Here is a 48,866-nt window from a genome sequence, read left to right on the forward strand (position 1 = left end):
TGCCGCGCCTCAGCAGCCTGAGGCGAGCGCAGTCCCAGCCGCGCCGCCGCGCGCCGGGTGGGTGAACAACCGTTACTGCACCTCCAACCCGTCCACCTTTTGCCACCCACGCGGCAACAACGATCCACGGCTCGCCCGCGCACCGACATACGTGTCCAGGTCCTTGAACGACAGGCTCATGGTACGTGCGCCGCTGCGCACCAGCAGCGTGTTGCCCGGTGCGACCGCCACCACTGCCACCACACGTTCGGTGCCGAGCTTGGCCTTGGGAATCTCGATGATCTTGTTGCCTTTGCCCTTGTCCAGCTCGGGCACGTCGGTGGCCGGCACCGCCAGCAGATTGCCGGCGCTGGTCACGGCGACGATGCGATCGGTTTGCGGGTTGCTCACCTGGGCCGGCGTCAGCACATGCGAGCCGGTGGTCAGGTTGAGCATCGCCTTGCCGGCCTTGTTGCGGCCGGTAAGGTTTTCGAAACGGGTAACGAAGCCGTAGCCATGCGAGGACGCCAGCACGAAGCGGGTGGCGTTGTCGGCACTGGCCATGACCTGGAACGCCGCGCCAGACGCCGGCGAGAACCGCCCGGTCAAGGGTTCGCCGTTGCCACGCGCCGAGGGCAGGGTGTGTACGGCAGTGGAATAGGCGCGGCCGTCCGAGTCCAGGAACGCCACCTGGTGCGTGCTGCGGCTGCGGACCGCCGTCAGCAGGCCGTCGCCATCGCGGTATGACATGCCGGCCGGATCGACCTCGTGCCCCTTGGCCGCGCGGACCCAGCCCTTTTGCGACAGCACCACGGTCATCGGTTCGCTGACCACCATCTCGGTTTCGTCGATGGCCTGCGCGGCGCCACGTTGCACCAGCGGCGAACGCCGCGCATCGCCGAACTTCTTGGCGTCGGCAGTCAGTTCGTCCTTGATCAGCTTCTTCAGCTTGGTCTTGCTCTCCAGGATCGCGATGATCTGCGCGCGCTCCTTGGCGAGCGCCTCCTGTTCGCCGCGGATCTTCATTTCTTCCAGGCGCGCCAGTTGGCGCAGCTTGGTTTCCAGAATGTATTCGGCCTGTTCTTCGCTCAGCGCGAAGCGCGAGATCAGCACCGGCTTGGGTTCGTCTTCGCTGCGGACGATGCGGATCACTTCGTCCAGGTTGAGGAAGGCGATCAACAAGCCTTCCAACAGGTGCAGGCGACGCTCGACCTTCTGCAGGCGATGGTTGAGGCGGCGGGTCACCGTATCGCTGCGGAAGCTCAGCCATTCGCTCAGCAGGTGTTTGAGATTCTTGACCTGTGGGCGGCCATCCAGGCCGATCACGTTGAGGTTGACGCGGTAGCTGCGTTCCAGATCGGTGGTGACGAACAGGTGGCCCATCAGCTGTTCGGCATCGACACGATTGGAGCGCGGCACCAGCACCACCCGCACCGGGCTGGTGTGGTCGGACTCGTCGCGGATGTCTTCCAGCCACGGCAACTTCTTGGCGCGCATCTGCTGGGCGATCTGCTCGATCACCTTGGACGGGGAGACCTGGTAGGGCAGCGCATCGATGACGATGTTGGCGTGCTCTTTCTTGTAGGTGGCGCGCGCACGCACGCTGCCGTGGCCGGTTTCGTAGATGTTCCGCAGGTCCGCAGCCGGAGTGATGATCTCGGCGGTGGTCGGGTAATCCGGGCCCAGCACGTGCTCGCACAGGTCGGCGACGCTGGCATCGGGATCATCGAGCAGCCGCAGCAATGCGCTGACGATCTCGTTGAGATTGTGCGGCGGCACGTCGGTGACCATGCCCACCGCAATGCCGGTGGTGCCGTTGAGCAGCAGGTGCGGCAGGCGCGCCGGCAACCAGGTGGGTTCTTCCAGGGTGCCGTCGAAGTTGGGCGCCCAATCGGTGGTGCCCTGGCCAAGCTCGCCCAGCAGCACTTCGGCGATCGGGGTCAGCTTGGACTCGGTATAGCGCATCGCGGCGAACGACTTGGGGTCGTCGGTGGAGCCGAAGTTGCCCTGGCCTTCGATCAGCGGGTAACGGTACGAGAACGGCTGCGCCATCAGCACCAGCGCCTCATAGCAGGCGCTGTCGCCATGCGGGTGGTACTTACCGATCACATCGCCCACGGTACGCGCGGATTTCTTCGGCTTGGCGGCGGCATTCAGGCCCAGCTCGCTCATTGCGTAGACGATGCGCCGCTGCACCGGCTTCAGGCCGTCGCCCAGGAACGGCAGGGCGCGGTCGAGCACCACGTACATCGAGTAGTCGAGATAGGCGCGTTCGGCGTACTCGCGCAGCGGTAGCTGTTCGAAGCCGTGGAAGGTGGGGCGGGTCAGATCGGTCATGTAAAGCCAGGTCCTGCGTGAAGAGGAACCCGCACCGGGGCGCGGGCTCGAAGAGCGCCGATTATCCGGATGCGGCGGGGGATGCCAAGCCGCGTGCATGGGAGCCGGCCAGATAACGGGTTGGCGGGGCGCCGAAATGGCGATGGAACACGCTGACGAAGGCGCTGGGGCTGCTGTAGCCAAGCTGGTCGGACACCTGCGCCACCGCGTGGCCCTGGCTCAGCCGCCGCAGGCCTTCGGTCAGCCGGGCCTGCTGCCGCCACTGCGCAAAACTCAGGCCGGTCTCGTCGCGGAAATGCCGGCTCAGGCTGCGCGGCGACAAGCCGCCCCAGTCGGCCCAGGCGTCGAGCGGGCGCGGGTCGGCCGGCGTGTCGAGCAACTGGCGGGCGATCCGCAGCAGCCGGCGGTCGGCGGGCATCGGCAGGTGCAGGTGGTCGATCTGCACCTGGCATAGCTCGTCCAGCAGCACCGCAGCCAGGCGTTGCCGGGTGGCATCCAGCGGCTGATCCAGCGGCCAGCTGGCGGCCCGCATGATGGCCTCGCGGGCCAGCCCGGTCAGCCGGATCACCCCGCCTTGCGCGGGCAGGGCAGCGCAGGCATCCGGCCGCACAACCACGCCCCAGCCGCGCATCGGTCCGGCCAGTTCCACGGTGTGCTGCTGCCCGGGCGGCATCCAGCCGGCGCAGCCCGGCGGCAGCGACAAGGCGCCTTGTTCGGTGTGCACGGTGAGCACGCCATGCTCCACATACATCAGCTGGCCGCGGACATGCGCGTGCCAGGCAGTTTCCGGCGCCCATACCTCGCGCAGCTCTGCCAGGAAAGCGATCAGCACCGGCCCATCGGCCTTTTCGAAGCTGGCGCGTACGCCTGGCGGCAAGGCGTCGATCTGGGTTGGCGGGTTTTCGATACTCATTGGCCGAATTGTATTACCGAGCCATCGCACGCGCCGCGTAAGGTGGCGATCCTTGCGGGCGGTTTAATCCCTGGTGGAATAATTGCGTTAACAAATATATTTTTCGGAACAAAATGTGCCGCATGAATGTTTCGTCTTCCGCCACCCCGTCGTTCGGTTTGTTGCTGCGCCAGGTGCGCGATGCGCTGATGCGCCAGCTCGATGCCGAGATGAAGGGCGAGCTGCCCGATTTCGGCTTCAGCCACTACGTCGGCCTGAAGATCTTGGCGGTGCGCTCGCCATGCACGGCTAACGAGCTGGCGCTGGCGCTGGACCAGACCCCGAGCGCGGTGACCCGCCTGCTCGACAAGCTCGAAGCGCTGGGCGCAGTGCGGCGCGAGCCGCATGCGCAAGACCGGCGCGCGCTGCAGATCGTCATGACCGAGCAGGGCGTGGCGCTATGGGAGCGGCTGCGCCTGCGCGGCGAACGCGCCATCGAGCACGGCCTGCGCGACCTGTCCGCGGCCGAGCGCGAACTTCTCACCTCACTTCTTATCCGTGTCCGCGACGCACTCAACTCATGAACGCTGCTAGTTCTCCGACCCCGACGCTGCGCCCGCGCTCGATGCGCCTGGCGCGGCCGTTCGTCATCACCGCCCTGGCACTGGCGTTGGCCGCCTGCGCCAGCAGCCGTGGCCTGAATCCGCAAGGCAACGTGCTGGATCCCGGCACGCTGCATGCAGAGCGCGCCCTGGCGCAGCAAACCACGCTGAGCCCGGCCGCGTGGCCGGCCAGCGATTGGTGGCGCGCGCTGGGCGATGCGCAGCTGGACGCGCTGATCGCCGAAGGCCTGCAGCACAGCCCCAGCCTCGCGGCAGCCGATGCGCGCCTGCGTCAGGCGCAGGCACGTATCGGCAGTGCGCAGGCCGAGCGCGGCCCCAGCCTCTCGGTGTCCGGTGGCTACACCGGCCTGCAGCTACCTGAATCCATGGTCGGCGAAGAGCTCGGCGGCAGCTATGGCGGCAGCGCGCAGGTCGTGCTGGATTTCCGCTACGGCATCGATCTGTGGGGCGGCAAGCGCAGCGCGTGGGAAGCGGCAGTCGACCAGGCGCATGCGGCCGAAGTGGATGCGCAGGCGGCACGATTGAACCTGTCGTCGGCGATTGCCGAAGGCTATGCGCAGCTTGCGTACGCGTGGAGCCTGCACGACCTGGCCAACGACGAATTGAGCCGTGCGCAGAAGACCCTGGAGCTGACCCGGCAACGCCGCAGCGCCGGCATCGACAGTGAGTTGCAGGTGCGTCAGGCACAAGCGCGCGTGCCGGCTGCGCAGCAGCAGTTGCAATCGGCGCAGCAGCAGATCGACGAAGCCCGCACCGCGCTGGCAGCCTTGGTCGGGCAGGGCCCGGATCGCGGTTTGGACATCGCCCGGCCTGTATTCGGTGCGGGCCTCGCCACGCAGTTGCCGAGCATGCTGCCGGCCGATCTGCTGGGCCGTCGCCCCGACGTGGTGGCGGCACGCTGGCGCGTGGAGGCGGCCGACAAGGACATCGCAGTCGCCAAGACCCGTTTCTATCCCAGCCTCAACCTCACCGCGCTGGGCGGTGTGATCAACCCGGATGTCGGCAAGTTGCTGGAAAGCGGCTCGGTGCTGGGTCTGGTTGCGCCGGCGTTGAGCCTGCCGATCTTCGACGGCGGCAAGCTGCGCGCCAATCTGGCCGGCAGCGATGCGCAATACGACCTGGCCGTGGCCGACTACAACCAGAAAGTGATCTCTGCGCTGCGCGAAGTGGCCGATCAGGTCACCGCCGTGCGCTCGCTGGAGCAACGCGCGCAGGCACAGAACGACGCCGTGCAGACCGCCACGGCCGCCTTCGATCTGGCGCAGCAGCGCTACCGCGCCGGCATCGGCAGCTATCTGGACGTGCTCAGCGTGCAGGAGCAGTTGCTCGTCGCACGCCAACGCTTGGCCGGGCTGCAGTCGCAACAACTTCTGGCCTCGGTGAGGTTGCAGCGTGCGCTGGGTGGCGGATTCACGCCGGAGCCCGCACGCGATACCGCACACACCGCGCCCACTTCCGCACAACCGAATTCCTGAGACATCGACGATGAGCCAGACGACTTCAACTTCTCCTCAACCCGCACCGGCCGCGCCCAGCAAGCGCCGTGCTGCGCTGCGCATCGTGGCCATTGTGGTGATCCTGGCGATCATCGGCCTGGTGGTGTGGTACTTCCTGGTCGGCCGTTGGCACGAAGACACCGACGATGCGTATGTGCAGGGCAACCAGGTGCAGATCACCCCGATGGTGGGCGGTACCGTGGTCAGCATCGGCGCCGAAGACGGCATGCGCGTGGAGCGCGGCCAGTTGCTGGTGCAGCTGGATCCGGCCGACACCGAGGTCGCGGTGCAGCAGGCCGAAGCCAACCTGGCCAAGACCGTGCGTCAGGTGCGCGGTCTGTATCGCACCGTGGAAGGTGCGCAAGCCGAATTGTCCGCACGCGAGGTCACGTTGCGCAGTGCGCGCTCGGACTTCGCGCGGCGTAAGGACCTGGCGGCCACCGGCGCAATCTCCAACGAAGAACTGGCGCACGCCCGCGACGAACTGGCCGCCGCCGAAGCGGCCGTGAGCGGCTCGCGCGAGAGCTTGGAGCGTAACCGTGCGTTGGTGGACGATAGCGCGGTGGCCAACCAGCCGGACGTGCAGACCGCCGCCGCACAGCTGCGCCAGGCGTATTTGAATCATGCGCGCACCGGCGTGGTGGCGCCGGTGTCCGGCTACGTCGCACGGCGCTCGGCGCAGGTTGGTCAGCGCGTGCAGCCGGGCAGCGTGTTGATGGCGGTGGTGCCGCTGGAGCAGGTGTGGGTGGAAGCCAATTTCAAGGAAACCCAGCTCAAGCACATGCGCCTGGGCCAGGAAGTGGAACTGCATTCTGATCTGTACGGCGGCGGCGTGAGCTACACCGGCCGTATCCAGAGCCTGGGCCTGGGCACCGGCAGCGCGTTCTCGCTGTTGCCGGCGCAAAACGCCAGCGGTAACTGGATCAAGATCGTGCAGCGCGTGCCGGTGCGCATTGCGGTGGATTCCGAGCAGCTTGCCAGCAATCCGCTGCGGATCGGTCTGTCGATGAAGGTGGAGGTAAACCTGCACGATCAGCAGGGCAGTGTGCTGCCGACCAAGGTCGCCAACGGCGCGGTGTTCGCCACCGACGTGTATGCGCAGCAGCTCAAGGCTGCCGACGCGGACATCCAACGCATCATCCAGGACAACCTGCCCTCGCAGGCTGCCAGCAAGGCGGGCTAAGCCACCATGTCTTCGCAAGCTCCCACCGCGCCCGGCGGCCCGGCGGCACCGGCGCCAGCCGCCGGTTTTCGCCCGGCCAGCGTGGCGTTGTGCACCGTGGGCCTGGCCATGGCCTCGTTCATGCAGGTGCTGGACACCACCATCGCCAACGTCTCGCTGCCGACCATCGCCGGCAACCTCGGCGCCAGTTCGCAGCAGGCCACCTGGGTGATCACCTCATTCGCCGTCAGCACGGCCATTGCGTTGCCGTTGACCGGTTGGTTGAGTCGCCGTTTTGGCGAAACCAAGTTGTTTGTGTGGTCCACGCTGGCGTTCACCATTGCCTCGCTGCTGTGCGGTCTGGCGCAGAGCATGGGGATGCTGGTGGTGGCGCGCGCGTTGCAGGGCTTTGTTGCCGGCCCGATGTATCCCATCACCCAGAGTCTGCTGGTGTCGATCTATCCGCGCGAAAAACGCGGGCAGGCGCTGGCGTTGCTGGCGATGATTACCGTGGTGGCCCCGATCGCCGGGCCGATTCTCGGTGGCTGGATCACCGACAACTACAGCTGGGAATGGATCTTCCTGATCAACGTGTCGCTGGGCATCATCGCCAGCAGTATCGTGGGTTCGCAGTTGCGGCATCGCCCCGAACAGCTCGAAAAGCCGCGCATGGATTACATCGGCCTGATCCTGCTGGTGGTTGGCGCGGGCGCTTTGCAGCTGGTGCTGGATCTGGGCAATGACGAAGACTGGTTCTCTTCGGACAAGATCGTGGTGTTGGCCTGCATTGCGGCAGTGGCGTTGGTGGTGTTCGTGATCTGGGAGTTGACCGACAAGGATCCCATCGTCGATCTCAAGCTGTTCCGGCATCGCAATTTCCGCGCCGGCACGCTGGCAATGGTGGTCGCATATGCCGCGTTCTTCAGCGTGAGCCTGCTGATCCCGCAATGGCTGCAGCGCGATATGGGGTACACCGCGATCTGGGCCGGCCTGGCCACCGCGCCGATCGGCATCCTGCCGGTGCTGATGACGCCATTCGTAGGCAAATACGCGCTGCGCTTCGACCTGCGCATGCTGGCCACCATCGCCTTTGTCTTCATGTCCTTCACCAGCTTCTTCCGCTCCAATTTCAACCTGCAGGTGGACTTCGGCCATGTGGCCACGATCCAGTTGGTGATGGGTGTGGGCGTGGCATTGTTCTTCATGCCGGTGTTGCAGATCCTGTTGTCGGATCTGGACGGTCGCGAGATTGCGGCCGGCTCCGGCCTGGCCACCTTCCTGCGCACGTTGGGCGGTAGCTTCGCCGCATCGTTGACCACGTATCTGTGGGCACGCCGTACCCAGGTACACCACGCGCACATCACCGAGCACATTTCGGTGTACACGCCCGGCATGCAGGAGCAGGTCACTGCGATGGGGCAGGGCGACCTGCAACGCGGCGCGGCATCGCTCAATAACATGATCAACCACCAGGCATCGCAGATGGGTTTCAACGACATCTTCTATCTGCTTGGATGGACTTTCCTGGCGATCATCTTCTTCCTGTGGCTGGCAAAACCGCCGTTCGGCGCCGGTGCCGGGAGTGCGGCGGCGGCCGGGGGGCATTGAGCGACGTTGCTGGTTGAACAACGAAAACCCCGCTGGAATGCGGGGTTTTCGTTGTGACGGATTTGACGAGCTTGGCCGATTGCCGCAGCGCCGAGCCGGTCGATGCGACGCATGGCCTGCCGCAGACGCTGGCAAATGTGGATGTCGCAACACGAATGCCCAAACGCAAAAAACCCCGCCGAAGCGAGGTTTTTTACGATCTACCGTGAGTCGTGGTGCCCAGGAGAGGACTCGAACCTCCACGAAGTTGCCCCCGCTAGCACCTGAAGCTAGTGCGTCTACCAATTCCGCCACCTGGGCGACTCAGGGGGCGAATTGTGCAAGCTGCGCGCGAGACTGTCAACGCACCCGGCACATTTTTTTCGTCGCCCCGTACGCGGCATGGCAACGAGCCAGTCCGATGGTGGCGCACGCATGCATCGGTGCCTGCACCACGTGCGCTCACGGCAACTGTGCCGCCTGCAGCGTGACCTGGGCAGTTTGCACCGGCTCGCTCGCCGAACGCGCCAGTTGCACGCGGTAAGTGCCCGCGGCGATCGTCCAGCGACGTGCCTCGGCGTCGAAATCGGCCAAGGTCTTGGGCTCTGCGACGACCTGCACGCTGCGTTTTTCGCCCGGCTTCAGCGTGAGCTTTTGCCAGCCGATCAGCCGCAGAGTGGTGGCGTGGCCGTCGGGCAGGGCGACGTAGAGCTGCGGCACGGCGGCGCCTTCGCGCGGGCCGGTATTCTCCACCTCGAAGCTGGCGGTGAGCTGGCTGCCGCGTGCATCCACCCGCAGCCCGCCCATACGGAACTGCGTGTACGACAAGCCATGGCCGAACGGGTAGCGTGGTGTCAGCTTGCGCGCGGCGAACCACTTGTAACCGACATTGGCGCCTTCGATGGCGTAGTCGATGCTGTCCTCGCCCGGTTTGGCCGGCTTGAAGCCCAGCCCCGGAATCGACGGGCGCGGCAGCTGCGACTCGTCCACCGGCCAGGTCACCGGCAGGTGGCCGGAAGGATTCACCGCGCCGGTCAGCAGGTTGGCGATCGCCTCGCCGCCGCCGATGCCCGGATACCACGCCTGCAACACCGCCGGCACGCGTTCGGCCCACGGCATGCGCACCGGTCCGTTGGTTTCCAGCACCACGGTGGTCTTCGGGTTGGCCTTGGCCACGGCCTCGATCAACGCGTCCTGGTTGTCGGGCAAGCGCATGTCCGGCAGATCCACCGATTCGGCGGCCCATTGGGTGGCGAACACGATCGCCACATCGGCCGCCTTGGCCGCGCGTGCGGCCGCGGTGCGGTCGGTGCCGTCCAGGTAATCGATCTGCACGTTCGGCAGTGCCGTACGCAGTGCCTGCAGCGGCGAGGACGGATGGATGATCACCGGGCCGGGCCAGGTGGTCGGCGTGATGCCCGGTACCGCGTTGCCGCCGTTGATGGTGTAGTCCACGCGCGAAGATCCGCCGCCGGACATCACGCCCTTGTCGGCGTAGCCGCCGATCACCGCGATGCGGCGCACGTCCTTGGACAGCGGCAACGCGGCCTGCTCGTTACGCAACAACACGCTGCCTTCTTCGGCCACGCGCTGCGCAGCCAGAAGACCGGCCTTGCCATCGATGGATTGACGCTGGGTAGGATGATCGAAGGCGCCGTGCGCGAACAGGCTGCGCAGCACGCGCCTGACCATGTCGTCGAAGCGCGTGCGCGGCACCACGCCGGCAGACACCGCCATGCGTAACGGCGCATCGAAATACACTGCCGCGTCGAACACTTCGCCGGCCGATTGTTGATCCAGCCCGGCCAACGCGGCCTTGGATCCGCTATGCACCCCGCCCCAATCGGACATCACGTAACCGGGGTATTTCCATTCCTGCTTGAGTACCTGGTTGAGCAGGTAATCGTGCTCGCAACCGTAGACACCGTTGATCTTGTTGTACGAACACATCACCGAGGCCGGGTCGCCGATCTTCAGCGCAATCTCGAAGGCCAGCAGGTCCGATTCGTGCATCGCCTGCTCGCCGATCTGCGCGCTATGAAAATTGCGCCGCGTTTCCATGTCGTTGAGTGCGAAGTGCTTCATCGTGGACAGCACATGTTCGCTTTGCACGCCGCGAATCGATTCGCCAACCATGGTGCCGGCCAGCAACGGATCTTCACCCGCGTATTCAAAATTGCGTCCATTACGCGGGTCGCGCTGCAGATTGACGCTGCCGGCGAGCAACACGTTGAAGCCCTGCTGCCAGGATTCGCGACCCATGGTCTTGCCGCCGGTATACGCCAGTTGCCGGTTCCAGCTCGATGCGGTCGACGGTCCCGATGGCATCGCGGTGGCGTAATCGCCCTTGCGGATGCCGCCGGGGTTGGTCACGCCCACGCCGGCATCGGCCAGTTGCTGGGCGGGAATGCCCAGACGCGGGATACCGGGAACGTAGCCGGCCGAACCGAGCGCGCCCTCGGGCTTGGGAATCTTGTCGGTGCCCAGGCCGAAATAGCTGCGCAGCATCTGGAATTTTTCATCCTCGCTCATCTGCGCCAGCAGGCGGTCGGCGCGCTGGTCCGGGGTCAATGCGGTGTCCATCCACGGCTGCGAAGATGGCGCGCCCTGCGCGACTGCCAGCGGCGCGGCGAGGGCGATGCCAAGGCCCATCACGACCGCCAGGACCAGGGGGCGCGGACGATCCTGACGGAGTGTAAACGGTTTCATATCGAGCTGTGGCACGGGATTTCCTTGTGGTGCTGGTTCAAGACATAAGAAGGGCGCCAAAGTGCCCAGATCGGGAAGGCGCGATCATTCCGCGCCGACGCGTGCAGAATCGGCGGACGGTTAGAAGTCGGTCTGCGCGGTGCGGAGGACCGGGTAGAGCTGGTAGCGCTCATCCCACGATGCGTGGCGCTTGGCAAAAAATTCCAGCCGCGCCTGCGGGTTGTTGGCAAAGTCCGGGTCGCTGGCGATGCGCTGTTCGAACTGCGTCTTCAATGCTGCATCTTTGGCAAGCATGTCGCGCGCCACCTCTTCGGCGACGTAGGCTTCCATGTATTCCTTGCGCTCGAACGCAGTATTGAAAAAGCCCCACTGCAGCAGCGAATCCGGTGCCTGCGGTTCCAGTATCGCCATCACCAGGCGTGCCTTGGGTTGGGCGATCGGCACGAACAACGAGCCGGCTGGAACGTTGCGGGTCTCATCGCGCCATTGTCCGTTGACTTCGACGGTCTGATGGCTTTCGTTGGAGCGTGCCGCGAACTTGACCGCGTCGGCGCGGAAGGTTTGCACCGGCCGCTCCGCCGCAGTGCCGATGGTCGTGAATTGAATGCCATGCAGGCGTAGTTTTCCGCCCACCAAGGCGGCTTGCGCAGCCGGGACCAGATAGCCGCCGCGTGGCGCATCCACCACCACATCGGGTTTGATCTGATCGCGCAGCGGCACCTTCCAGACTTGCGGCTTGCTCTCGTCGTAGCGCGTCATCAGCGCGCCGGAAATCGGCGATGGCGTGCGCGTATACGCGTAGCCACGAAACGCGACCGTGCGCGCCTCCGGGCCGGCCGCAAAACTCAACGGCTCGGACGTGCCAGCCAGGTGCGTGGCGCGTTGATCGGCAGCCAATGCATCGGCGCGCCACTGGCTGCCATGGCGTGCGGCCTGCTGCAGCACCGAGACGATCGCATTGCGGGTGATCCGCACACGCGTGGGGTAATCCTTCCACGAATGCGTTTCCACCAACATGCCGAAGCGGTTGCGTAGCAGGAAATAGCCGTGCGAAAAGCGCGGCGGCGACACATCATCGGCGAAGCCGGAACTGGGGTCGTCTTCGTGCACGAAGGACGGGTAGTAGGGCAGCGGCAGCGAGCCCTGTTTTTTCAGGTCGGCAAGCACTGCGTCGCGCCAGCGGGTGCCATCGCGCTGCAAGGTCGTATCGCCGGCATGCACCGGTTCCACCTGCACCGACACGTCGTGCTCGAACTTGGCGCCATCGGTGACGTGCAGGTCCACATACATCAACGGGTCCCACTGCTGCACCAGTTGCAGCATGGCCTGCATTTCCGGCGCGTCAGCCTTGACGTAATCGCGGTTGAGATTGAGGTTCTGCGCAGTGGTGCACCAGCCCATCTGTTCGGGGCCGCGTTGGTTGGGGCGGTTCCAGGCACCGAAGCGCTCATGTCCGTCGACGTTGAATACCGGTACGAACACCCACACCAGCTTGTCGAGCACGCCGTGGCCGGCCTTGCCGTCGAGCAACTCGCGCAGAGCAAGAAAGCCCGCGTCCTTGCCATCGATCTCGCCGGCGTGGATGCCGCCCTGGACCAAGACCACCGGCAACTTGCGTTGCGCGGCCGATTGCGGGTCGAGTGCGCCACTGGTGGAGGCGATCAGGGCCTTCATCGGCCTGCCCTCCGGCGTAGTGCCGAACTGGATGCAACGCACGGCCTGCGGGTAGCGCTGCGCAAACGCATCGCACAATGCAATGACTTCATCGTAGCGGCCGGTCTGGATAAAACCGCTGCGCTCTGCCTGAGTGGTCAGCGGCGCGGCAGCCAGCGCGGCGGGGGCGGAAGTCAGCAGCAACAGGCTCAGGGCCAGGCGAGTGAAGCGGGGCATCCAGCGGTCCAGTGTTCCAGGAAAACGTTTGCAATGTAGCCGAGCCAGCGTGCAAGGCCAATCTGCACTGCGTCATGATCCTGCTGTGATCGGTGCCATGTGCGTGGGTTTCACCTGGACGCGGGGCGGGTTTTCGTCGACCAGCTGAGCGACATACGGGGGTAGGCGCAAACAACGCGGAGGCTGGGCCACGCTTGAAGCAATGTGGTTTCCGGCCGGCCTGTACGACAGCGATCACGCCAAGTCGAGGTCCGCCAGCCGCATCCGCTCAGTGCCCGCGTCCGGCACTCCCGGGCGGGCGATGGCGGCCGGTGGGTGGGCGCCGGTACGATAGGGCCTGTTTTCAGCATGACCGGACTGCCTTTGACCACCTCCATCTCGCCAGGCGCATCTGCCGGCGCGCGGCTGCCGCTCCAGATTCCTTTCATCATCGGCAACGAGGCCTGCGAGCGTTTCAGCTTCTACGGCATGCGCAACATCCTGGTGCAGTTCCTGATCACCTCGCTGTTGCTGCAGGAAATCAGCGGGCCCGGGCGCGAGGCGGAGGCCAAGCACATCCTGCACAGTTTCATGATCGGGGTGTATTTCTTCCCGTTGCTGGGCGGTTGGCTGGCCGACCGCTTCTTCGGCAAGTACAACACCATCTTGTGGTTCAGCCTGGTGTATTGCGCCGGCCACGCCTGCCTTGCGCTGTTTGAAGGCAGCCGCGACGGGTTTTTTCTGGGTCTGGGCCTGATCGCGCTGGGCGCAGGCGGCATCAAGCCGCTGGTGGCGTCGTTCATGGGCGACCAGTTTGACCAGTCCAACAAGCACCTGGCCAAGGTGGTGTTCGACGCCTTCTACTGGATCATCAATTTCGGCTCGCTGTTCGCCTCGCTGCTGATTCCGCTGGCGCTGAAGAATCTGGGTCCGGCCTGGGCATTCGGTGTTCCCGGCATCCTGATGTTCGTGGCCACGCTGGTGTTCTGGCTCGGGCGCAAGCGCTATGTGCTGGTGCCGCTGCCGCCGAAGGACCCTCATGGGTTCGCTGCGGTGGTGCGCACCGCGTTACTGACGCACGCGCCGGGGCAGGGGCGCCCGGGCTTGATGCTGGCGGTCGTCTCGGTGCTGCTGGCGCTGGCTGGCTTCGCGCTGGTCGAGCCATTGGGCATCGTCGTGTGCCTGTGCATTGCGCTGGTGCTGTTGCTGGCCGGGATCGGCGGCGGGACCTGGTGGCAGCTGGAACGCGCGCGTGGCACCCATCCGGATGTTGCGGTGGAAGGTGTGCGCGCGCTGTTGCGGGTGTTGGTGGTCTTTGCGCTGGTGACGCCGTTCTTTTCGTTGTTCGACCAGAAGGCCTCGACCTGGGTATTGCAGGGGCGCGAGATGACCATGCCGGCCTGGTTCACCGCCTCGCAGATGCAGGCGCTCAATCCGCTGCTGGTGATGCTGCTGATCCCCTTCAACAACCTGGTGCTGTACCCGCTGTTACGCCGTGGCGGCTGGGAGCCCACCCCGTTGCGCCGCATGACCAGCGGCATCGCCTTCAGTGGCGTGGCCTGGATCGCGGTGGGCGCGATCCAGATGATCATGGATGGTGGCGAGCCGATGCACATCGCCTGGCAGATCCTGCCGTACGCACTGCTCACCTTCGGCGAGGTGCTGGTCTCGGCCACCGGCATCGAGTTCGCCTACAGCCAGGCGCCGCCGTCGATGAAGGGCGTGGTGATGAGTTTCTGGTATCTCACGACCACCGTCGGCAATCTATGGGTGCTGCTGTCGAACGTGGCGGTGCGCAATGCGACGGTAACCGCGCATATCGCCGATACTGGACTCAGCGAAGCGGCCTTCTTGATGTTCTTCTTCGCGGCCTTCGCGTTCCTGGCGGCACTTGCCTTCGGCTTGTACGCACGCCGGTATCGCATGGTCGACAATTACCGTACTGCCTGAGGTCTGCATGATTACCCTGATCCTGATCGCCATCACCGGCATCGTCTCGTGGATGGCGTTCAACAATCGCAAGTTGAGCGACCGGCTGATCCTGTGGCCGCCGGCGGTAGACAAGCACAGGCAATACGACCGCCTGGTGACCTATGGCTTCATCCATGCCGATCTGGGGCACCTGATCTTCAACATGATCACGCTGTTCTTCTTCGGACGGGTGATCGAGAACGTGATGGCCCAGCTCACCGGCAGCGTGCTGACCTATCCGTTGTTCTATCTGGCCGCACTGGTGGTCTCGATCCTGCCGAGCTACCTGAAGAACCAGAAGAATCCGAATTACCTCAGCCTGGGCGCGTCCGGTGCGGTGTCGGCGGTGCTGTTTGCCTTCATCCTGCTGCAACCGTGGACGATCATCCTGGTGCTGTTCATTCCGGCCCCGGCGATTGTCTACGCGGTGTTTTATGTGGGCTACAGCCTGTGGATGGACCGCCGCGGCGGCGATCGCATCAACCATAGCGCGCATCTGGCCGGCGCTGCGTTCGGCGTGATGTTCATGCTGATCATGGAGCCGCGCGTGTGGCAGGTGTTTCTGGAGCAGCTGTCCAATCCGCGCTTCGGGTGAGCGCGGCCGGCGGCGGTTAGGTCACCCAGGCTCAGCGCGCCGGACGCCGTCTCAGGTAGGGAGTGGACTTTCGTGCGCGGCCGGCACATGCCTTGTGCAAGCCGACAGCGTGGTTGCAGCTAGCGCAGTGGCACGCCCGGCGACTGCTGGCGTGTACGGACTGGACCGTTGCGGGAGCGGATCAAATCCAGGGCCTGATGAGGCGAAGCCAAGTCAGACCCGAGAGATGGCACGGTCTGGACAGACCTGCCAGATGAGAGCAACGACTGCACAGCGGATGAGACCGCTGCGCAGCGATGCGCCGGCTCAGGCCGCGTTGCGTTCCTGGTCGGCGCTGGATGCCACGCCGTAGGCCTGCTGCAGGCGTTCGTACACCGTATCGTTGAGCTGCGTGAAATCCGGATTGTGGGTGTCGCCCTTGAGGGCGAACTGGAACAAGCCCTCCAGCAACGAGCTGTCGCTGTCTGCGCTGTGTCCTGCCGAATCGTTGTTCATGCGGTGGCTCCCTCATAGGTAAGGCGAAGACGTCGCTGCTTCCGCACACCGGTTGCCGCGATTGCCTTCGGGTCAGCTATCGGCGCCCCCGGGGCGAACTTGAGGGGGCGTTGCGCAAGCTGCGCGGCCGATCACAACATCGATTCACTTTCACGCAGGCGCGGCATCGCGCTGGTCACACTGACGCCACTTCTTGCTGGCGCAGAACATGACGGAGGCGTCGACAGTGCACGTAGAACACGATCCGGCCCGGCAGCGTTTCAACATGGACACCGATGGACATCGTGCCGAGCTGGCCTATCTGCGCGACGGCGAGACCATGACCATCACCCACACGCAGGTGCCGGACGCCGTCAGCGGACGCGGAGTTGCCGCGGCATTGGTCGAGGACGCTTTGGCATTCGCACGGCAACATGGTTTGAAGGTGGTTCCGGCGTGTAGCTATGCCGATGCATATGTGCGGCGACATCCGCAGTATCAGGACCTGCTGGCCTGACCGGCATCGGGCCTTTTTCGTAACATGATTCATACAGGGGAGCGGGCGGTAATGGGGCGGTTGCTTGGAGTGAAGGCAGTGCAGGGCTTGCTGGTGCTGGCCGTGTTGGCAGGGTGTACGCAGCGCGCATCGACAACGGCAGAGCCGAACGCGCCTGCAGCCGATGCGGCGCCCGCGGCAGCGCCGCCTGCAGAGCCGACCGTGGTACAGAGCGGCCCGTTGGAAGATGTGATCGAACATGCACCGGCCTACATGGTGGGCATCAGCTACCCGCACGGGCTGGATGCGTATCCGGAACTCACTGCGCTCATTCGCGGCTATGCGCAGGACGCACGTGCCGAACTGATGCAGGCCGTGTCCGGGCTGGGCAACGACAAGCCGCCCGCGCCGTATGAGCTGTCGCTGGCATTCGAGACCGTGTTGCAGACCCCGGATCTGATCGTGATTTCAGCCGATGGCAGCAGATACACCGGCGGTGCGCATGGCGAGCCGCTGGTGGCGCGCTTCGTCTGGCTGGTCAAGGAGCACAAGCAATTGACCGCGCAGGCGCTGATTCCGGATCCGGCAGCCTGGGAAAAGATCGGGCGGGAGGTCGCGGCACAATTGCATGCAGCAGCGACCCAGCGTGTCCAGGCCGATCGCGTGCCGGTAGAAGAGCAGGCTGAGCAGGTGGCTTCTGCCGATCGCATGATTGCCGAAGGCACCGCCGCGCAGGTGGACAACTTTGCGCACTTCGTGCCGGTGTTGAATGCAAATGGGCAGATCATTGCCGTGCGCTTTGTGTTTCCGCCCTATCAGGTCGGCCCCTACTCGGATGGCACGCAGATGGCAGAGGTCGCCGCCTCCACATTATTGCCTTCGGTCGCACCGGAATATGTACATCTCTTCGCGCGCTGAGGTGTCGCATCGCGCATGTTGTGATTGAATGGCCCGGCCATTCAGCAACGTACTCGAACGGGTGATATGAGTAGTTTCGATCCAACCGCAAGTCGCGTGGACCACACCTGCGTGCGTTATCCGGCGTTCCCGCGGGAGCCGGCAATATTGGTGAGACTGATCAAGCATCTCTACAAGCGCCTGCATACGCTCGGGTGCGTGCGGCTCAAGCCTTATGGCATCAGTCCGCCGGAATACGAGATCTTGATGATGCTCTATGGCACACCGGAGCAGTCGATCACTCCGACCGAGGTGGCCGAAGCCGCCAGCGAAAAGCCGGCCAACATCACCCGGCTCACCGATCAGCTGTGCGAGAAAGGCCTGATCACGCGCACCAGCAGCCCCGAAGATCGGCGCAAGATCGTATTGACGCTGCAACCGGCAGGCTCGGCCTTGATCGAAAGCCTGTTGCCCGATGCCTGCACGCTGTTGCATGCAGAGACCGCCAGCATGAGCGAGGCCGAGCAGCTACGGTTGGAGAAGCTGCTGAAAAAGCTTCTGGATGGCGTGGACGCGGTCGAACTCTGAGCGGCGCGCATTGCGCGTGCGATAAGCGCTGCAAACGCAGCACGCAAAAAAAACCGCCCTGGTCGCTCAGGGCGGCGTTGTCATCTCATCGGTTCTCAAACAAGGACGTGTCGATACCATCGAGAGCATTTGATGTCTGGTCCGATGTCCAAGATCGGCATGCCCGCACGGGACATGCCGATCCTGCCGCCACACGCGCGGCCTGACGACCGCGCGTGATCGTGCAGCCGATTTACGGCCTGGACTGCGATGCTTCCGGGGTCGCACCATCGCCGCCTTGCGCGCTGAGACCGCGCTTTTCGAGCAGCGGCTCGATCTGCGGCGCATGCCCGGCAAAGTTCTGGAACAGCTCCATCGCATCCACGCTACCGCCGCGCGACAGCAGGGTTTTGCGGAAACGATCGCCATTGGCGCGGCTCAGGCCACCGTGCTGCTTGAACCACTGCTGGGTGTTGGCGTCCAGCACTTCCGACCAGATGTAGGCGTAGTAGCCTGCCGCGTAACCGCCCATGATGTGGCTGAAATACGGGGTCTTGTAGCGCGGCGGCACCGGTGCATAGGCAATGCCGTCCTGCTGCAGCGCCTTGGCTTCGAATGCCATCACGCCAGCGGCGTCCGGCACCTGGCTGGCGCTGACCTGGTGCCAGTTCTGATCCAGCATTGCCGCACCCAGGTACTCGGTGGTGGCAAAGCCCTGGTTGAACTTGGATGCGGCAATCACCTTGTCCAGCAATGCCTGCGGCATCGGCGTGCCGTTCTGATAATGCTTGGCGTAGTTCTTCAGGATGGATGGCTCGTCGGCCCACATCTCGTTGACCTGCGAGGGGAACTCGACGAAGTCGCGCGGCACGCTGGTACCGGAGAAATACGGGTATTTGACGTCGGAGAACATGCCGTGCAGCGCATGCCCGAACTCATGGAACATGGTGGTCACCTCATCCCAGGTCAGCAGCGTCGGCTGGCCGGCCGGCGGCTTGGGAATGTTGAGGTGGTTGGCCACCACCGGCTTGAAGCCGGTCAGGTCCGACTGCGACACATAGGAGTTCATCCATGCGCCACCGCGCTTGGATTCGCGCGCATACATGTCGGCGATGAAGATCGCCAACTGCTTGCCGTCCGCGTCGAACACGTCGTAGACGGTGATGTCGTCGCGGTAGGTCGGCAGGTCGGTGCGCTGCTTGAAGGTCAGGCCGTATTCCTGATTGGCCGCATAGAACACGCCGTTTTCCAGCACATTCTTCAACTCGAAGTACGGCTTGAGCTGGGATTCGTCGAAGTTGTACTTGGCCTGGCGCACCTTCTCGCTGTAGTAGGCCCAATCCCAGGCTTCCAGCTTGAATGTCGGCTTGCGCGCGGCCTTTTGTTCCTTGTCGATCATCGCCTGCAGATCGGCGGCTTCGCGCTTGGCATTGGCCACCGCGGCCGGTGCCAGTTTGCCCAGCATCGCGTTGACCGCTTCGGGGGTCTTGGCGGTCTGGTTTTCCAGCGAGTAGGCGGCATAGGTCGGGAAGCCCAGCAACTTGGCCTTGTCGGCACGCAGCTTCATGATGCGCGCCACCAGCGCGGTGTTGTCGTACTGGCCGCCGTGGCTGCCGCGCGACACCGAGGCATCGTAGATCTTCTTGCGCAGCTCGCGATTCTTCAGCTGGGTCAGCGGCGGTTGGCCGGTGGTATTGAGCAGCGCGATGACGTACTTGCCGTCGAGCTTGCGCGCCTTGGCGGCTTCGGCGGCAGCGGCGATCTGCTCCTGCGACAAACCATCCAGTTGCTTGACGTCATCCACGACCACGGCGGCAGCATTCACCTCGGCCAGCACGTTCTGGCTGAAGGTCGTGCCCAGGTTGGCCAGCTCGGCATTCATGGCCTTGAGCGTGGTCTTGTCGGCGTCGGAGAGCTTGGCGCCGTCGCGTACGAAGTCGCTGTAGTACTTCTCGACCAGGCGCACGCCCTGCGCATCCAGCCCCAGCTTGGCGCGTTGGTCGTACAAGGTCTGAATGCGTGCGAACAGCTTGCCGTTGAGCGAAATCGCATCGCGGTGGGCTGCGAACTTCGCAGAATAGTCAGCCTGCAACTTCTTGCGTGCGTCGTTGGTGTCTGCGCCGACCAGGTTGAAGAACACCGTGGTGGCGCGGTCGAGCGTGGCACCGCTCTTTTCCAGCGCGATGATGGTGTTGTCGAAACTGGGCTTGGCTTTCTGGCTGGCGATCTTTTCCACTTCCTTCAACTGCTCGGCCATGCCGGCATCGAAGGCAGGTGCGAAATCGCTGTCCTTAATTTTGTCGAACTGCGGGTAATGCAGCGGCAGCGTGCTGTCGGCGAAGAAGGGGTTGGCTTGGGGGGCGGCCTGCGTGGCAGCGGGGGCGGCGATGCTGTAGGACGGCATGGCAAGTCCCAGGGAAGCGGCCAGGGCAAAAGCGAGACGGGTGGTCAAGAGGGTTGCTCCAAAGTGCGAACCGCCGAGGCTAACCCAGCCAGTCGGGACAGGCGTGTGACAAAAGGCATGGCTGCCAAGCCAATGCGACGCCATCAGGCGGGCACAACCGTCGCTGGCGTTGCATGCGTACGAGTCGATGCAAGCGGAGCATGGACCGCCGCCGGACGTGTGCCCGTTGCACTCCGTGGCAGGCCGGAGCTGGCTGTCTCCGGGCGGCTTTGGAAGATCCCGGGCCGTCTGTCTGACGATCCCGGTCTGTCGCGCGCAAGGCGATCTGTCGCACGACTGCCCTTGGCAATCGTTCTTCCGCCGCGTGGCCGCCGTGCAGGCGGCTACGGTACGCTGCCCGTCTCGCACACTGCAGGGCAACCATGAGCGACATCTCCACCTTCGCATTCACCGACCTGGAAGGTCGCACCCAGTCGATGCGCGATTACGCCGGCAACGTCCTGCTGGTGGTCAATGTCGCCTCCAAGTGCGGATTTACGCCGCAATACGCGGGGCTGCAGGCCCTGTGGCAGCGTTATCGCGAACGTGGACTGGTGGTGATCGGTTTTCCATGCGATCAGTTCGGGCACCAGGAGCCGGGCGATGCGGCGCAGATCCGCCAGTTCTGCTCGCTCGACTATGCGGTGGATTTTCCGCTGGCAGCAAAAATCGAGGTCAACGGCAACGGCGCGCATCCGCTGTGGCAATGGCTCAAGCACGAACGACGCGGCGTGCTCGGGTCCGAGGCGATCAAGTGGAATTTCACCAAGTTCCTGATCGGCCGCGACGGCCGCGTACTGGAACGTTATGCGCCCACCACCAAGCCGGAGGCATTGGCTGCCGACATCGAGCGCGCGCTGGGCGCATGATCCGGCAGGGCGTGGTATTGAAACCGTAGGAGCGCACGTGGGCGCGACGAAGATTTCCCGGTAACGCCTCGTCGTGCCCGGGTGTGCTGCTACGACAGCGGGTTTTTCAGATGAAACGCCGCGCGCACGGGTCTTTCATGCGCGGCGCATCACTTTTCGACGAAGGCGCGCTCGAACACGTAATGCCCCGGCGTGCCGATGCGCGGGGAGGTCTGGAAACCGCGGCTATCCAGCAGGCTGCGCAGGTCGGCCAGCATCTGCGGGCTGCCACAGATCATGAAGCGATCGTTGGCCGGATCCAGTGTCGGCAACCCGAGCGTCTGCTGCATGCGCCCATCGGCCATCAGCTCGGTCAAACGGCCTTGGTTGGCGAAGGTTTCGCGGGTGACCGCCGGGTAGTACAGCAATTTTTCGCGCAGCAGGTCGCCGAGAAATTCGTGCTGCGGCAATTCGCGTTCGAAGTAATCGCGGTAGGCCAGATCCTGCACGAACCGCACGCCCTGGGTGAGGATCACCTTGTCGAAACGCTCGTAGGTTTCCGGGTCCTTGATGATCGACAGCCACGGCGCCAGACCGGTACCGGTGCCTAGCAGATACAGATTGCGCCCGGGGTGCAGATCGCTGATCAGCAGCGTGCCGGTAGGTTTCTTGCCAACCAGCACCTTGTCGCCGGGCTGGATGTGCTGCAGCCGCGAGGTCAGCGGGCCGTCCGGCACCTTGATGCTGAAGAACTCCAGATGTTCTTCCCAATTGGCGCTGGCGATCGAATACGCGCGCAGCAACGGACGCGTTTCGGTTTCCAGCCCGATCATCACGAACTGCCCGTTTTCGAAACGGAAGCCGGCATCGCGGGTCGTGGTGAAGCTGAAGTAGGCATCGGTCCAGTGACGGACCTCGAGCACCGTTTCGGCGCCAAAAGCGGAAGACATACCGGTAAGTGTCGTGGGAAGAGTACCCGGCAATTCTACCTCAAGCCGGCCAAATGAGATGAACTCTCATTTGGTGGGAATGGAGAATCGGGAATCGGGAATGGGGTGCAGTGCCGAACGATCTGTGCCTCTTCAGGATCCGCAGGCTCAGTACCTGTCAGCCGCAGGAGCGCCGCTTCTAACGATTCCCCATTCCCGATTCCCAAATCCCGACCTCACCGATACCCCGCCGCCTGCAATTCGAACAATTCCGCATACCGGCCGCCTTGGGCCATCAACTCGTCGTGGGTGCCGTTGGCCTCGATGCGGCCTGCGGCCAGCACCAGGATGCGGTCGGCCATGCGCACGCTGGAGAAACGGTGCGAAATCAGCACCGCGGTGCGGTTGTCCGACAGTTCCTTGAAGCGCTGGAACACCTCGAATTCGCTGCGCGCATCCAGCGCGGCGGTGGGTTCGTCCAGGATCATCAACTGCGCATCGCGCATGTAGGCGCGGGCGATGGCGATCTTCTGCCATTGCCCGCCGGACAGATCCACGCTGTTCTTGAAACGGCGCCCGATCAGCTGGTTGTAGCCGTCGGGCAGGCTGTCGATCAGCTCGCCGGCCATGGCGCGTTGCGCGGCGGCGCGGATGCGTGGGGTGTCGTCCATCGCGTCCACCTGGCCGACGCCGATGTTTTCGCCAACGCTCAGGTGATAGCGCACGAAGTCCTGGAAAATCACACCCAGGTTGGCGCGCAAGTCGTCCAAATCGTAGTGACGCAGATCCTGCCCATCGAGCAGGATGCGGCCTTCGTCGGGGTCGTAGAGCCGTGCCAGCAGCTTGACCAGGGTGGTCTTGCCGGCGCCGTTTTCGCCGACCAGCGCCAGCACTTCGCCGGCGCGCAATTCGAAATCCAGGTGCCGCACCGTCCACTGTTCGGCATCCGGATAGCGGAAGCCGACATCTTCGAAAACGAAGCCCTGGCGGATCGGGCGCGGCACCGGCAGCGCGTTCGGGCGCGAGCGGATTTCCGGCACGATGTTGAAGAACGAGTACAGATCGTCCAGATACAGCGCCTGGCCGGCGACCTGCGAAAAGCCGATCAGCAAGCCTTCCAGCAATTGCCGCAGGCGCAGGAAGCTGCCGGCCAGAAAGGTCAGGTCGCCGATGCTGAAATCGCCGCGCACCGTGCGCCAGGCGATGTAGCCGTAGGCCATGTAGTAGCCCAGGGTGCCGAGCGCGGCCAGCAGCGCTCCCCACATTGCGCGCTTGCGTGCCAGCGCACGGTTGGCCTGGAAGAACTTGTCGGCCAGCCGGCGGTAGCGCGCGATCAGGAAGCGGTGCAGGTTGAGGATCTTGACTTCCTTGGCCGTCTCCACGCTGGCGCCGACCTGGCGCAGGTAATCGAGCTGGCGCCGTTCCGGCGTCCACTGGAAGTTGAGCGAATAGCCCAGCGCATTGAAGTGCGCCTCGCCGATGAAGGCCGGGATCAATGCCACCGCCAGCAGCACGATCAACCACGGCGCATAGACCACCAGGCCCACCGCCAGGCTGACCACGGTGATGGCGTCCTGCACCTGGCCAAACAGCTGGCTCATCAGGTTCATGCGGTTCATGGTCTGGCGTCGCGCGCGATCCAGCTTGTCCTGCCGGTCCGGGTCTTCGAAATCCTCCAGATCCAGCTGCGCGGCATGTTCCATCAGACGCACGCTGGCGGCGTTGTTGAACAACTCCGACAGCAGCGCATCGGCGTAGCCGACCAGCCGGCCGAGCAGGTCCGAGCCGATCGCCAGCGCCAGTTCCAGCGCCAGCAGTTCCAGCAGCCGGTTCAGGCGGCCGCTGCCCAGGGCCTGCGCGAACGAGTCGAATGCCTGCGGCTGGCCGACCAGATGGATCGCCTCGTCGATGATCAATTTGCCGATGTACAGCGTCGCCACCGGCATCAGCGCGCGCAGCACGCGCAAGCCGATGCTGCTGGCACTCAGCCAGCGGCTGGTCTGCCAGATCTGCTGCAGGAACGGCGGCAGATTGCGCAGCGCATCCAGGCGCTCGCGCAGGGTAGGGCCGGTACGGGGGGCGGCGGGCGCAGAAGCGCCGGAACGGGAAGCTGACATCGTATTAGTGTGCCGCGCCCGGCGTGGGCGCGGGGTGTTGGGCCAACCATAAGAAAGGGGCAGGGCCCAGGCAGGCGCGTGCTCGCCTCGCGGCGCCCAGGGCTCACCGTCAGCCGCCGCGCCGGCAACGGTCGGTGGATTGGTGGCTTGCCATCACCGCAGCACTGCGGCGACCACCGGCGAAAGGCCGCATCGGTCAATCGCAGCGATAGACGCCGCACCCGGACGCGCCTGCGGTTTGCTCTAAAATGCCCGGATTGCACCCCCGCCAGCCGTAGAGCCAGCCGTGACCTCGATCAAGCAGGAAGACCTCATCCAGTCCGTCGCCGATGCGTTGCAGTACATCAGCTACTACCACCCGGTCGACTACATCAAGAACCTGTCCGCCGCCTACGAGCGCGAAGAATCGCCGGCTGCCAAGGACGCCATTGCGCAGATCCTGATTAACTCGCGCATGTGCGCCGAAGGCCACCGCCCGATCTGCCAGGACACCGGCATCGTCACCGTGTTCCTGGAAATCGGCATGAACGTGCGCTGGGACGACGCCACCATGGGCGTGGAAGACATGGTCAACGAGGGCGTGCGTCGCGCCTACAACCACCCCGACAACAAGCTGCGCGCCAGCGTGCTGGCCGACCCGGCCGGCAAGCGCGCCAATACCCGCGACAACACGCCGGCAGTGGTCAACACCAAGATCGTGCCCGGCGACCATGTCGAGGTGATCGTCGCGGCCAAGGGCGGCGGTTCGGAGGCCAAGAGCAAGTTCGCCATGCTCAATCCCTCCGATTCCATCGTCGATTGGGTGCTCAAGACCGTGCCGACCATGGGCGCCGGCTGGTGTCCGCCGGGCATGCTGGGCATCGGCATCGGCGGCACCGCCGAGAAGGCCATGCTGCTGGCCAAGGAAGCCTTGATGGAGCCGATCGACATCGTCGACCTGCAGGCGCGCGGCGCGGCCAACCGTGCCGAAGAACTGCGGCTTGAGCTGTATGAAAAGGTCAATGCGCTGGGCATCGGCGCGCAGGGCCTGGGTGGCCTGACCACCGTGCTGGATATCAAGGTCAAGGATTACCCGACCCATGCGGCCAACCTGCCGGTGGCGTTGATCCCCAACTGCGCCGCCACCCGCCATGCGCATTTCACCCTGGACGGCAGCGGCCCGGTGATGCTGGATCCGCCGTCGCTGGAAGACTGGCCCAAGCTCACCTACAACCCGACCAATGCGCGCCGGGTCAACCTGGACACCATCAGCAAGGAAGAAGTGGCCAGCTTCAAGCCGGGCGAGGTGATCCTGCTCAACGGCAAGCTGCTGACCGGCCGCGACGCTGCGCACAAGCGCATGATCGACATGCTCAACCGCGGCGAAACCCTGCCGGTGGACTTCACCAATCGCTTCATCTACTACGTCGGCCCGGTCGATCCGGTGCGCGACGAAGTGGTGGGCCCGGCTGGCCCCACCACCGCCACGCGCATGGACAAGTTCACCCGGCAGATGCTGGAACAGACCGGCCTGCTCGGCATGGTCGGCAAGTCCGAGCGCGGCGATGCGGCGATCGCCGCGATCCGCGACAACAAGGCCGTCTACCTGATGGCGGTCGGCGGCTCGGCGTATCTGGTGTCCAAGGCGATCAAGGCCGCGCGCGTGCTGGCGTTCGAGGATCTCGGCATGGAGGCGATCTACGAATTCGAGGTCAAGGACATGCCGGTGACGGTCGCGGTGGATTCCAGCGGCGAATCGGTGCACAAGACCGGCCCGCGCCAATGGCAGTCGCGGATCGGCAAGATTCCGGTGGTGGTGGAGTAACGGCGGCGATCGAGCCGGCCTCACTGCCGTTGCGCGGGTGTGGCCGGTGCCGGTGAGCTGCAGGCACGATGCGCGCATGCCGCATCGTGTCGAGTGCGTCGTGGTGCCGGTGCGCGCGTCGGTGCAGCAGTGATTGCACGGCACAGGTCTTCGACAGCGCGGTAAAAACAACGACAATCGCCGTGCGCCGCGCAGACGTCGCCCGCCTTGCGCGCCTGTCCCTACCGATCCCGGAGCCCCGCATGGTCGCCACGCTGTACCACTCCCCCAGTACCGCAGCGTTGGTGGTGCATTGGCTGCTGATCGAACTGGATATTCCGCACGCACTGCACCCATTGGATTTCGAAGGCGGCGAGCACAAATCGCCGCAGTACCTGGCGCTCAACCCCGCCGGCGTGGTGCCCACGCTGGTGCTCGATGGCCAAGTGCTCACGGAAGCTGCAGCCATCGTGCTGCACCTGGCCGACCTGCATCCGCAGGCCGGGCTGGCCCCGGCAGTCGGCACGCCCGAGCGTGCGGCGTACTACAAGTGGATGTTCTTCTGCGCCAACACCCTGCAGCCGGCGTACCGCGCCTGGTTCTACCCGAGCGAGCCGGCCGGGGCTGGGCAGGCCGAGGCGGCGCAGATGCACGCCCGCCGCAAGCTCGAAGCGGCCTGGACCCAGGTCGATGCGCATCTGCAGGCCCACGGCCCATATCTGCTCGGGGAAACCGTGTCGGCGGCCGACTTCATGTTGACCATGCTGATGCGCTGGTCGCGCAACATGCCGCGGCCGACCGATACCTGGCCTGCACTCCAGGCGCATGCAGTGCGGATGAAGGCCCGCCCAGCATTCCAGGAAACCTGTCGCCGGGAGTTCCTGACGGACTGGACCTGAACCTGCGCCCGCGGACTGCGTCTGTTGATCGCAGACTCTCCATCCGGCCCGTTTGGTCGCGTCCGCCACATAGTACGATCGTGCCACCAACCATAGTGCAGGGGGCTCGTCCATGTCGCATTCCGCATCGCGTCGAAAATTGCTTCAGTGCGCCTGTTGCGCGCCGATCGCGGCCGCTGCCGCGTCCCTGCCGTTCGCCTTGCGCGCGGCGCCGTCCAAGAAAACCGATTTGAATGCCGAGCAGGCGCTGCAGATCCTGCGTGACGGCAACAACGCATTCGTCGAAAACCGCCCCAAGAAAGTGATCTCCGACAGCAAGCGCCGCCTGGAGCTTGCGCTGGGCCAGACCCCGTTCGTCATCCTGGTGTCGTGCTCGGATTCGCGCGTGCCGCCAGAACTGCTGTTCGGCCGCGGCCTGGGCGAAATGTTCATCGTCCGCAACGCCGGCAATACCGTCGACACCACCGCGCTCGGTTCGATCGAATATGCAGTCAGCCAGCTCGGCGTGCCGCTGGTGGTGGTGATGGGCCACGAAAGCTGCGGTGCGGTGGCCGCGGCAGTGTCGGTCGTGGAGAACAACACGTTCTTTCCGGGCGCAATCGGCGCGATGATCGAGCCGATCGTTCCGGCGGTGCTGACCGCCAAGGCCAAGGGCGGTACCAACCTGCTGGCCGACTCGGTCAAGGCCAACGTCAAGCGTACCGTCGACCGCTTGCGCGCGGCGTCCGAACCTGCGTTACTCGAACCATTGCGCGCCGGCAATGTGCGCGTGGTCGGTGCGTACTACACCTTGCAGGACGGCAAGGTGGACTTTTTCGACGTTTGAGTCGGGCGCAGGCAGGCCTCGGCCATAGCAATATGCCTTGGTCCGCCGGTAACGTGTCCTGCAGCATGGTTGCGTAAGACGAAAGGCCGACATGCGCACATGCCGGCCTTCTATTTGATCGACTTGGTACAGTTTGCCGATCAACTCCGTCGCACGATGCGCCGCCCGTGGTGCCGGCGATCATCGGCAGCAGCGCTTGTCGTGAGCACCTGCAACACCATTGACCGCTGCCAGAGCGATCAAGAAAAGTGGCCGGCAGTGCGCACGGCGCATCGGGCTCGCAAAGTTGAAGTAGTACATACCGAACACCGACTGCGCCCACGTGGCAGTGAGCGCAGCCGGTGCTGGGAGTGCCTAGAACCACTCCAGCAACGACACGCCCACACCGATGTAGGTTGCCTTGTGGTTGTAGTCGATCATGCTTTCGCCGTAGCCATCGAACACCTGCACATGGCCGCGCAGCAGGTTGGTGATCGGGAAGCCGTAATCCACCTGCACCGAACCGTGCGAGCGGTCGCCGCCACGCAGCGAATGGCGTGCGATCAGCGCGAATTCGTGGCCATCCTTGTTGTAGACCAGCGTTGCATCGCCGCGGCCCATGTAATCCTCGATATCGGGATTGTTGTCGTCGGCGCGGTCTTCCTTGATGCGGAACCACGGGCGCAGTGTCAGCGCCCAGTTCTCCCGATCCAGCCCGAAGTTCAGGATCACCCGATTCCAAGAGCGCGACAGCGGGTCGGCGCGCCCGTTGGACATGTGATTGAGGCTGATGCCGCTCATGCGGCCCTTCCAGCCGAAGATGCTGTAGTTGTTGCGAAAGACCAGCATCGCTTCGGGCTCGTAATTGGTCTCGCGGAACGGGCGCGACGCATCGGTGTTGTAGGCCTGCCAGCGCGAGCTCTGGGTGTAGCCCATCCAGATATCGCCGTTGTCGCCGAACAGGTCTTCCACCACCTTGGTCTTGAAGCTGAGCTGGAACTTGAGCTCGGTGCTGTCCAGCTGCTGCGGCGTATTGACCGAGTTGGCCGGATTCGGCGACTGCGGGGTGCGGTTGGTGTCGCTGGTCCAGAATGCCGGCAACAGGTACACCGGCTTGTAACCGCGCAGCTGGAAAGTGCCCAGCTTGGAGTCCTTGGCCAGTTCCCAGCGTCGGTCCAGCAACGAGCCGCGGCCGGCATTGGCCACGGCTTCTTCTTTCGGTTGGTCCTGGCCGTCGGCGCGGAAGAAATCGCCGACCCGGCTGATCGTGCGCGTATCGTCGGGCTTGGCCTCCCTCTGCTTGGCCAATTGCGCTGCGGCATCGGCCTCTGCGGTTTGCTGCGGCGTGTAGCCCAGCGCCTTGTCGTAACAGGCCAGACGAGCGGCATCGGAAGTCACCGAGGTGCAGGCTTGCGGCGAGGCCGGCTGCGGTGCGATTTCCTGCGCATGTGCCAACGGCGCGGCGGCCAGTGCGATCAGCATCAGGGGGCGGGTGGGGTGCTTGGACATGGGCAGTCTGGCCGAAATGAAGGCGCCAGGCAGGCGCAGAGATGCGCAGCTTAACGGTCGCGTCTGCATACGCAGTGTGTACACGAGGGCATAACATTCGACCGAGTCACCTCAGCTCAGCGTCTGCTTGCAACGTGCCGTCCTAAGTCGGGCAAGTGTATGGTTTGCCCCGCCACGCGTCGGCCCAATGAGTGCATGGGACCGTCACGCGTTCGGGGACAAAGCACGCATGCACCGACCTCAAGTTTTTCCAAAGCTTTAGAAAAACCAGCCGATGGCGAACACGCCCAGCATGCACAGGCCGAGCGCCAGCTTGGTGGCGGTGCCGAGCATGATGCCCACCCAGGTGCCGATCCCGACCTTGGTGGCCTGGCCGGACTTGCGTGTCTGGTAGTACTCGCCGAGCCAGGCGCCAGCGAACGGGCCGATGAACAACCCGATTGGCATGAAGAAAATGCCCGCGATGCCCCCGATGACCGAACCCCACAACGCCATCTTGCTGGCACCTACCCGCTGCGCTCCGTACAGCGTGGCCAGGAAGTCGACCAGGTACGACAGCGCAGTGATCAACCCCAGCACGACCAGCGTCACCCAACCGATGTGGCTGAAATTGTCAGCCCAGGCGGCAACCAGCAGGCCGGCGAACACCAGCGGCAGGCCCGGCAGGGCCGGCAGGATGACGCCAGCCAGGCCGATCAGCACCAGCGCGGTGGCCAAGACGTAGTAAACGACGGCGGTGTCCATGATGGTTACACAGGTCCTGATTCAGGCTTGACAAAAAGGCGCAAGGGGTGCTTGAAAATTCATTTTGCGCAGGTTAAGTTGCAGCCGCTGCTGTTTGCAAAGGTCACCGTGAATCGTGGCCTGATGCGGTAGATCGTCTGATCCGCTACATCCTTGTACCTCGCTTCCTCCTTGCAATCACAGCCACCACCGCTCGTCCATCACAGTGTCGTAGGGAGTCAGTCGAGATGTCCAATATCGAACGCGAAAATGGTGTCGTGAAGTGGTTCAACGATGCCAAAGGCTTTGGATTCATCAGCCGCGAAAATGGCGAAGACGTCTTCGTGCATTTCCGCGCGATCCAGATCCAGGGCTTCAAGAGTCTCAAGGAAGGTCAGAAGGTCAGCTTCACGGTCGTACAAGGCCAGAAGGGCCTGCAGGCCGATGCAGTGCAGGTGGTCTGAGCCGGCTGCGCGGAGCGCAGTAGCCACGCAACAAAAAGGCCCGTCGCCGGGCCTTTTTGTTGCGTGGCTACTGTGTTGTCGCGGCCGTTGCCGACGGGCGCTGCAGCGGCGGTGCGTCTACGCCACCAGGCCGATGGATCAGCGCAACACGACCTTGCCGTTGACCACGCGCACATAGGCGTTCTCGCGCACACCCGCCAAGTCGCGCTGGTTGACCACGATCACGCGGCCGTCGTCCATGCGCACCTGCACGTCGAAGCTGGAGCTGGTGACGTTGTTCTGGATGGCGTTACCTGCCAGCGCGCCGGCAGCGGCACCGGCCACGGCCGAAACGTTCTTGTTGCCCGTACTGCCGCCGGTTTCCTTGGAAATCTGGCGGCCGGCCACCGCGCCCACGATGCCGCCAAGCACGGCGCCGGTGCCGGTCGGCGCGGTGCGGGTCGGGCCGACTTCGTCGATCCGGGTCACGATGCCGCAATCGACGCAACGCTGCGTCTGCGAGTAGCCCTGGTCATACCCGCGGTCGCCGCGATAGCTGCCGTATTGGGGTTGGGAGGTGGCGCAGCCAACCAGGGTCGCGGTTGCAGCCAGGCCAATGACGAGCAGTCGGGTCTTCATGAAATCTCTCCGGGGTGGTTCGAAAAGGCGGCCGGGGCCGCGGCGACGTCATCCTGTGACGGTCCAGGTGAACGGCCCGCCAACTACGGCACTGCAGGCTTAACGAAACCCGAGCGTCGTATTCATCAACCTTCAGCGAAAGTCGCGGTGGCAAGCCTCGCAGGCATCGGAGATGCGGCTGTGGAGTTGGCCCAGCTGCCTGCAATCGGTCAGCGTCACGCCCTGGGCCCGATCCAGCACGGCACGCAATGCCTGGGCGTGCTCGCCGAAGCGGCGGTCCTCGCCAATCGCGGGGACGGCCGGCTCGACTTCGTCGGCCAGCAGGCGCAGCGATTGCAGTCGCCGCTGTTGCTGCGCCGGCATGCAGGCGGCGCCTGCGTCCGGTCGCAGCGTGCGTAACTGGTAGGCCATGATCTGCATCAGGCTGTCGGGCACCGGGTCGCGCCGCGCTCGTAGTGCGTTGGCCACCATGACCGTGGCGACCAGGCCGATCAGCAGGCCCAGCACCAGCATGAAGGCGTAGCGGGCCGCGCGGGACTGGGTGGGAGGCGGGGCGTGCATGAGGTGGCTCCTGGGACGCAACGTTCGTTGCGGCAGCGTGGGCGCGCCCTGAGCGGGGCGCGTAAAATAGGCCGATGAAAGCACAATGGCGTGAACGCTTTGCCGGTATCGACCGGCTATATGGGGTCGGCACGGTCGAGCGCTTGTCGGCGTGCCGCGTGGCGGTGGTCGGCATGGGCGGCGTGGGCTCGTGGGTGGTCGAGGCGCTGGCACGCACCGGGGTGGGGCACATCCGCCTGATCGATGCCGATGACGTATGCGTGTCCAACACCAACCGGCAGTTGCCGGCGCTGGCCGGGCAGTACGGGCGCAACAAGGCGCGGGCGATGGCCGAGCGCTGCGTGGCGATCAACCCTGACATCGAAGCCGATGCGGTCGAGGCTTTTCTGACCTCGGGCAATATCGACACCTTGCTGGGTCAAGGCTTGGATCTGGTGATCGATGCCTGCGACAGCTTTCGGGTCAAGGTGGAAACCATTGCCTGGTGCCGTCGGCGCAAATTGCCGCTGCTGACCGTGGGTGCGGCCGGCGGGCGCACCGACCCCACGCTGGTGCGCGTGCGCGATGTCTCGCGCACCGAGCACGATGCGATGCTGGCGCTGATCCGCAAGAAGCTGCGCAGCGAATTCAATTTTCCCAAGAACCCGCAGCGCTACTTCGGCGTGCCGGCGGTGTATTCGCTGGAAAACGTCAAATACCCGCAGGCCGATGGCAGCGTCTGCGGCATCCGCCCACAGCTCGATGCCGATGCCACGCTCAAGCTTGATTGCGGGGCAGGGCTCGGTGCGGCCACGCATATCACCGGCACCTTTGCATTCGTGGCGGTGGGCAAGGCGCTGGACATGTTGCTCAAGCCCAAGGCTGCGGTGGCGATGCCGGCAGCCGAGGCGGTTGCGGCGTCGTGATGCGGCCTGCGCGCCGTCGTGCTGACCGCGCGCGCTGATGCGCACGCTGCGCTCAGTGCGGTAGGCCGAACAGGTTGCGGGCGTTGGCCGACGTCTGCGCAGCAATGTGCGCAGGGTCTTGCCCGCGCAGCTGGGCGATGCAGTCCAATACCGTGCGCAGATACGCCGGCTCGTTGCGTTGGCCGCGGATGCCGGCGTCGGGCTGATCCGGCGCGTCGGTTTCCAGCAACAGGTGCTGCAGCGGCATGCTGGCCACCAGCCCGCGCAAGCGATTGGCGCGCGGGTAGGTCACCGGGCCGCCGAGGCCGATCATGAAATCCAGTTTCCACAACTGCTGCGCCTGCTCGGGGCTGCCGGCAAAGCTGTGCACCACGCCGCGCAGGCCACCCACCGCCTTGATGCGCGCGATGACCTCCTCGGTGGCGCGGCGCGCATGCACGATCAGCGGCAGGTCGAAGCGCTTGGCCAGCTGCAGCTGAGCATCGAAATAGTCGCGCTGCGCCTGTGCATCCAGTCCGTCGACGAAAAAGTCCAGGCCGCATTCGCCGATCGCGCAGGGCCGCTCGCGTTCGATCCACTCGGCAAGCTCCTGCAGGTGCGCAGGGCGGTGCTGCTCCAGAAACAGCGGATGCAGGCCGTAAGCGGGGTGGAGGCCAGGCGCCTGATCGCAGACCGCACGCAGGCCCGGCCAACTGGCAGCGGTGATTGCCGGCACCACTTGCTGTACGACGCCCGCGGCCTGTGCGCGCGCGATCACCGCCGCGCGGTCGTGGTCGAACTCGCCTGCATCCAGATGGCAGTGGCTGTCGATCAACCGCATCAGTCGCGGCGCACCGGTGCCGGCACCGGCGCCTTGCGGGTTTTCCAGTTGGCCAGCAGCAGCGTGGTCAGGCCGAACAGCAATTCGTCCAGGAACGGGATCGGATCCGGCATCACCATGTCGATCAGAAACAGCGCGGCGCCCAGCTTGAACAAGGTGGGATATCGCAGCGTGCTGGCCCAATCCAGCGCGCGTGCAGTCAAGGGATTTCGCATGCGAATGCTCCGGCTGTTAGAGATCCATGAAGTAACCGCTAGCTGAACTTAACCGTCGTGTTCATGAGCGAGCGCCTTTTTGTTCAGGGTTCCCATGCTGGAATCACGGCCGTCAACAACGCGGTGCGTCCGCAGGGAGCTGGTGATGAAGAGCAATACGACAACTATACTGGTCGCTGCTGGTGCCTTGCTGGTCGGAGGCGTTGCCACTGCCGCTTTCATGAACAACCGCCCATCGTCCGGCGATTTTGTCGCCAACGGCCAGCCAGCGCCGCGCGGCCTGGAATATGCCGATGTGGTCAAGGTTGCCCCCATCACCCAGCGTGAGCCGCAGTACGCGCAGGTGATCAACAGCAGCGCCGTCCGCGAGACCACCACCAGTACCTCGCCGCGTGAAGTGTGCCGCGATGTCGTGGTGCAGGAGCGTCTGCCCGAGCGCGACGGTAACGTCGGCGGCACGGTGGCCGGTGCGGTCATCGGCGGCCTGATCGGCAACCAGGTGGGCGGCGGCAACGGTCGCAAGCTGGCGACCGCCGCAGGCGCAGTGGGTGGCGGCTTTGTCGGTAACCGTATCGACCGCAACCACGTTGGTGGCCGGGTGGTCGATCGCACAGAGCGCCAATGCCATACCGAAAATGCCAACTCGCAGTCCTCGCGCGTGGTGGGCTACGACGTGACCTATCGCAATGCCGATGGCACTACCGGCACGATGCGGATGGACAGCAAGCCGGGCGAACGTATCTCGCTGGGCGACGCCGACAATGTGGTGGCCTATGACGTCACCTACCGCTACGACGGCTTCGAAAAGACCGTGCGTATGAACGACAAGCCTGCCAGCGACCGGCTGCCGGTGGTCGATGGCCAGCTGGTGACCCAGATGGCATCGACCGCGGGCGATTCCAACGCGCGCCAGGACGGTTTGAGCACCCGGCAGTAACGGGTAGGCCGAGACGACGCGCAGTCAGCGCAGTGGTGAGAAAAGAGCCGGCATTGCCGGCTCTTTTCGTCTGCGCCATCCCCGGGACTGATGCACTGCAATGTTGGGCCGGCAACTGGCAGATAATCGCGCTTTCCGCTTGCGATGGAAGCCAACATGCCGGTGCGCCCCGATGACCTGTTCGACGTACGTGCGCTGCTCATCGACGAAGAGCGGGCGGTGCAGGACGCGGTCGCGCGCTTTACCGATACGCGGGTTGTACCGGCCATCGGCGATGCCTTCGATGCCGGGCGCTTTCCGCGCGAGTGGATTCCGGAGCTGGCGGAACTGGGGCTGCTGGGTGCCAGCCTGCCGGTGCGCGACGGCGGTGCGGGCCTTGGCGCGGTGTCCTACGGATTGATCTGCCAGGAACTGGAGCGCGGCGACAGCGGCCTGCGCAGCTTCGTCAGCGTGCAATCGTCGTTGTGCATGTATCCCATCCGCGCCTACGGCAGCGACGAACAGCGGCAGCGCTGGCTGCCGGAGATGGCGGCCGGCCGGGTCATCGGCTGTTTCGGTCTGAGCGAGGCGCAGGGCGGATCGGACCCGGCCGCGATGACCACCCGCGCGGTGCGCGAGGGCGAGGGCTGGCGTTTGAACGGCGCCAAGATGTGGATCACCAACGGCAGCATCGCCGGCCTGGCGATCATCTGGGCGCAGACCGACGATGGCGTGCGCGGCTTTCTGGTCGAGACCGACAGCGCCGGTTTCAGCGCGCACGACATCAGCCACAAGATGAGCCTGCGTGCGTCGGTCACCTCGGGCCTGTTCCTGGACAACGTATTCGTGCCCGAGCAGATGCGGTTGCCGCAGGCGGCCGGTTTGAAGGCGCCGCTGAGTTGCCTCAACCAGGCACGCTACGGCATTGCCTGGGGCGCCATCGGCGCGGCAGTGGCCTGCCTGCGCGAGGCGCTGGCCTATGCCGGCGAGCGCATCCTGTTCGGCCGCCCGTTGGCGGCCACGCAAAGCGCGCAGATCAAACTGGCCGACATGGCGCGGCGGATTTCCACCGCCCAGCTGCTCGCGTTGCAGCTTGGGCGCTTGAAGGAAGCCGGGACGCTGCAGCCGGAGCAGGTCTCGCTGGCAAAATGGAATAATTGCCGCATGGCGCTGGATGTGGCGCGCGAATGCCGCGACCTGCTGGGCGCGGCCGGCATCACCACAGAGTATGTGGCGATCCGGCATGCGCTGAACCTGGAATCGGTGATCACCTACGAAGGCACCGAAACCGTGCATCAGCTGGTGGTGGGCCGTGCGCTGACAGGACTCAATGCGTTTTGACGAGGAGTGGGGGTTTGATCAGCAAGGATGTGATGCGACGCCTGTGCGGCGTCTTCTGGACCATGTGTCTGCTGGTCGGCGCGAGCATCGTGCCAGCACAGGCCAACGAGGCGCCACGCATGGCAGCGACGCCGGGCTGGGTAGTGGCAGATGCCGTTCCCGAGAACGTGCCCGGCGCTGCCGGGCTGCGCTACGAGCTGGTGTCAGACCAGGTCGATCTGACCGGCCGCGTGCCGCAGGCCTACCGCCGGCTCAGCTACACCGTGCAGCGCGCCAAAAGCCTGGAGGAAGCCGGGCAGATTTCCATCGACTACCAGCCGCAGTACCAGCAGCTGGAGCTCAACAGCCTGGATGTCTGGCGCGCCGGCAAGCGCATCGATATGCGCACGCAGGCGCATTACGCCAGATTGCGGCGCGAGAGCGGGCTGGAGAACGGGCTGATCGATGGCGCGCTGACGCTGTCGATCACCTTGCCGGACCTGCGCGTGGGCGATCGCGTCGACTATGGCGTGACCATCAGCGGCAGCAACCCGGTGTTCGGCAAAGGCTATTACGACGTGTTCGAAGCGCGCTACGGCGTGCCGCTGGGCGAGCGCCGGGTACGTGTGCGCTATCGGGCCGACATGCCGCTGCAGTGGCGCATCAGCGCGCCGGGGTTCGGCCGGAACGTGCGCACGCTCGATGGGGTGACGCAGTTGGACATCGGCGCCCGCAACATCGCGGCGGTGCAGGAAGAAAAAGACGCGCCGGACGACGTGGACCCGTATGGCGCGATCGAAGTGTCCACCGCCGGCAGTTGGGGCGCGGTGGCAGCCTGGGCGGCGCAGCTGTATCCGCGTGCATTCACCCAGGCGCAGGTGGCCGCCAGGATGGCGCAGAGCCTGGCGTTGCGCAGCGACGACCCGCAAGGTGCGTTGCTGCGTGCCGTGGCGTTCGTGCAGGGCGAAATCCGTTACGTCGGCCTGGACATGGGCGAAAACTCGCACGCCCCGCACGCGCCCGAAGTGACGCTGCGCAACCGCTATGGCGACTGCAAGGACAAGGCGACGCTGCTGATCGCACTGCTGCAACTGGCCGGCATCCGCGCCGAGCCGGTGCTGGTCAACAGCGACAAGGGGCATGGGCTGGAAGCGCGGCTGCCCAGTCCGTACGCCTTCGATCATGTGGTGGTGCGTGCGCATCTGCCGCAGGGCGAGGTGTGGGTGGATGCCACGCGCGATCGCGAGGAGGGCCCGGTGGCACAGCGACGGCCACTGCCGTTCGTGCGCGGATTGCCCGTGATTGCAGGGCAGGACACGTTGGTTGAAGTGCCTGCGCCGATGCCTGCATTGCCGCAGATCGAAGTGAACGAAGAAATCTCCATTTCGCTGCGCAAGCCGCAGCGCTGGGCAAACTTCACGGTGGACACCATTTATCGCCAGGGCCGCGGCGAGCGTGTCACCAGCAGCTTCGATGACGATGGTGCGCAGACGGTGGGCGAGCACTATCTGGAATTCATGCAGCAGTACTACACCGCACTGACCCAGGTGAGCGTGCCGAGCATCGACGCTGCCGACCCGCTGAATGTACGCACGCACGAGGCCTACCGGCTGGAGTGGCCAGCCGAGGAGGGCGATGAGCTGGGTTTCCCGTTGTTCCAGCTTGGCGAGTGGATGGATGCGTTACCGAAAGAGGCCCGCAAGAGCCCGCTGGCGCTAGGTGGTCCGCGGCTGGCGCGGCAGACCGTGCGCGTGCATAGCGACCCGGCGACCCAGGTGAAGGCGGAGACGCAAGTGATCGCCAACCCGTGGTTCCGCTTCTCGCGCAGCATCGCGATGCGCGACGGCAAGCTGGTCATCGTGGGCGAGTGGCAGCGCTTCACCGACCGTATTCCGGCCAGCGGCGTGGCGCGCGCGGCCGCTGACATGGAACGCGCGCGCGACCTGCTGTACTTCAATCACGATCTCACGCCGCAACGGCGCACCCAGCCGCCCGACTGGCGTGCACTCAGCTACCCGGTGGCCGGCTTGGTGGCCTTGGTGTTGTTGCTGGTGGCGTGCTTTTTCTGGTGGCGCGGCGGTGGCCTGGGCGGAATCGTGTTCGATCCATATGCCACGGTGACGCGGATGCCGCAGCATGCTTGGATGCGCTGGAGCGCCTGGGTTGTGTTTGCGGCCACCACACTGCTGTCGACGTGGGTGTGGCTGCATGCGCTGCCGCTCTGGGCCAAGGCCGGTGGGGTCAGTGTTGTGGTTGCAATCGCCTTGCTGGGATGCGTGCTGCTGAAGCAGATCCTGCATTGGATGGGCAGCGGCGCCCGGCTTGGGACGGTGTTGCCGGCGATGGCCGGCTGTGCATTGCCGTGGCTGGTGTGCCTGCTGGCGGCTGTGGTCGCGCTCAAGGGCCAGGTTGCATTGCTGCGCACCGGCGCGACCGATCCGGCCGGCATGGCGCAACTGGCGACATGCATCCTGCTGCTGATGCTGGGGGCGCTGTGGTGGTCGGTCTGTTCGGTGCAGGCGGCCGCCGCCGCTGCCGGCTGTGCGCGCACGCGTGCGTTCGGCGCCTGGGCGCTGACGGTGGCGGCACTGGGCATCCTGATCGCGGTATTGAGTGTGCCGGTGGCGGTGGTGGCCCTGGCCTGACGCAGGTCGGCGCGGCAGTGCACGTAAAGCCGGCATCGGTGCGCCGTTGCTGCGTGCAGGGCTTTGCAAAGGCACGCGGGGCTGTGACACTGCCAGCCCCTCGTTGCTGTCGCGGAGCCAGCCAGATGTCGAGCGTGCGTCCCCCGTTGACCGTCCATGGCATGTCCGGTTCCGGCAATTGCTACAAGGTGCGCCTGCTGCTGGAACAACTGGGCAGCCGCTATCACTGGGTCGAGGTGGACAGCGTGGCCGGGCAGACCCGCACGCCCGAGTATCTGGCCAAGAACCCCAACGGCAAGGTGCCGATGGTCGAGCGCGACGATGGCCGCGTGTTGACCGAATCCAACGCGATCCTGTTCTGGCTGGCCGAAGGCACGCCGTATCTGCCCACCGATGCGTGGCAGCGTGCGCAGGCATTGAGCTGGATGTTCTTCGAGCAATACAGCCATGAACCCTATGTGGCAGTGGCACGGTTCATCAGCCTATGGACGCCGCGCGATGCCGCACGCCGCGCCGAGTTGCCGCAGCTGCGCGCACGCGGCGAGCAGGCACTGGCGGTGATGGAGCAGCACCTGCAGCAGCACACCTGGTTCACCGGCAGCGACTACGGCATCGCCGATATCGCACTGTTCGCTTACACCCATTGCGCCGAAGACGGCGGTTTCGATCTGGAGCGCTGGCCGGCGATCACCGGCTGGTTACAACGCGTGCAGGCGCTGCCGCGTTATGTGCCGATGCCGGCAGCTGCATCGGTGCCGGCATGAGCCGTCTGCGCGATCTGCACGAGGCTCGCTGCGTCAGCGCTGCGTGCTCGGCGGACGGCTGTCTTTACTCTCCGGCATCGGCATCGGCATCGGCATTCGCCGTGCGCCTGTTCGGGCGCGTACAACGCGTCGTGCGCGCCGGCGCCGCCCGGTTGCCCGCGGCCGGCCGGCAGGAGCGCTGACGATGTGCGGATTGGCAGGAATGTTGCTGGCCTCGCCGCGCCTGCATGGCGAACAGCTCGATGCGCTGGTGCGGCCGATGGGAGCCGCCTTGCGCCACCGCGGCCCCGACGATGCCGGCACCTGGTGCGATGCGCAGGCCGGCGTAGCGCTGGCGCATCAGCGCTTGAGCATTCTGGATCTGTCGCCGCTCGGCCATCAGCCGATGCGCTCGGCCGATGGCCGCTACGTGCTGGCCTATAACGGCGAGGTCTATAACTTCGCGCAATTGCGCGCAGCGCTTTCCGCGCTTGGGCATCGCTTCCGCGGCCACTCCGATACGGAAGTGCTGCTGGCGGCCGTGGTGGAGTGGGGGCTGGACGAGACGTTGACCCGTTGCAACGGCATGTTCGCCATTGCGTTGTGGGACGAGCGCGACAACTGCCTGTTCCTGGCCCGCGACCGCGTCGGCAAGAAGCCGCTGTACTACGGGTGGGCCGGCGACACCTTGGTGTTCGGTTCCGAACTCAAGGCCTTGTGGCAGCATCCGGACTTCGACAACGGCGTGGATCGCGATGCGCTCACCCTGCTGCTGGGGCTGGGCTATATCCCGGCGCCGGCCTGTATCCACGAGCACACCTTCAAGCTGATGCCCGGCCGCGTGCTGCGCATCGATGCGCAAGCCGTCGCAGCCGGCGCGGCCGCGCATCGTCCCGATCAGGCGCAGCAACCGTTCTGGAACGCGCGCGAGGCGATGCAACGCGCGCTGGCGACGCCGTTCACCGGTACCGACGCGCAGGCCGAAGAGCAATTGGATAGCGTGCTGCGCGATGCAGTGGCCTTGCGCATGGTGGCCGATGTGCCGGTGGGTGTGTTCCTCTCCGGCGGCACCGACTCGTCCATCGTCACTGCGATGATGCATGCGCAGAGCGCGCAGCCGGTGCACACCTTCAGCATCGGCTTCGAAGGCTCGCATCACGACGAAGCGCCGCTGGCGCGCGAAGTGGCCACGCATCTGCGCACCGACCACACCGAACTCTATGTCAGCGGCGCCGATGCGCTGGCGGTGGTGCCGGGCCTGCCGAGCATGTTCGACGAACCCTTCGCCGATGCGTCGCAAGTGCCGACGGCGTTGGTCGCACGGCTGGCGCGCGGCGGAGTCACGGTGGCGCTGTCTGGCGATGGTGGCGACGAATTGTTCTTCGGCTATGGCCGGTATCAGCGCGCACTGCGCAATTGGCGCATGCACGGCCTGGTGCCAGGCCCGCTGCGTCGCCTGATGGCGGTGGCGGCGCGTCGCAATGGCGAATCCTCGCGCACCGGCGGGCTCGCCGCGTTGGTGGCCGAGGCCGGCGCACGCGGTATCGGCGACATCTACCGCAACCGCATTTCGCGCTGGCGCGATCCGGCCGCGGTGGTGCTGGGCGCTACCGAACCCGACAGTTTCTACAGCCTGGCTGACCCGCTGTACGGATCCGGTACGCCGGCCGACGCGATGATGCTGGCCGATTTTGCCGCCTACTTGCCGGACGATCTGCTGTGCAAGGTGGACCGCACCACCATGGCGGTGGGACTGGAAGCGCGTGCGCCCCTGCTGGATTGGCGCGTGGCCGAATTCGCCTGGTCGCTGCCGCTGTCGCTGAAATACCGCGATGGAGTGAGCAAGTATCTGCTCAAGCGCGTGCTGTGCCGCTACCTTCCGGACGCGATGGTCTACCGCGGCAAGCGCGGCTTCGGCGCTCCGGTCAGCGCATGGCTGCGCGGCGATCTGCACGGCTGGGCAGACGATCTGCTGGCCCACGGCGCCCTGCAGCGCGAGGGCGTGTTCGCCGCCGATACCGTGGCTGGCTTGTGGCGCGACTTCAACGGTGGCGAGCGCAAATGGCATACGCACCTGTGGACGGTGCTGATGTTCCAGGCCTGGCAGGCACACTGGCGGCAGCAGCGGGCGGCCGTGGTGCGCTGACGCCTGGCGCTGCGGTGTGGACATTGGTTGGCAGTTTGCTCACGCCGTCTGTGAACGCAGACGCCACCGGGCGCACGCACTGCTGTTTGAGCCACAGATACCGGCGACGTTTCACCAGCTCTGAGCATTGAGCTGAGTAGGGTGGGGGCCTGTTTCCACGGAGATTCCCATGAGCAAGCTCACCATTGCCGTACTGGTCGGCAGCCTGCGCGCCGAGTCGTATAACCGCCAGCTGGCGCGCGCGCTGGAGCATCTGGCCGGCGACAAGGCCGTGTTCGAGTATCTGGAGATCGGCGATATCCCCTTGTACAACCAGGACCGCGATGGCGATTATCCCGCCGAGGGCACGCGCCTGAAGCAGCAGATCCGCGCTGCCTATGCGGTGCTGTTCGTCACTCCCGAATACAACCGCTCCATTCCCGGCGTGCTCAAGAACGCCATCGACACCGGCTCGCGCCCCTACGGCGATAGCGCGTTTGCCGGCAAGCCGGCGGCGGTGGTGGGCATCTCGGTCGGCGCGATCGGCACCGCCACCGCGCAGCAGCACCTGCGTAACGTGTTGGCGTATCTGAATATGCATGTGCTCGGCCAGCCGGAAGTGTTCCTGCAATACAAGGACGACCTGTTCGGACCCGACGACCAGATCGCCAATGCCGACAGTCGCAAGTTCCTGCAGGGCTTCATCGACCAGTTCCTGGGCCTGATCGGGCACCTCAAGCGCTGAGTTGACCACAGCGGCGTCGCGCGCAAGTGCGGCGCCCCGCTGGATCTTGGATCAAGGCGGAAACCCAAGCGACGCAAGGTCTTGATATCTGCGACAGCCGGCGCGTAGAACGCTGCTGCACTGGCTATACACCAGTTATCCACAGAGTTGTGCATGGTCGCCGGCCGCGCCGATGACTATGCTTCCTGCCCTCGTCTCCCCGCGTCAGGTTTGTTTGTCCATGTCCGCTCGTCCTGGTTTCCGTTCCAAGCGCAGTCGCGATCGCGACGACGACGATTACGATTACGATCGTCCCGAGCCGCGTCTGGACCAGCTGCGGGTGCCACCGCATTCGGTCGAGGCCGAGCAGGCGGTGCTGGGTGGCTTGATGCTGGCGCCGGACGCGTTCGACCGGGTCAACGACCAGCTCACCGAAAACGACTTTTACCGGCGCGACCATCGGCTGATCTACCGCGCGATTCGCGAACTCAACGAGAAAGACCGCCCATTCGATGCAGTGACCCTGGGCGAATGGTTCGAGTCGCAGGGCAAGCTGGAGCAGGTGGGCGATGGCGCATACCTGATCGAGCTGGCCAGCACCACACCGTCGGCGGCCAACATCGCCGCGTATGCGGAAATCGTGCGTGACAAGGCGGTGCTGCGGCAGTTGATCGAAGTGGGCACCACCATCGTCAACGACGGCTTTCAGCCGGAAGGGCGCGACAGCGTCGAGTTGTTGTCCTCGGCCGAAAAAGCCGTGTTCAAGATCGCCGAAGCCGGCGCGCGTGGGCGCACCGATTTCGTGGCCATGCCCGGGGCATTGAAGGATGCCTTCGAAGAGCTGCGCAACCGCTTCGAAAACGGCGGCAACATCACGGGTCTGCCGACCGGCTACACCGATTTCGATGCGATGACCGCCGGCCTGCAGCCGACCGACCTGATCATCCTGGCGGCGCGTCCGGCGATGGGCAAGACCACCTTTGCGCTGAACATCGCCGAATATGCGGCGATCAAGTCCAAGAAGGGCGTGGCGGTGTTTTCGATGGAAATGTCGGCCTCGCAGTTGGCCATGCGCCTGATCTCCTCCAATGGCCGCATCAATGCGCAGCGCCTGCGTACCGGTGCGCTGGAAGACGAGGATTGGGCGCGCGTGACCGGCGCGATCAAGATGCTCAAGGAAACCAAGATCTTCATCGACGACACCCCGGGCGTGTCGCCGGAAGTGCTGCGTTCCAAGTGCCGCCGGCTCAAGCGCGAGCACGATCTGGGCCTGATCGTCATCGACTACCTGCAGCTGATGTCGGTCCCGGGCAACAGCGAAAACCGCGCGACCGAAATTTCGGAGATCTCGCGCTCGCTGAAGGGCTTGGCCAAGGAGCTCAACGTGCCGGTGATTGCGTTGTCCCAGCTCAACCGCTCGTTGGAAACCCGCACCGACAAGCGCCCGGTGATGGCGGACTTGCGCGAGTCGGGCGCGATCGAGCAGGACGCGGACATGATCGTCTTCATCTACCGCGACGACTACTACAACAAGGAAAATTCGCCGGACAAGGGCCTGGCCGAAATCATCATCGGCAAGCACCGCGGCGGACCGACCGGCTCGTGCAAGCTTAAATTCTTCGGCGAATACACCCGCTTCGACAACCTGGCGCACGACTCGGTGGGCAGTTTCGAGTAAGCGCTGTCGTGGAACGGCCGGGCGGTCATCCGCCGCCCGGCATCGCGCCATCGTGGCGCCAGCTGGCTTATGCTGCGCAGCCTCATTGTTTGCTGCCGAGTTCGTATGTCATACGCCATCGTCTGGTTCCGTCGCGATCTGCGTCTGGAAGACAACCCGGCCTTGCGCGCCGCACTCGATGCGGGGCATCACCCGATTCCCTTGTACATCGACGCACCGCACGAAGAGGGCGAATGGACGCCAGGCGCCGCATCGCGCACCTGGCGGCATCGCTCGCTTGCAGCGCTGGACGGCGCCTTGCGCGTGCTCGGAAGCGGGCTGGTCATTCGCGTCGGCAACAGCGCGCAGGTGCTGGATGAGGTGATCGCGCAGACCGGTGCGGTGGCGGTGTACTGGAACCGCAAATACGAGCCTGCTACGCAGCCGCGCGATGCGCAGATCAAGCGCGACCTGCGCGATCGCGGCATCGAGGTGCAGAGCTGCAATTGCACATTGCTGTTCGAACCGTGGCAGTTGTCCACGCAGCAGGGCGGCCCATACAAGGTGTTTACCCCGTTCTGGCGCAATGCGCTGACACAGCTGCAATTGCCTGCCGCGATGGGTGCGCCGCGCAGCCTGCCGCCGCTGCCTGCAAGCTTGAAGACCGATGCGCTCGACACGCTGCAGTTGGTGCCGGGCGTGCAGTGGGACCAAGGCTTCTGGGAGCACTGGCAGCCCGGCGAAGCCGGCGCGCACGAAATGCTGGAGATCTTTATCGACGGCGCGTTGTCTGGATATCGCGAAAACCGCGATCGCCCCGATCGCGTCGGGACCTCGCAACTATCGCCGCATCTGCACTTCGGCGAAATTGCTCCGTGGCGGATCGCCAGCACCCTGGAGACGCATCGCACTGCGCGCAATGGCGCGGAAATCGATGGCTATATCCGGCAGCTGGGGTGGCGCGACTTTGCCTATCACTTGCTGCATCACTTCCCGGACACCACCAACCAGAATCTCAATCCACGCTTTGCAGGATTCGATTGGGCAACGGTCGATCCGGTTGCATTGCAGGCCTGGCAACGTGGACGCACCGGCATTCCGATCGTCGATGCCGGCATGCGCCAGCTCTGGCATACCGGCTGGATGCACAATCGCGTGCGCATGATCGTCGCCAGTTTTTTATGCAAGCATCTGCGCATCCACTGGATCGAAGGCGCGCGCTGGTTCTGGGACACGCTGGTCGATGCGGACCTAGCCAACAACACACTGGGCTGGCAGTGGGTGGCCGGCACCAGCGCCGATGCCGCGCCCTATTTCCGCGTGTTCAATCCGGTGACGCAGGCAGAAAAATTCGATCCGCAGGCGGCCTACATCACGCGCTGGGTGCCCGAGCTGGGCAAGCTTGCGGTGAAGGAACGCTTCGCGCCGTGGTTGCATCCATTGTCGCTCGCACGCGTTGCACCGCAGTACCCGCGCGCACCGATCATCGGCTTGGCCGAAGGGCGCGATGCGGCACTGGCAGCCTACGCAAAATCGCGCGCCTAGTCGCTGCCGACCGATCCGATGCGCGTATGCGGTGCGTGTTCCTCCGGTAAACGCCACGCTGGTTGATGAGGCAGACAGGGCATGGAACGTGCGCTGTTCACCGGCATGCGCTGGCCACTGTGGCGGCGCACGCGTGCGTGTCATCACCGAAAACGTTTTCCTGAATGGCATACCCGCTGCACACGGATTGCGGCAGTTTTCATCATGCGCCAGTCGCGTGGGCCTGTTTATCCTCGCGCACACGATCGAGCGCCGGATGGTCCGGCCATAGGAGAACACCATGTCCCCAGCAGCCACCAAGAGTCTTGCCGTCTCACTGGCCAGCGCCATCGCGCTGTCCGCTTGCGCCACCGGCGGCTCGTATGTGCAGCGCGACCAATACGGCGAGCAGACGCAACAGCAGAATCGGACCGGCCGCAATGCGCTGATTGGCACCGCCATTGGTGTGGCTGCAGGCCTGCTTACCGGCGACAGCGCCACCGAGCGTCGTCAGCACGCAATGGTCGGCGCCGGCATTGGTGCACTGAGTGGCGCGGCAATCGGCCAGTACCAGGATCGCCAGGAGCGCGCGCTGCGCGAGCGCACCGCCAACACCGGGATCGAGGTACAGCGTCAGGGCGACAACATCAGCCTGAACCTGCCCGACGGCATCACCTTCGACTTCGGCAAGTCGGCATTGAAGCCGCAGTTCTACACCGCGCTCAACGGCGTGGCCTCCACACTGCGCGAGTACAACCAGACCATGGTGGAAGTGGTCGGGCATACCGATAGCGTCGGTAGCGATGCAGTCAATCAGCGCCTGTCCGAAGAGCGCGCCAGCGCAGTTGCGCAGTACCTGACCGCGCAAGGTGTGCAGCGCGAACGCATGGAAACCATGGGTGCGGGCAAGCGTTATCCGATTGCCGACAACACCACCGATGCTGGCCGCGCCAAGAACCGTCGCGTTGAAATCCGCCTGATTCCGTTGCGTGCCGAAGGCGCTGCCAGCAATACCGGCATGCGTTGATGTGATGCGTTGAATCGTGGTGGGACGATTGAGTCGCCCGCGATGTATCGAAAAACCAGGCCGCGAGAGCGGCCTGTTTTTTGTGGCGCTGCATGCTTTTTTGATCAAAGCCGGCTAACCATATGTTTTCGGTTTAGACCAACTGGTCTGCACGACTTGAATTCTCGATCTTTCCTACTCATCGTCCGTGCATCACAAAGCGGCGGATCTGCGACTCGGCTGCAGGGGCCTTGCCCGCCCATCATCGCGGGACACGCTGCAAGTACGTCCATGTAAGCTCCGTGGCGGCATCCATGCCGCCAAGGGTCCCGCGACGGTGAGCAGGCAAGGACCAGTCGAGTTGGTCGGTATGTGGGTGCAGGCGAGGGCAACGTTCGCTGCGATGTAATAGGCGCGGCCAGCGAGCAGTGCATAAGCAGGAAGCCGCGCCTCTTCTGTGTAACAGCGCCTTTCTCGAAGCGCCGACTAACGTTCTGGTGCAGTGTCCTCGCCGATGGCGGGACCGATGGCGGCATGGATGCCGCCATCGAGCCCCCATGGACGGGTTAACGGCGTGTCCCGCGCGCGGTGAGGGAACCGCGCACTCGACTAACTAAGCGCTCGCAGACGTACCCTCATCCGCCCATTGGGCACCTTCTCCCGAGGAAAGAAGGATTACCCCATTGGGCGACTGCTTGAAGCGGTCTTACGCCGTGACGTTTTCCAGAATGCGCTTGCCTTCGGCACGCAATTCCGCGTCGGCGCCCACTTCGACTTTCGCATCGTTGTCGGCCTTTTGCGCGGCCAGACGGGCAGGGCACTGCGCCATCATGTAATCCGCATCGAAGTTCATGCGCGTCACCAAAAAGTCCACGAACGCACGCACTTTCGGCGACACCAATCGACCGCCGGCAAACACGGCATTGAAGTCCACCTCAGGCCCCGTCCACCCGGCCAGCACGCGACGCACCAGACCCGATTGCACGAACGGCTTGGCCATCACATCGCCGGTGAGCAACAGGCCTTCGCCGCACAACACCGCACCGTTGAGCGCAGCCGGATCGTTGGCCACCATCAGCGGATTGACCGGGAAATCGCGTACATCGCTGCCGTCGCTGAGCGACCAGAAAAAACGGTTGTTGTGCACGTTGCGGTTCTTGCGCAAGGCGAGCGTGCGATGGAACTGCAGCTCGTCCGGATGCAGCGGCTCGCCATAGCGTTCGATGTAGGACGGGCTGGCGAACACCTGGGTACGCAAGCTGCCGAGCTTGCGCGCCACCAGATTGGAATCGGGCAGCGCGCCGACGCGCAACGCCAGATCCGCTTCGCCACCGATCAGGTCCAGCTTCTCGTTGCCCAGATGCATGTCCAACTGTATTTCCGGATATTGTGCATGGAATTCGCCCAGCAACGGCGCGATCCAGGTAATGCCCAGCGAATACGGCACGGTAAAACGCAACCACCCACGCGGGCCCGATTGCAGTTGCCCCACCGCGCTTTCGGCTTCTTCCAATTCGCGCGCGATGCGCTGGCAATGTTCGTGGTACACCGAGCCGGCTTCGGTCAGGCCGATGCGGCGCGTGGTTCGATGCAACAGGCGCGCACCCAACCGGGTTTCCAATTCCTGCACCTTGCGGCTGACCGTGGTCTTGGGCAGGCCAAGCGCATTGGCGGCCGCAATGAAGCTGCCTTGTTCGACCACCTTGACGAAGATCAGGGTGTCGTTGAGATCGTGAGTCATGGGATGCCTTCCGGGGGGTCAGGAGGGATTAGACCGCTTGCGGGACGATTATTCCCCTAAATCCGGACTAATCAAGTGCTGCTTTGAAGCCTAACTTATGCGGCATCCCCTCCATGCAGGAGCACGGCCATGTGGTTGTGCAATGTTTTCGGCGTGTCCTCCAGTCACCGCAGTGCGATCGAAAGCGCCTTCGATCCAGTCGTTTACGCGGAAAATCGGCCCCGCAACAGTGCCTTGCGCGAATTCTCCAGCTCGCCACGGCGGCAGGCTGGTGGCGCGCCGGCGCAGCGAACTGGACTGCAGGCGCGCTGGGCACGGCATGGAATTGTCCCGATCTCGGGAGCAAAAATCCCATGAGCGGGATGGTCCAATCCGAGACGGCCGTCATTGGCGGCGCGGGCAACGTAGGCATGGGCATCGTCGCCGCGTTGCTCGACGCCGGCATGCCGACCGTGGTGATTGGACGCGATGCTGCCAAGCTGGACGCACTGTGTGCGCAGCATGGGCACTCGCCGCTGCTGGACATCGTCCAGGGATCGGTGGCCGACGATGCGTCTGCGTGCCGCCTGGTCACGGAGCTGGCCCAGCGGCACCGACCGCTGGGCGCGGTGATCGCCAGCCTGGGCAGCCCGCCCAAGGCTGGGCGGCTGTTGGATCGGCCGGTGGCGGCCCTGCGTCGCCGCCTAGAGCGCGACGTGCTGCCGCATCTGGCTGCCGCCCGCCATCTGCTGCCGCTGCTGGCCGAGGCCGACGGCGGTGGTCGCTATCTGCTGCTCGGCAGCCCGTGCGCGTTGCGCGCCTGGTCGGCGCATGGCGATCGCTCGGTTGCGGCCTCCGCCACGCGCATGCTCGCGCAGGTGTTGCATGAGGAAGCCAAGCCATGGGGCGTCCGCGTGCAGCTGCTCTCGGTCGAGCAGCCGGTCTGCACGCCTAGCCGTGCCAAGGACGCCTGTCCGGAATGGATCCGCGCCGTGGATGTCGGCCGCGCCGCTGTTTCCCTGATTGCCGGGCCTGGCCAGCCCGGACAAGGGAAGGTCTGAACAACGAGACCTGACAGGGCGGAAGGTGGCGTCGTTCCGAAGAGTGGCTTTTGGAACTTCGGAATTTCGCCATTTCTGGCGCTTTCCGCGGGAATTTCCCGGTTCACAGACGCACGCTCCCCATCGCCGGCA

Annotated in this window: 42 protein-coding genes, 1 tRNA gene and 1 pseudogene; 28 read left to right on the forward strand and 16 right to left on the reverse strand. The window is 64.8% G+C overall.

The genetic code is table 11. The features are described from left to right. Positions 1-72: 72 nt before the first annotated feature. Positions 73-2,316, reverse strand: coding sequence for a DNA topoisomerase IV subunit A (gene parC / locus J7367_RS01635; RefSeq protein ID WP_057661633.1), 2,244 nt, complete (start codon positions 2,314-2,316; stop codon positions 73-75). Between the two features lie 61 nt (positions 2,317-2,377). Continuing rightward, positions 2,378-3,229 (reverse strand): helix-turn-helix transcriptional regulator, encoded by an 852-nt coding sequence (locus J7367_RS01640; RefSeq protein ID WP_057661635.1) that lies wholly within the window; start codon positions 3,227-3,229, stop codon positions 2,378-2,380. Between the two features lie 122 nt (positions 3,230-3,351). Between J7367_RS01640 and J7367_RS01645 the strand changes: the two genes are divergently transcribed. From J7367_RS01645 to J7367_RS01660, 4 genes are read left to right on the forward strand one after another with little or no spacing between them, the layout of a single operon-like run. Further along, positions 3,352-3,792 (forward strand): MarR family transcriptional regulator, encoded by a 441-nt coding sequence (locus J7367_RS01645; protein WP_014089765.1) that lies wholly within the window; start codon positions 3,352-3,354, stop codon positions 3,790-3,792. Next, the gene (locus tag J7367_RS01650) at positions 3,789-5,306 is read left to right on the forward strand and encodes an AdeC/AdeK/OprM family multidrug efflux complex outer membrane factor (protein ID WP_057661638.1); all 1,518 of its coding nucleotides are present in this window, start codon (positions 3,789-3,791) and stop codon (positions 5,304-5,306) included. The genes J7367_RS01645 and J7367_RS01650 overlap by 4 nt, the downstream gene beginning before the upstream one ends. A 10-nt stretch (positions 5,307-5,316) precedes the next feature. After that, positions 5,317-6,510 (forward strand): efflux RND transporter periplasmic adaptor subunit, encoded by a 1,194-nt coding sequence (locus J7367_RS01655; RefSeq protein WP_007966664.1) that lies wholly within the window; start codon positions 5,317-5,319, stop codon positions 6,508-6,510. A gap of 6 nt (positions 6,511-6,516) precedes the next feature. Further along, positions 6,517-8,097: a DHA2 family efflux MFS transporter permease subunit gene (locus tag J7367_RS01660; RefSeq protein ID WP_057661640.1), complete on the forward strand. Its 1,581-nt coding sequence runs from the start codon at positions 6,517-6,519 to the stop codon at positions 8,095-8,097. Positions 8,098-8,310: 213 nt separating this feature from the next. Here the strand turns inward: J7367_RS01660 and J7367_RS01665 are convergent. The 3 genes from J7367_RS01665 to J7367_RS01675 all read right to left on the reverse strand — a co-directional run bounded on the left by J7367_RS01665 (position 8,311) and on the right by J7367_RS01675 (position 12,675). Further along, positions 8,311-8,397: transfer RNA gene (locus J7367_RS01665), tRNA-Leu, on the reverse strand. A 141-nt stretch (positions 8,398-8,538) separates the two neighbouring features. Beyond that, positions 8,539-10,728 (reverse strand): glycoside hydrolase family 3 C-terminal domain-containing protein, encoded by a 2,190-nt coding sequence (locus J7367_RS01670; protein WP_057661660.1) that lies wholly within the window; start codon positions 10,726-10,728, stop codon positions 8,539-8,541. 177 nt (positions 10,729-10,905) lie between these two features. Continuing rightward, a complete protein-coding gene (locus J7367_RS01675) occupies positions 10,906-12,675 on the reverse strand; it encodes a M14 family metallopeptidase (RefSeq protein ID WP_057661642.1) in 1,770 nt (589 codons plus the stop codon). A 363-nt stretch (positions 12,676-13,038) separates the two neighbouring features. Here J7367_RS01675 and J7367_RS01680 point away from each other — a divergent pair, with 363 nt between their 5' ends. Together J7367_RS01680 and J7367_RS01685 are read left to right on the forward strand one after the other, a co-directional pair. Further along, positions 13,039-14,604, forward strand: coding sequence for an oligopeptide:H+ symporter (locus tag J7367_RS01680; protein ID WP_057661662.1), 1,566 nt, complete (start codon positions 13,039-13,041; stop codon positions 14,602-14,604). Between the two features lie 7 nt (positions 14,605-14,611). Next, positions 14,612-15,220, forward strand: coding sequence for a rhomboid family intramembrane serine protease (locus tag J7367_RS01685; protein WP_057661644.1), 609 nt, complete (start codon positions 14,612-14,614; stop codon positions 15,218-15,220). A 306-nt stretch (positions 15,221-15,526) separates the two neighbouring features. Here J7367_RS01685 and J7367_RS01690 read toward each other — a convergent pair whose 3' ends face one another. Continuing rightward, positions 15,527-15,715 (reverse strand): hypothetical protein, encoded by a 189-nt coding sequence (locus J7367_RS01690; RefSeq protein WP_005911777.1) that lies wholly within the window; start codon positions 15,713-15,715, stop codon positions 15,527-15,529. A gap of 226 nt (positions 15,716-15,941) precedes the next feature. Between J7367_RS01690 and J7367_RS01695 the strand changes: the two genes are divergently transcribed. The 3 genes from J7367_RS01695 to J7367_RS01705 all read left to right on the forward strand — a co-directional run bounded on the left by J7367_RS01695 (position 15,942) and on the right by J7367_RS01705 (position 17,675). Further along, the gene (locus tag J7367_RS01695; RefSeq protein ID WP_057661664.1) at positions 15,942-16,211 is read left to right on the forward strand and encodes a GNAT family N-acetyltransferase; all 270 of its coding nucleotides are present in this window, start codon (positions 15,942-15,944) and stop codon (positions 16,209-16,211) included. Positions 16,212-16,262: 51 nt separating this feature from the next. After that, positions 16,263-17,108 carry a DUF3298 and DUF4163 domain-containing protein gene (locus J7367_RS01700; protein WP_057661647.1) on the forward strand — a complete coding sequence of 282 codons (846 nt, stop codon included), beginning with the start codon at positions 16,263-16,265 and terminating at the stop codon, positions 17,106-17,108. 66 nt (positions 17,109-17,174) lie between these two features. Continuing rightward, on the forward strand, positions 17,175-17,675 hold the full coding sequence (locus tag J7367_RS01705; RefSeq protein WP_011050926.1) for a MarR family transcriptional regulator: 501 nt from the start codon (positions 17,175-17,177) through the stop codon (positions 17,673-17,675). 232 nt (positions 17,676-17,907) lie between these two features. On the opposite strand, the gene J7367_RS01710 is transcribed toward J7367_RS01705, so the two are convergent. Next, positions 17,908-20,106, reverse strand: a complete 2,199-nt coding sequence (locus tag J7367_RS01710; protein ID WP_173644172.1) for a M3 family metallopeptidase — start codon at positions 20,104-20,106, stop codon at positions 17,908-17,910. A gap of 374 nt (positions 20,107-20,480) precedes the next feature. Between J7367_RS01710 and J7367_RS01715 the strand changes: the two genes are divergently transcribed. Continuing rightward, complete coding sequence (locus tag J7367_RS01715; RefSeq protein ID WP_007966677.1) at positions 20,481-20,966, forward strand: glutathione peroxidase; 486 nt, start codon at positions 20,481-20,483, stop codon at positions 20,964-20,966. A 149-nt stretch (positions 20,967-21,115) separates the two neighbouring features. Here J7367_RS01715 and J7367_RS01720 read toward each other — a convergent pair whose 3' ends face one another. Next, the gene (locus J7367_RS01720) at positions 21,116-21,895 is read right to left on the reverse strand and encodes a ferredoxin--NADP reductase (protein ID WP_005911788.1); all 780 of its coding nucleotides are present in this window, start codon (positions 21,893-21,895) and stop codon (positions 21,116-21,118) included. A 215-nt stretch (positions 21,896-22,110) separates the two neighbouring features. Then, positions 22,111-23,991, reverse strand: coding sequence for an ABC transporter ATP-binding protein (locus J7367_RS01725; protein WP_057661649.1), 1,881 nt, complete (start codon positions 23,989-23,991; stop codon positions 22,111-22,113). A 286-nt stretch (positions 23,992-24,277) separates the two neighbouring features. Between J7367_RS01725 and J7367_RS01730 the strand changes: the two genes are divergently transcribed. The 4 genes from J7367_RS01730 to J7367_RS01745 all read left to right on the forward strand — a co-directional run bounded on the left by J7367_RS01730 (position 24,278) and on the right by J7367_RS01745 (position 27,499). Then, positions 24,278-25,795, forward strand: a complete 1,518-nt coding sequence (locus J7367_RS01730) for a fumarate hydratase (RefSeq protein WP_057661651.1) — start codon at positions 24,278-24,280, stop codon at positions 25,793-25,795. Between the two features lie 37 nt (positions 25,796-25,832). Next, the gene (locus J7367_RS22490) at positions 25,833-25,928 is read left to right on the forward strand and encodes a hypothetical protein (protein ID WP_017155729.1); all 96 of its coding nucleotides are present in this window, start codon (positions 25,833-25,835) and stop codon (positions 25,926-25,928) included. 109 nt (positions 25,929-26,037) lie between these two features. Further along, complete coding sequence (locus J7367_RS01740) at positions 26,038-26,673, forward strand: glutathione S-transferase family protein (protein ID WP_057661653.1); 636 nt, start codon at positions 26,038-26,040, stop codon at positions 26,671-26,673. A gap of 187 nt (positions 26,674-26,860) precedes the next feature. Next, complete coding sequence (locus J7367_RS01745) at positions 26,861-27,499, forward strand: carbonic anhydrase (RefSeq protein ID WP_017155731.1); 639 nt, start codon at positions 26,861-26,863, stop codon at positions 27,497-27,499. Between the two features lie 354 nt (positions 27,500-27,853). Here J7367_RS01745 and J7367_RS01750 read toward each other — a convergent pair whose 3' ends face one another. Continuing rightward, positions 27,854-28,987, reverse strand: coding sequence for a phospholipase A (locus tag J7367_RS01750; protein WP_057661656.1), 1,134 nt, complete (start codon positions 28,985-28,987; stop codon positions 27,854-27,856). Positions 28,988-29,245: 258 nt separating this feature from the next. Beyond that, on the reverse strand, positions 29,246-29,731 hold the full coding sequence (locus tag J7367_RS01755; RefSeq protein WP_057661658.1) for a DUF456 domain-containing protein: 486 nt from the start codon (positions 29,729-29,731) through the stop codon (positions 29,246-29,248). A 227-nt stretch (positions 29,732-29,958) separates the two neighbouring features. Between J7367_RS01755 and J7367_RS01760 the strand changes: the two genes are divergently transcribed. Beyond that, complete coding sequence (locus tag J7367_RS01760) at positions 29,959-30,174, forward strand: cold-shock protein (protein WP_003483561.1); 216 nt, start codon at positions 29,959-29,961, stop codon at positions 30,172-30,174. A 138-nt stretch (positions 30,175-30,312) separates the two neighbouring features. Here J7367_RS01760 and J7367_RS01765 read toward each other — a convergent pair whose 3' ends face one another. After that, entirely contained in the window at positions 30,313-30,792 is a 480-nt protein-coding gene (locus J7367_RS01765) for a glycine zipper 2TM domain-containing protein (protein WP_007966687.1), read from the reverse strand. A 132-nt stretch (positions 30,793-30,924) separates the two neighbouring features. Beyond that, positions 30,925-31,353, reverse strand: a complete 429-nt coding sequence (locus J7367_RS01770; protein WP_057661886.1) for a hypothetical protein — start codon at positions 31,351-31,353, stop codon at positions 30,925-30,927. Between the two features lie 74 nt (positions 31,354-31,427). On the opposite strand from J7367_RS01770, the gene J7367_RS01775 reads away from it, so the two are divergent. Further along, positions 31,428-32,258, forward strand: a complete 831-nt coding sequence (locus J7367_RS01775) for a tRNA threonylcarbamoyladenosine dehydratase (protein WP_057661890.1) — start codon at positions 31,428-31,430, stop codon at positions 32,256-32,258. A gap of 52 nt (positions 32,259-32,310) precedes the next feature. Here the strand turns inward: J7367_RS01775 and J7367_RS01780 are convergent, their stop codons facing one another. Next, a complete protein-coding gene (locus J7367_RS01780) occupies positions 32,311-33,078 on the reverse strand; it encodes a TatD family hydrolase (protein ID WP_007966690.1) in 768 nt (255 codons plus the stop codon). Further along, a complete protein-coding gene (locus J7367_RS01785; RefSeq protein WP_057661893.1) occupies positions 33,078-33,293 on the reverse strand; it encodes a DUF6116 family protein in 216 nt (71 codons plus the stop codon). The genes J7367_RS01780 and J7367_RS01785 overlap by 1 nt, the downstream gene beginning before the upstream one ends. Before the next feature lie 145 nt (positions 33,294-33,438). Between J7367_RS01785 and J7367_RS01790 the strand changes: the two genes are divergently transcribed. The 10 genes from J7367_RS01790 to J7367_RS01835 all read left to right on the forward strand — a co-directional run bounded on the left by J7367_RS01790 (position 33,439) and on the right by J7367_RS01835 (position 45,974). Further along, positions 33,439-34,230: a glycine zipper 2TM domain-containing protein gene (locus J7367_RS01790; RefSeq protein WP_057661896.1), complete on the forward strand. Its 792-nt coding sequence runs from the start codon at positions 33,439-33,441 to the stop codon at positions 34,228-34,230. Between the two features lie 144 nt (positions 34,231-34,374). Then, the gene (locus tag J7367_RS01795; RefSeq protein WP_057661898.1) at positions 34,375-35,550 is read left to right on the forward strand and encodes an acyl-CoA dehydrogenase family protein; all 1,176 of its coding nucleotides are present in this window, start codon (positions 34,375-34,377) and stop codon (positions 35,548-35,550) included. Positions 35,551-35,612: 62 nt separating this feature from the next. Beyond that, positions 35,613-38,174: a DUF3857 domain-containing protein gene (locus J7367_RS01800; protein WP_057661918.1), complete on the forward strand. Its 2,562-nt coding sequence runs from the start codon at positions 35,613-35,615 to the stop codon at positions 38,172-38,174. A gap of 125 nt (positions 38,175-38,299) precedes the next feature. Beyond that, positions 38,300-38,938, forward strand: a complete 639-nt coding sequence (locus J7367_RS01805; RefSeq protein ID WP_057661900.1) for a glutathione S-transferase family protein — start codon at positions 38,300-38,302, stop codon at positions 38,936-38,938. Next, on the forward strand, positions 38,935-39,120 hold the full coding sequence (locus J7367_RS01810) for a hypothetical protein (RefSeq protein ID WP_046831782.1): 186 nt from the start codon (positions 38,935-38,937) through the stop codon (positions 39,118-39,120). The genes J7367_RS01805 and J7367_RS01810 overlap by 4 nt, the downstream gene beginning before the upstream one ends. A gap of 2 nt (positions 39,121-39,122) precedes the next feature. Then, entirely contained in the window at positions 39,123-41,063 is a 1,941-nt protein-coding gene (gene asnB / locus J7367_RS01815) for an asparagine synthase (glutamine-hydrolyzing) (protein ID WP_057661904.1), read from the forward strand. Between the two features lie 169 nt (positions 41,064-41,232). Continuing rightward, positions 41,233-41,787 (forward strand): NADPH-dependent FMN reductase, encoded by a 555-nt coding sequence (locus tag J7367_RS01820; protein ID WP_057661907.1) that lies wholly within the window; start codon positions 41,233-41,235, stop codon positions 41,785-41,787. 220 nt (positions 41,788-42,007) lie between these two features. After that, complete coding sequence (locus tag J7367_RS01825) at positions 42,008-43,444, forward strand: replicative DNA helicase (RefSeq protein WP_022559679.1); 1,437 nt, start codon at positions 42,008-42,010, stop codon at positions 43,442-43,444. A gap of 105 nt (positions 43,445-43,549) precedes the next feature. Continuing rightward, the gene (locus tag J7367_RS01830) at positions 43,550-44,968 is read left to right on the forward strand and encodes a deoxyribodipyrimidine photo-lyase (RefSeq protein ID WP_057661911.1); all 1,419 of its coding nucleotides are present in this window, start codon (positions 43,550-43,552) and stop codon (positions 44,966-44,968) included. Positions 44,969-45,248: 280 nt separating this feature from the next. Then, positions 45,249-45,974, forward strand: coding sequence for an OmpA family protein (locus J7367_RS01835; RefSeq protein WP_057661915.1), 726 nt, complete (start codon positions 45,249-45,251; stop codon positions 45,972-45,974). Positions 45,975-46,659: 685 nt separating this feature from the next. Here the strand turns inward: J7367_RS01835 and J7367_RS01840 are convergent. Next, a complete protein-coding gene (locus J7367_RS01840) occupies positions 46,660-47,694 on the reverse strand; it encodes a LysR family transcriptional regulator (protein WP_005925689.1) in 1,035 nt (344 codons plus the stop codon). A 129-nt stretch (positions 47,695-47,823) separates the two neighbouring features. Here J7367_RS01840 and J7367_RS01845 point away from each other — a divergent pair, with 129 nt between their 5' ends. After that, on the forward strand, positions 47,824-48,051 hold the full coding sequence (locus J7367_RS01845; protein WP_022559676.1) for a hypothetical protein: 228 nt from the start codon (positions 47,824-47,826) through the stop codon (positions 48,049-48,051). Further along, positions 48,048-48,722, forward strand: a pseudogene (locus J7367_RS01850) (SDR family NAD(P)-dependent oxidoreductase); the annotation flags it as partial. The gene J7367_RS01845 and the pseudogene J7367_RS01850, both read left to right, overlap by 4 nt. Between the last annotated feature and the right edge of the window lie 144 nt (positions 48,723-48,866).

The sequence above is a fragment of the Xanthomonas sp. D-36-1 genome, from assembly GCF_017746155.1.
GTDB lineage: Bacteria > Pseudomonadota > Gammaproteobacteria > Xanthomonadales > Xanthomonadaceae > Xanthomonas > Xanthomonas cissicola.

What these genes read in the sequence shown, in the direction of transcription:
- J7367_RS01835 (WP_057661915.1), top strand. Translation starts at nt 45,249, where the DNA reads ATGTCCCCAGCAGCCACCAAGAGTCTTGCCGTCTCACTGGCCAGCGCC.
- J7367_RS01820 (WP_057661907.1), top strand. Translation starts at nt 41,233, where the DNA reads ATGAGCAAGCTCACCATTGCCGTACTGGTCGGCAGCCTGCGCGCCGAG.
- J7367_RS01690 (WP_005911777.1), bottom strand. Translation starts at nt 15,715, where the DNA reads ATGAACAACGATTCGGCAGGACACAGCGCAGACAGCGACAGCTCGTTG.
- J7367_RS01755 (WP_057661658.1), bottom strand. Translation starts at nt 29,731, where the DNA reads ATGGACACCGCCGTCGTTTACTACGTCTTGGCCACCGCGCTGGTGCTG.
- J7367_RS01685 (WP_057661644.1), top strand. Translation starts at nt 14,612, where the DNA reads ATGATTACCCTGATCCTGATCGCCATCACCGGCATCGTCTCGTGGATG.
- J7367_RS01800 (WP_057661918.1), top strand. Translation starts at nt 35,613, where the DNA reads ATGTGTCTGCTGGTCGGCGCGAGCATCGTGCCAGCACAGGCCAACGAG.
- J7367_RS01780 (WP_007966690.1), bottom strand. Translation starts at nt 33,078, where the DNA reads ATGCGGTTGATCGACAGCCACTGCCATCTGGATGCAGGCGAGTTCGAC.
- J7367_RS01655 (WP_007966664.1), top strand. Translation starts at nt 5,317, where the DNA reads ATGAGCCAGACGACTTCAACTTCTCCTCAACCCGCACCGGCCGCGCCC.
- parC (WP_057661633.1), bottom strand. Translation starts at nt 2,316, where the DNA reads ATGACCGATCTGACCCGCCCCACCTTCCACGGCTTCGAACAGCTACCG.
- J7367_RS01805 (WP_057661900.1), top strand. Translation starts at nt 38,300, where the DNA reads ATGTCGAGCGTGCGTCCCCCGTTGACCGTCCATGGCATGTCCGGTTCC.
- J7367_RS01840 (WP_005925689.1), bottom strand. Translation starts at nt 47,694, where the DNA reads ATGACTCACGATCTCAACGACACCCTGATCTTCGTCAAGGTGGTCGAA.
- J7367_RS01670 (WP_057661660.1), bottom strand. Translation starts at nt 10,728, where the DNA reads ATGGGCCTTGGCATCGCCCTCGCCGCGCCGCTGGCAGTCGCGCAGGGC.
- J7367_RS01770 (WP_057661886.1), bottom strand. Translation starts at nt 31,353, where the DNA reads ATGCACGCCCCGCCTCCCACCCAGTCCCGCGCGGCCCGCTACGCCTTC.
- J7367_RS01675 (WP_057661642.1), bottom strand. Translation starts at nt 12,675, where the DNA reads ATGCCCCGCTTCACTCGCCTGGCCCTGAGCCTGTTGCTGCTGACTTCC.
- J7367_RS01790 (WP_057661896.1), top strand. Translation starts at nt 33,439, where the DNA reads ATGAAGAGCAATACGACAACTATACTGGTCGCTGCTGGTGCCTTGCTG.
- J7367_RS01795 (WP_057661898.1), top strand. Translation starts at nt 34,375, where the DNA reads ATGGAAGCCAACATGCCGGTGCGCCCCGATGACCTGTTCGACGTACGT.
- J7367_RS01740 (WP_057661653.1), top strand. Translation starts at nt 26,038, where the DNA reads ATGGTCGCCACGCTGTACCACTCCCCCAGTACCGCAGCGTTGGTGGTG.
- J7367_RS01810 (WP_046831782.1), top strand. Translation starts at nt 38,935, where the DNA reads ATGAGCCGTCTGCGCGATCTGCACGAGGCTCGCTGCGTCAGCGCTGCG.
- J7367_RS01660 (WP_057661640.1), top strand. Translation starts at nt 6,517, where the DNA reads ATGTCTTCGCAAGCTCCCACCGCGCCCGGCGGCCCGGCGGCACCGGCG.
- J7367_RS01705 (WP_011050926.1), top strand. Translation starts at nt 17,175, where the DNA reads ATGAGTAGTTTCGATCCAACCGCAAGTCGCGTGGACCACACCTGCGTG.
- J7367_RS01760 (WP_003483561.1), top strand. Translation starts at nt 29,959, where the DNA reads ATGTCCAATATCGAACGCGAAAATGGTGTCGTGAAGTGGTTCAACGAT.
- J7367_RS01720 (WP_005911788.1), bottom strand. Translation starts at nt 21,895, where the DNA reads ATGTCTTCCGCTTTTGGCGCCGAAACGGTGCTCGAGGTCCGTCACTGG.
- J7367_RS01650 (WP_057661638.1), top strand. Translation starts at nt 3,789, where the DNA reads ATGAACGCTGCTAGTTCTCCGACCCCGACGCTGCGCCCGCGCTCGATG.
- J7367_RS01830 (WP_057661911.1), top strand. Translation starts at nt 43,550, where the DNA reads ATGTCATACGCCATCGTCTGGTTCCGTCGCGATCTGCGTCTGGAAGAC.
- J7367_RS01765 (WP_007966687.1), bottom strand. Translation starts at nt 30,792, where the DNA reads ATGAAGACCCGACTGCTCGTCATTGGCCTGGCTGCAACCGCGACCCTG.
- J7367_RS01700 (WP_057661647.1), top strand. Translation starts at nt 16,263, where the DNA reads ATGGGGCGGTTGCTTGGAGTGAAGGCAGTGCAGGGCTTGCTGGTGCTG.
- J7367_RS01645 (WP_014089765.1), top strand. Translation starts at nt 3,352, where the DNA reads ATGAATGTTTCGTCTTCCGCCACCCCGTCGTTCGGTTTGTTGCTGCGC.
- J7367_RS01825 (WP_022559679.1), top strand. Translation starts at nt 42,008, where the DNA reads ATGTCCGCTCGTCCTGGTTTCCGTTCCAAGCGCAGTCGCGATCGCGAC.
- J7367_RS01785 (WP_057661893.1), bottom strand. Translation starts at nt 33,293, where the DNA reads ATGCGAAATCCCTTGACTGCACGCGCGCTGGATTGGGCCAGCACGCTG.
- J7367_RS01715 (WP_007966677.1), top strand. Translation starts at nt 20,481, where the DNA reads ATGAGCGACATCTCCACCTTCGCATTCACCGACCTGGAAGGTCGCACC.
- J7367_RS01775 (WP_057661890.1), top strand. Translation starts at nt 31,428, where the DNA reads ATGAAAGCACAATGGCGTGAACGCTTTGCCGGTATCGACCGGCTATAT.
- J7367_RS01640 (WP_057661635.1), bottom strand. Translation starts at nt 3,229, where the DNA reads ATGAGTATCGAAAACCCGCCAACCCAGATCGACGCCTTGCCGCCAGGC.
- J7367_RS01725 (WP_057661649.1), bottom strand. Translation starts at nt 23,991, where the DNA reads ATGTCAGCTTCCCGTTCCGGCGCTTCTGCGCCCGCCGCCCCCCGTACC.
- asnB (WP_057661904.1), top strand. Translation starts at nt 39,123, where the DNA reads ATGTGCGGATTGGCAGGAATGTTGCTGGCCTCGCCGCGCCTGCATGGC.
- J7367_RS01750 (WP_057661656.1), bottom strand. Translation starts at nt 28,987, where the DNA reads ATGTCCAAGCACCCCACCCGCCCCCTGATGCTGATCGCACTGGCCGCC.
- J7367_RS01845 (WP_022559676.1), top strand. Translation starts at nt 47,824, where the DNA reads ATGTGGTTGTGCAATGTTTTCGGCGTGTCCTCCAGTCACCGCAGTGCG.